The 56169-nt window shown below is 59.6% G+C and carries 55 protein-coding genes (1 of these 55 cut by a window edge); 35 read left to right on the top strand and 20 right to left on the bottom strand.

Annotation, left to right across the window (positions count from 1 at the left end):
• On the bottom strand, positions 1 to 1125 hold the 5' portion of the coding sequence (locus H9C73_RS05565; RefSeq protein WP_209286808.1) for a hypothetical protein. Its footprint begins 714 nt before the window's first position; 1125 of the gene's 1839 nt are visible here — the first part of the coding sequence; its start codon is at positions 1123 to 1125; the stop codon falls past the left edge of the window.
• A gap of 191 nt (positions 1126 to 1316) precedes the next feature.
• On the opposite strand from H9C73_RS05565, the gene H9C73_RS05560 reads away from it, so the two are divergent.
• The 14 genes from H9C73_RS05560 to H9C73_RS05495 all read left to right on the top strand — a co-directional run bounded on the left by H9C73_RS05560 (position 1317) and on the right by H9C73_RS05495 (position 13609).
• Complete coding sequence (locus tag H9C73_RS05560; protein WP_209286807.1) at positions 1317 to 2573, top strand: glutamate-5-semialdehyde dehydrogenase; 1257 nt, start codon at positions 1317 to 1319, stop codon at positions 2571 to 2573.
• A complete protein-coding gene (gene nadD, locus H9C73_RS05555; protein WP_209286806.1) occupies positions 2573 to 3217 on the top strand; it encodes a nicotinate-nucleotide adenylyltransferase in 645 nt (214 codons plus the stop codon). Before H9C73_RS05560 ends, nadD begins: the two co-directional genes overlap by 1 nt.
• Before the next feature lie 18 nt (positions 3218 to 3235).
• Positions 3236 to 3583 carry a ribosome silencing factor gene (gene rsfS, locus H9C73_RS05550; protein ID WP_209286805.1) on the top strand — a complete coding sequence of 116 codons (348 nt, stop codon included), beginning with the start codon at positions 3236 to 3238 and terminating at the stop codon, positions 3581 to 3583.
• A gap of 8 nt (positions 3584 to 3591) precedes the next feature.
• Positions 3592 to 4059 (top strand): 23S rRNA (pseudouridine(1915)-N(3))-methyltransferase RlmH, encoded by a 468-nt coding sequence (gene rlmH, locus H9C73_RS05545; protein WP_209286804.1) that lies wholly within the window; start codon positions 3592 to 3594, stop codon positions 4057 to 4059.
• A 9-nt stretch (positions 4060 to 4068) separates the two neighbouring features.
• Positions 4069 to 5955 carry a penicillin-binding protein 2 gene (mrdA, locus tag H9C73_RS05540; RefSeq protein WP_209286803.1) on the top strand — a complete coding sequence of 629 codons (1887 nt, stop codon included), beginning with the start codon at positions 4069 to 4071 and terminating at the stop codon, positions 5953 to 5955.
• Entirely contained in the window at positions 5955 to 7097 is a 1143-nt protein-coding gene (gene rodA, locus H9C73_RS05535; RefSeq protein WP_209286802.1) for a rod shape-determining protein RodA, read from the top strand. The genes mrdA and rodA overlap by 1 nt, the downstream gene beginning before the upstream one ends.
• 10 nt (positions 7098 to 7107) lie before the next feature.
• A complete protein-coding gene (gene mltB / locus H9C73_RS05530) occupies positions 7108 to 8112 on the top strand; it encodes a lytic murein transglycosylase B (protein WP_209286801.1) in 1005 nt (334 codons plus the stop codon).
• Between the two features lie 4 nt (positions 8113 to 8116).
• A complete protein-coding gene (locus H9C73_RS05525; protein ID WP_209286800.1) occupies positions 8117 to 8947 on the top strand; it encodes a septal ring lytic transglycosylase RlpA family protein in 831 nt (276 codons plus the stop codon).
• A gap of 75 nt (positions 8948 to 9022) precedes the next feature.
• Complete coding sequence (locus H9C73_RS05520) at positions 9023 to 10195, top strand: D-alanyl-D-alanine carboxypeptidase family protein (RefSeq protein ID WP_209286799.1); 1173 nt, start codon at positions 9023 to 9025, stop codon at positions 10193 to 10195.
• A 63-nt stretch (positions 10196 to 10258) separates the two neighbouring features.
• Positions 10259 to 11125 carry a D-amino acid aminotransferase gene (locus tag H9C73_RS05515; protein ID WP_209286798.1) on the top strand — a complete coding sequence of 289 codons (867 nt, stop codon included), beginning with the start codon at positions 10259 to 10261 and terminating at the stop codon, positions 11123 to 11125.
• On the top strand, positions 11122 to 11397 hold the full coding sequence (locus tag H9C73_RS05510) for an HP0495 family protein (RefSeq protein ID WP_209286797.1): 276 nt from the start codon (positions 11122 to 11124) through the stop codon (positions 11395 to 11397). The genes H9C73_RS05515 and H9C73_RS05510 overlap by 4 nt, the downstream gene beginning before the upstream one ends.
• The gene (gene lipB, locus H9C73_RS05505) at positions 11397 to 12053 is read left to right on the top strand and encodes a lipoyl(octanoyl) transferase LipB (RefSeq protein WP_209286796.1); all 657 of its coding nucleotides are present in this window, start codon (positions 11397 to 11399) and stop codon (positions 12051 to 12053) included. Before H9C73_RS05510 ends, lipB begins: the two co-directional genes overlap by 1 nt.
• A 5-nt stretch (positions 12054 to 12058) precedes the next feature.
• Positions 12059 to 13036, top strand: coding sequence for a lipoyl synthase (gene lipA / locus H9C73_RS05500; protein ID WP_209286795.1), 978 nt, complete (start codon positions 12059 to 12061; stop codon positions 13034 to 13036).
• Between the two features lie 117 nt (positions 13037 to 13153).
• Complete coding sequence (locus tag H9C73_RS05495) at positions 13154 to 13609, top strand: OsmC family protein (protein WP_209286794.1); 456 nt, start codon at positions 13154 to 13156, stop codon at positions 13607 to 13609.
• Between the two features lie 26 nt (positions 13610 to 13635).
• On the opposite strand, the gene dtd is transcribed toward H9C73_RS05495, so the two are convergent.
• From dtd to H9C73_RS05475, 4 genes are all read right to left on the bottom strand, one after another.
• Positions 13636 to 14073: a D-aminoacyl-tRNA deacylase gene (dtd, locus tag H9C73_RS05490; RefSeq protein ID WP_209286793.1), complete on the bottom strand. Its 438-nt coding sequence runs from the start codon at positions 14071 to 14073 to the stop codon at positions 13636 to 13638.
• A gap of 2 nt (positions 14074 to 14075) precedes the next feature.
• A complete protein-coding gene (gene pip, locus H9C73_RS05485; protein ID WP_209286792.1) occupies positions 14076 to 15026 on the bottom strand; it encodes a prolyl aminopeptidase in 951 nt (316 codons plus the stop codon).
• 139 nt (positions 15027 to 15165) lie between these two features.
• Entirely contained in the window at positions 15166 to 16977 is a 1812-nt protein-coding gene (gene typA / locus H9C73_RS05480) for a translational GTPase TypA (protein ID WP_209286791.1), read from the bottom strand.
• Between the two features lie 72 nt (positions 16978 to 17049).
• Positions 17050 to 17391, bottom strand: a complete 342-nt coding sequence (locus H9C73_RS05475) for a hypothetical protein (protein ID WP_209286790.1) — start codon at positions 17389 to 17391, stop codon at positions 17050 to 17052.
• 363 nt (positions 17392 to 17754) lie between these two features.
• Between H9C73_RS05475 and glnA the strand changes: the two genes are divergently transcribed.
• From glnA to H9C73_RS05450, 5 genes are all read left to right on the top strand, one after another.
• Positions 17755 to 19161, top strand: coding sequence for a glutamate--ammonia ligase (gene glnA / locus H9C73_RS05470; protein ID WP_209286789.1), 1407 nt, complete (start codon positions 17755 to 17757; stop codon positions 19159 to 19161).
• A gap of 218 nt (positions 19162 to 19379) precedes the next feature.
• The gene (gene glnL, locus H9C73_RS05465) at positions 19380 to 20444 is read left to right on the top strand and encodes a nitrogen regulation protein NR(II) (protein WP_209286788.1); all 1065 of its coding nucleotides are present in this window, start codon (positions 19380 to 19382) and stop codon (positions 20442 to 20444) included.
• Entirely contained in the window at positions 20437 to 21873 is a 1437-nt protein-coding gene (glnG, locus tag H9C73_RS05460) for a nitrogen regulation protein NR(I) (protein ID WP_209286787.1), read from the top strand. The genes glnL and glnG overlap by 8 nt, the downstream gene beginning before the upstream one ends.
• Positions 21874 to 21916: 43 nt before the next feature.
• Positions 21917 to 22372: a tRNA (uridine(34)/cytosine(34)/5-carboxymethylaminomethyluridine(34)-2'-O)-methyltransferase TrmL gene (gene trmL, locus H9C73_RS05455; protein ID WP_209286786.1), complete on the top strand. Its 456-nt coding sequence runs from the start codon at positions 21917 to 21919 to the stop codon at positions 22370 to 22372.
• A complete protein-coding gene (locus H9C73_RS05450) occupies positions 22372 to 22722 on the top strand; it encodes a hypothetical protein (RefSeq protein WP_209286785.1) in 351 nt (116 codons plus the stop codon). The genes trmL and H9C73_RS05450 overlap by 1 nt, the downstream gene beginning before the upstream one ends.
• A 6-nt stretch (positions 22723 to 22728) precedes the next feature.
• Here H9C73_RS05450 and H9C73_RS05445 read toward each other — a convergent pair whose 3' ends face one another.
• The 4 genes from H9C73_RS05445 to leuS are packed head-to-tail and all read right to left on the bottom strand — an operon-like array spanning position 22729 to position 27200.
• Positions 22729 to 23067, bottom strand: a complete 339-nt coding sequence (locus H9C73_RS05445) for a c-type cytochrome (protein ID WP_209286784.1) — start codon at positions 23065 to 23067, stop codon at positions 22729 to 22731.
• Positions 23060 to 24100, bottom strand: coding sequence for a DNA polymerase III subunit delta (gene holA, locus H9C73_RS05440; protein WP_209286783.1), 1041 nt, complete (start codon positions 24098 to 24100; stop codon positions 23060 to 23062). The genes H9C73_RS05445 and holA overlap by 8 nt, the downstream gene beginning before the upstream one ends.
• Positions 24097 to 24600 (bottom strand): LPS-assembly lipoprotein LptE, encoded by a 504-nt coding sequence (locus tag H9C73_RS05435; RefSeq protein WP_209286782.1) that lies wholly within the window; start codon positions 24598 to 24600, stop codon positions 24097 to 24099. Before H9C73_RS05435 ends, holA begins: the two co-directional genes overlap by 4 nt.
• Before the next feature lie 11 nt (positions 24601 to 24611).
• Entirely contained in the window at positions 24612 to 27200 is a 2589-nt protein-coding gene (leuS, locus tag H9C73_RS05430; protein WP_209286781.1) for a leucine--tRNA ligase, read from the bottom strand.
• 313 nt (positions 27201 to 27513) lie between these two features.
• On the opposite strand from leuS, the gene H9C73_RS05425 reads away from it, so the two are divergent.
• Positions 27514 to 28065: a zinc ribbon-containing protein gene (locus H9C73_RS05425; RefSeq protein WP_209286780.1), complete on the top strand. Its 552-nt coding sequence runs from the start codon at positions 27514 to 27516 to the stop codon at positions 28063 to 28065.
• On the opposite strand, the gene lnt is transcribed toward H9C73_RS05425, so the two are convergent.
• The 5 genes from lnt to miaB are packed head-to-tail and all read right to left on the bottom strand — an operon-like array spanning position 28036 to position 33206.
• Positions 28036 to 29535 carry an apolipoprotein N-acyltransferase gene (lnt, locus tag H9C73_RS05420; protein WP_328797945.1) on the bottom strand — a complete coding sequence of 500 codons (1500 nt, stop codon included), beginning with the start codon at positions 29533 to 29535 and terminating at the stop codon, positions 28036 to 28038. The genes H9C73_RS05425 and lnt overlap by 30 nt on opposite strands.
• A gap of 2 nt (positions 29536 to 29537) precedes the next feature.
• A complete protein-coding gene (locus H9C73_RS05415; RefSeq protein WP_209286779.1) occupies positions 29538 to 30374 on the bottom strand; it encodes an HlyC/CorC family transporter in 837 nt (278 codons plus the stop codon).
• Positions 30375 to 30383: 9 nt separating this feature from the next.
• The gene (ybeY, locus tag H9C73_RS05410) at positions 30384 to 30836 is read right to left on the bottom strand and encodes an rRNA maturation RNase YbeY (protein ID WP_209286778.1); all 453 of its coding nucleotides are present in this window, start codon (positions 30834 to 30836) and stop codon (positions 30384 to 30386) included.
• Positions 30833 to 31840 carry a PhoH family protein gene (locus H9C73_RS05405; protein ID WP_236014096.1) on the bottom strand — a complete coding sequence of 336 codons (1008 nt, stop codon included), beginning with the start codon at positions 31838 to 31840 and terminating at the stop codon, positions 30833 to 30835. The genes ybeY and H9C73_RS05405 overlap by 4 nt, the downstream gene beginning before the upstream one ends.
• Positions 31841 to 31862: 22 nt before the next feature.
• The gene (gene miaB / locus H9C73_RS05400) at positions 31863 to 33206 is read right to left on the bottom strand and encodes a tRNA (N6-isopentenyl adenosine(37)-C2)-methylthiotransferase MiaB (protein ID WP_209286776.1); all 1344 of its coding nucleotides are present in this window, start codon (positions 33204 to 33206) and stop codon (positions 31863 to 31865) included.
• Between the two features lie 173 nt (positions 33207 to 33379).
• Here miaB and H9C73_RS05395 point away from each other — a divergent pair, with 173 nt between their 5' ends.
• Positions 33380 to 33700, top strand: a complete 321-nt coding sequence (locus H9C73_RS05395; RefSeq protein WP_209286775.1) for a DUF1820 family protein — start codon at positions 33380 to 33382, stop codon at positions 33698 to 33700.
• A gap of 2 nt (positions 33701 to 33702) precedes the next feature.
• Here H9C73_RS05395 and H9C73_RS05390 read toward each other — a convergent pair whose 3' ends face one another.
• Positions 33703 to 34236 (bottom strand): hypothetical protein, encoded by a 534-nt coding sequence (locus H9C73_RS05390; RefSeq protein WP_209286774.1) that lies wholly within the window; start codon positions 34234 to 34236, stop codon positions 33703 to 33705.
• A gap of 76 nt (positions 34237 to 34312) precedes the next feature.
• On the bottom strand, positions 34313 to 35377 hold the full coding sequence (epmB, locus tag H9C73_RS05385; protein ID WP_209286773.1) for an EF-P beta-lysylation protein EpmB: 1065 nt from the start codon (positions 35375 to 35377) through the stop codon (positions 34313 to 34315).
• 86 nt (positions 35378 to 35463) lie between these two features.
• Here epmB and efp point away from each other — a divergent pair, with 86 nt between their 5' ends.
• The 4 genes from efp to H9C73_RS05365 all read left to right on the top strand — a co-directional run bounded on the left by efp (position 35464) and on the right by H9C73_RS05365 (position 39612).
• The gene (gene efp, locus H9C73_RS05380) at positions 35464 to 36030 is read left to right on the top strand and encodes an elongation factor P (protein ID WP_209286772.1); all 567 of its coding nucleotides are present in this window, start codon (positions 35464 to 35466) and stop codon (positions 36028 to 36030) included.
• A gap of 212 nt (positions 36031 to 36242) precedes the next feature.
• Entirely contained in the window at positions 36243 to 37211 is a 969-nt protein-coding gene (gene epmA, locus H9C73_RS05375; protein ID WP_209286771.1) for an EF-P lysine aminoacylase EpmA, read from the top strand.
• Positions 37212 to 37392: 181 nt separating this feature from the next.
• Positions 37393 to 38520 carry a zinc-binding dehydrogenase gene (locus H9C73_RS05370; RefSeq protein ID WP_209286868.1) on the top strand — a complete coding sequence of 376 codons (1128 nt, stop codon included), beginning with the start codon at positions 37393 to 37395 and terminating at the stop codon, positions 38518 to 38520.
• 48 nt (positions 38521 to 38568) lie between these two features.
• Positions 38569 to 39612 carry a proline racemase family protein gene (locus tag H9C73_RS05365; protein WP_209286867.1) on the top strand — a complete coding sequence of 348 codons (1044 nt, stop codon included), beginning with the start codon at positions 38569 to 38571 and terminating at the stop codon, positions 39610 to 39612.
• A gap of 15 nt (positions 39613 to 39627) precedes the next feature.
• On the opposite strand, the gene H9C73_RS05360 is transcribed toward H9C73_RS05365, so the two are convergent.
• Positions 39628 to 40785, bottom strand: a complete 1158-nt coding sequence (locus tag H9C73_RS05360) for a MalY/PatB family protein (protein WP_209286770.1) — start codon at positions 40783 to 40785, stop codon at positions 39628 to 39630.
• Positions 40786 to 40916: 131 nt separating this feature from the next.
• Between H9C73_RS05360 and H9C73_RS05355 the strand changes: the two genes are divergently transcribed.
• Genes H9C73_RS05355 through H9C73_RS05340 form a run of 4 tightly spaced genes read left to right on the top strand, consistent with a single transcriptional unit; the run spans position 40917 to position 44433 of the window.
• Positions 40917 to 42461, top strand: a complete 1545-nt coding sequence (locus tag H9C73_RS05355; protein WP_209286769.1) for a 2-isopropylmalate synthase — start codon at positions 40917 to 40919, stop codon at positions 42459 to 42461.
• A gap of 9 nt (positions 42462 to 42470) precedes the next feature.
• Entirely contained in the window at positions 42471 to 43310 is an 840-nt protein-coding gene (locus tag H9C73_RS05350; RefSeq protein WP_209286768.1) for a uracil-DNA glycosylase family protein, read from the top strand.
• Positions 43300 to 43758 (top strand): ribosomal protein S18-alanine N-acetyltransferase, encoded by a 459-nt coding sequence (gene rimI, locus H9C73_RS05345; RefSeq protein ID WP_209286767.1) that lies wholly within the window; start codon positions 43300 to 43302, stop codon positions 43756 to 43758. Before H9C73_RS05350 ends, rimI begins: the two co-directional genes overlap by 11 nt.
• 6 nt (positions 43759 to 43764) lie before the next feature.
• A complete protein-coding gene (locus tag H9C73_RS05340) occupies positions 43765 to 44433 on the top strand; it encodes an energy-coupling factor ABC transporter permease (protein WP_209286766.1) in 669 nt (222 codons plus the stop codon).
• A 2-nt stretch (positions 44434 to 44435) separates the two neighbouring features.
• Here the strand turns inward: H9C73_RS05340 and H9C73_RS05335 are convergent, their stop codons facing one another.
• Together H9C73_RS05335 and H9C73_RS05330 are read right to left on the bottom strand one after the other, a co-directional pair.
• Complete coding sequence (locus H9C73_RS05335) at positions 44436 to 44972, bottom strand: response regulator transcription factor (RefSeq protein ID WP_209286765.1); 537 nt, start codon at positions 44970 to 44972, stop codon at positions 44436 to 44438.
• Positions 44965 to 46101: an ATP-binding protein gene (locus tag H9C73_RS05330; RefSeq protein WP_236014095.1), complete on the bottom strand. Its 1137-nt coding sequence runs from the start codon at positions 46099 to 46101 to the stop codon at positions 44965 to 44967. The genes H9C73_RS05335 and H9C73_RS05330 overlap by 8 nt, the downstream gene beginning before the upstream one ends.
• Positions 46102 to 46448: 347 nt before the next feature.
• On the opposite strand from H9C73_RS05330, the gene H9C73_RS05325 reads away from it, so the two are divergent.
• From H9C73_RS05325 to H9C73_RS05300, 6 genes are all read left to right on the top strand, one after another.
• Complete coding sequence (locus H9C73_RS05325; RefSeq protein WP_209286764.1) at positions 46449 to 48080, top strand: BCCT family transporter; 1632 nt, start codon at positions 46449 to 46451, stop codon at positions 48078 to 48080.
• Positions 48081 to 48160: 80 nt separating this feature from the next.
• Positions 48161 to 50032 (top strand): DUF294 nucleotidyltransferase-like domain-containing protein, encoded by a 1872-nt coding sequence (locus tag H9C73_RS05320; RefSeq protein WP_209286763.1) that lies wholly within the window; start codon positions 48161 to 48163, stop codon positions 50030 to 50032.
• Positions 50032 to 50787, top strand: a complete 756-nt coding sequence (locus H9C73_RS05315) for a 3'-5' exonuclease (protein WP_209286762.1) — start codon at positions 50032 to 50034, stop codon at positions 50785 to 50787. Before H9C73_RS05320 ends, H9C73_RS05315 begins: the two co-directional genes overlap by 1 nt.
• A 165-nt stretch (positions 50788 to 50952) precedes the next feature.
• Positions 50953 to 53064: an EAL domain-containing protein gene (locus H9C73_RS05310; RefSeq protein WP_209286761.1), complete on the top strand. Its 2112-nt coding sequence runs from the start codon at positions 50953 to 50955 to the stop codon at positions 53062 to 53064.
• Positions 53065 to 53171: 107 nt separating this feature from the next.
• Complete coding sequence (locus tag H9C73_RS05305; protein WP_209286760.1) at positions 53172 to 54749, top strand: peptide chain release factor 3; 1578 nt, start codon at positions 53172 to 53174, stop codon at positions 54747 to 54749.
• 195 nt (positions 54750 to 54944) lie between these two features.
• On the top strand, positions 54945 to 55724 hold the full coding sequence (locus H9C73_RS05300) for a TatD family hydrolase (protein ID WP_209286759.1): 780 nt from the start codon (positions 54945 to 54947) through the stop codon (positions 55722 to 55724).
• Here the strand turns inward: H9C73_RS05300 and H9C73_RS05295 are convergent.
• Positions 55715 to 56104: a hypothetical protein gene (locus tag H9C73_RS05295; protein WP_209286758.1), complete on the bottom strand. Its 390-nt coding sequence runs from the start codon at positions 56102 to 56104 to the stop codon at positions 55715 to 55717. The two genes, H9C73_RS05300 and H9C73_RS05295, sit on opposite strands and share 10 nt — an antisense overlap.
• Positions 56105 to 56169: the final 65 nt, after the last annotated feature.

The raw sequence follows: 56169 nt of genomic DNA, 5'->3' as shown, positions 1-56169 counted from the left end.
GTCATCGGTGGTGTCGCTTTCACTCAGTTCCAGATCCGGCACCATCGCTTCGTCGCTGTCATCCGTGGTGTCGATATACCCGGCCGGCTTGGGAGTGAAGCGGGGCATGCGCTGATCCTGTTCGCTGGGCTTGAGCAGCGAAACCAGTTCGTCAGTGTCGAAGGAGGGCTCGCGGCGGCCGGTGTTCGGTTCAGGCTCATCCAGGGCTTCGGCCCCGACCAGCTTGATACGCCGGGGCGAGGGCTCGGCCTTCGGCAGCTCGTCCAGGCTTGGCTCGGGAGCAGGTTCTTCAGTGTGCGCCTGCTCGGCTGTGGACTGATCGACCGGCACCTGATCCGTTGGCTGCTCAGGTGTTTCCGCTTCGGTTCCGTCTTCAGGGGCCTGTGATTCGGTCTGTTCCCGAGGTGCTTCAGGCGTGGTTGGCTCCGGCTGTGGTTGAGTTTCCGGTTCGCGGGCTGGTGTTGCCTTGGCCACGTCCGGTTCGGGGGATTCCTCTGCGGGCTGGGTGAAATCAAATTCCGGGATGCTGTCGCGGTTCTGCTCACGCAGGGTTTGGCGTGCGACCTCGGTGAATTCAAGTGGCTCGGGAGCTTCAGACCCTTCGCCGTCTACCCGGGCCCGCTGTTTCAGGCTGAAACCGATCAGCAGCGCCGTGATCCCGAGACTGCCGGCGAGCAGCAGCCCGATCTCATACAGCTGTTGCTGCAGCCGGGCGGCAAAAGGCGCTGCATTGCTCCAGAGAGTCAGTTGCCCGATGGTGTCATCCCCCTGCACCAGCTCCAGCGTATGGCCTCGTCCCTGTGGCTGACCGGCCAGCGCGATCAGGGTCTGGTCCGGTGCGGTCAGGCGCAGCCCGTTGATCATGGGCTGCGCCGCCAGCTCGTTGAACAGATAATTGAGGCTGATGCGATCATCGGCCAGCACCAGTGGCTGAATCAGTATGGCGCTGCTGCGACCGAACATCAGGCTCAGTTCGGTGGCCTGTTGTGCGGCGTGGTCCTTGCTGCGCAGGTACTCGAAAGTACCGCTCAGGGCCAGGCTGAGCAGCAGAATCAGGGCGGCCGAAAGCAGGGCGCGCAGAGACAGGGTCGAGGTGCTGTGCTGGGAGGTGTGCTTGGGCTCCATCCGGTTCGGGTCCGAGGCTGGGTGGTGGCAGAATGATCAGTCGATAATAGCAACATTCGTGTGCAGCGCACAGGGCTCAGCCCCGGGCAGAAGACGAGGAATTAACCCGGAAAGGCACCCCTGACCAAAGACCTTTGCCCCCCGCTCGGGTTATACTGTGCCGTTAAAAGTCATCGCAGCGGATTGATGAGATGAATGTAACCGACTATATGAACTCGTTGGGCGAGCAGGCGCGTGCCGCCGCCCGTCAGATTGCGCGTGCCGACAGTGGCAGCAAGAACCGCGCTCTGCTGGCCATGGCAGATGCCATTGATGCCAGCCGTGAGGCGCTGGTCGAAGCAAACCTGAAAGACATGAACAACGGCCGCGAGAAAGGCCTGGATGCGGCCATGCTGGACCGTCTGGAGCTGACCCCGGCGCGTATCGACGGCATGATCGAGGGGCTGCGCCAGGTGGCTGCGCTGCCGGACCCGGTTGGTGGCATTCGTGACATGAACTACCGTCCCTCCGGCATTCAGGTGGGCAAGATGCGTGTCCCGCTGGGTGTGATCGGTATCATCTACGAATCGCGTCCGAACGTAACCTGCGAAGCCGCCAGCCTGTGCCTGAAATCCGGCAATGCGACCATCCTGCGGGGCGGTTCTGAGGCAATCCATTCCAACCAGGCCATTGCAGCCTGTATTGGTCAGGGGCTGGAAGCGGCCGGGCTGCCGCAGACGGCGGTGCAGGTGGTCGAAACCACGGACCGTGAGGCCGTTGGCCGCCTGATTGCCATGCCGGAGTACGTGGATGTTATCGTGCCGCGTGGTGGCAAGGGGCTGATCGAGCGCATTGCCAATGACGCTCGCGTTCCGGTGATCAAACATCTGGATGGCATCTGTCATGTGTATATCGATGCCGAAGCGGACAAGAGCAAGGCACTGAATATTGCCATCAATGCCAAGACGCATCGCTACGGTACCTGCAACACCATGGAAACGCTGCTGGTGGATCAGGCCATTGCGGCCGAAGTGTTGCCGGAGCTGGCTGAGCACTATGGTCAGCTGGGCGTGGAACTGCGTGGCTGTGAGCAGACGCGAGCGCTGCTGCCGGCCATCAACGCCGCCACCGATGAAGACTGGGATACCGAATATCTGGCGCCCATTCTGGCGGTCAAGATCGTGCAGGATATGGCTGAGGCGATCGACCATATCAACCGTCACGGCTCTCACCACACGGATGCCATTATTACGGAGAATTACACCAAGGCGCGGGCTTTCCTGCGTGAAGTGGATTCCAGTTCGGTGATGGTGAACGCGTCCACCCGCTTTGCCGACGGGTTCGAGTACGGGTTGGGCGCGGAGATCGGTATCTCAACCGACAAGATTCATGCCCGCGGGCCGGTCGGTCTTGAAGGCCTGACCTCTGAGAAGTATGTCGTACTGGGTGACGGTCAGGTCCGAGACTGATGCAACCGCTGGTTTTCATGGGCGGGACGTTTGACCCGATCCACAACGGTCATCTGCGGACGGCACTGGAACTCAAGCAGTGGCTGGGGGTCGATCAGGTGTGCCTGATCCCCTCCGGTGCGCCGGTGCACCGTGACGCGCCGGGCTGCACTCCGCGTCAGCGGCTGGAGATGGTCCAGTGTGCGGTGGCGGATGAACCGGCGCTGGCGGCCGATGCGCGGGAGATCGAGTCGGATGCTCCCTCGTACTCGCTGCTCACCCTGCAGGCCTTGCGCGCCGAGCGAGGGCAGGACTGCCCCATTATCATGACGATGGGGATGGATGCCTATCAAACCCTGCCAAAATGGCATGAATGGCGAGCGTTTCTGGACTACGCCCACATTCTGGTATTGTCGCGGCCGGGCTATGACGGCAAGGACGCGTCGGCCGAGCTGCTGGAGTATACACGCCAGCATCAGGCCACATCGGTGGAGGCGCTGTTGAACACGCCTTCAGGTCAGGTGTTCATTCAGGAGCTGACGCCGCTGGGCATTTCGGCGACGCAGATTCGACACCTGATCGCTCAGGGGCACTCGCCCCGCTACCTGATGCCAGAGCCGGTATGGCACTATATTCAGGACAATAAACTCTACGGTTATCACTAAAAAAGGTACTTTCTCGTAATGGAGCTTGATCAGCTGCGTGAACTGGTGCATTCGGCACTGGAAGATATGAAAGCACGTGACATCACTGAACTGGATGTGCGCGGCAAGTCCAGCGTCACCGACTACATGGTGATTGCCAGTGGTACCTCGAAGCGACATGTGGTGTCCGTCGCTCAGGACCTGCTGGAAAAGGTCAAGGCAGCAGGGCTGCAGCCGATGGGAACCGAGGGGCAGGAAGCAGGTGACTGGATTCTGGTGGATCTGGGCGACATGGTGGTTCACGTCATGATGCCGGATGCGCGCAGTTTCTACGATCTGGAGCGTCTGTGGCAGTTTGATGCAGACGACGAAGCGGCAGCGGAGTAACCACGCCGATGCGAATCCGTTTGCTGGCGGTGGGCAACCGCATGCCGGACTGGGTTGAAGCCGGCTACGCTGAATACGCCCGGCGCCTGCCGGCCGACTTTCAGCTGGAGCTGGTTGAAATTGCCCCGGGCCACCGGGGCAAGAATGCGGATCTGGCACGCGCCATTCGCTCCGAGGGCGATGCCATGCTGGCCGCCATCGGCAAGGGGGATCGGGTGGTTGCGCTGGATGTGAAAGGCCGCCCCTGGTCCACCGAGCAGCTGGCCGAGCAGGCCGAACACTGGCGTATGGATGGCCGCAATCTGAGCCTGCTGGTCGGTGGTCCGGATGGACTGGATGCCCGCTGCCTGGCGCAGGCGGACCAGAAGTGGTCACTGTCGGCCCTGACCCTGCCGCACCCGCTGGTACGCGTGGTGCTGGCAGAGCAGCTTTACCGTGCCTGGAGCATTCTCCAGGGCCACCCTTACCATAAGTAGTCAGGCGGTATGGCACCCTTCGAGCGCTTAAAGGACTATTCCCGCGAGAGTATCACCTTCACCAACCGTGCCGTGATCGCGTTCGTGATCGTGGTACTGATGATGCTGGTGCTGATCGGGCGGATCTATTACCTGCAGGTGCTCGAGCATGAGCGTTATACGGCCATTTCGGAAGAGAACCGGGTGCAGCTGCAGCCGGTGGCGCCCCGGCGGGGGCTGATCTACGACCGAAACGGTGCTCTGCTGGCCGATAACCGGCCCCACTTCAGTGTGACTCTGCTGAAGGAAGAAGTGGACGACCTGGATGCCACGCTGGAGAAGCTCGGCACCCTGATCGAACTGACCCCCCGCGATATCGAACGTTTTCACAAGCGGCTGCAGCAGCGCCGTCGCCCTTATGAAACCGTGCCGCTGCGGTTCCGACTGACAGAAGCGGAAATCGCCCGCATCTCGCTCAATTATCACCGCCTGCCGGGCGTTCAGGTGGAGGCGGACCTGATCCGTTACTATCCACATGGCGCGTCACTGGTCCATGCGCTGGGGTATGTGGGACGTATCAATGAGCGTGAGCTGCAGAGAGTCGATGAAAAGAATTACGCTGCCACGCATTACATCGGCAAGCTCGGTATCGAGAAATTCTATGAAGACCTGCTGCATGGGCAGGTGGGTTTTCAAAAGGTGGAAACCAATGCGCGCGGTCGCATTCTGAACGTGCTGGAGCGGCAGGATCCGGTGCCCGGCCGGGATATTCAGCTGAGTCTGGACCTGCGGCTGCAGCAGTTCACCGAATCCCTGCTGGAGGGGCGTCGTGCCTCTGTCGTTGCGATCGAACCCTCCAGCGGTGAGATTCTGGCCATGGTCAGTACACCCACCTACGACCCTAACCTGTTTGTGACCGGTATATCCAGCAAGGACTACAATGCACTGCGCAACTCGAGTGATCTGCCGCTGTTCAATCGTTCGCTAAGGGGCAGCTATCCACCGGCTTCCACCATTAAGCCGGTCATTGCGCTGGCAGCACTGGAAACCGGCACCATTACGGCGGATAAGAAAATCTGGGATCCGGGCTTTTATCAGATCAACCAGAACGGCCGCCGCTACCGTGACTGGAAGCGCTGGGGACATGGCTGGGTGGATCTTGACGCGGCGGTAGCCGAGTCCTGTGATGTCTGGTTCTACGAGGTCGGCCACAAGATGGGCGTGGAGCCCATGTCGCGCTTTCTCGGCATGTTCGGTGTGGGGCAGGATGCCAGCCTGGACCAGCCCGAGGCGCTGCGCAATTTCCTGCCCTCCAATGAGTGGAAAGAGGCGAACTGGCGTCAGCCCTGGTATCCGGGGGACTCGGTCAACCTGAGTATCGGTCAGGGGTTCCTGGTGATGACACCGCTGCAGATGGCAACCTCCACGGCGGTGATGGCCAATCGCGGGCGCTGGGTGCAGCCGAGGATGCTGCAGGGCGTACTGGATGAACAGACCGGTGAACCCAGGCCGTATGCGCCCATGCTGAACCGCAAGGAAAAGCCGGCCGACATCGAGCTCAAGGAACCGAAGCACTGGCAACAGGTAATCGACAGCATGGTCTCCGTGATGCATGGTCCCAAGGGCACGGGGCGGCGCAGCGGGGAAGGTGCGCCCTATACCATTGCCGGTAAAACCGGTACGGCTCAGGTAGTCGGGATCGCTCAGGATGAGGAGTATGATGCCGAGGCGTTGGCCGAGCGTCACCGGGACCACGCCCTGTTCGTGGCGTTTGCGCCGGTCGATGACCCGAAGATTGCAGTGGCGGTCGTGGTTGAAAACGGTGGCGGTGGTTCCAGCACGGCAGCACCGGTCGCGCGTGAGGTGATGGATGCCTGGTTGCTGGGGGATTATGAAAACGACCTGGAGGTGGACTGATGGTGCAGCGTGACTTTCAACGCACCATGCCGGGCAGTAATGTGCATCTGCAGCGCCCCAGTGGTCTCTGGTCGGCGACGCATCTGGATGCCTGGCTGCTGGTACTGCTGCTCGTGCTGTGCGGGTTCGGGCTGTTTGTCCTCTATAGTGCATCGGGTCAGGACCTGGGCTACGTGCAGCGCCAGGCCGTTCGCATGGGTGCCGGGTTTTTCGGATTGATCGTGCTGGCGCAATTGCAGCCACGCACCTATCAACGGCTGGCCCCCTGGGGGTATGCCTGTGGCATCGCACTGCTGCTGGGGGTGCTGTTGTTCGGGGTCGGCGCCAAAGGGGCCCAGCGCTGGCTGGAGTTGCCCGGCTTTCGTTTTCAGCCTTCTGAAGTGATGAAGCTGGTATTGCCCATGATGGTCGCCGCCTGGCTGACCCGCCAGCAGCTGCCGCCGACCTTCCGCCACCTGCTGCTGGCCCTTGTGTTGTTGGCCGTACCAACGGCATTGATCATGAAGCAGCCGGACCTGGGGACTTCACTGTTAATCGCCGCGTCAGGTGTGTTTGTTATTCTGCTGTCAGGTGTGTACTGGCGCTGGATCTTTGCTGCTCTGGTGCTGGCCGGGGCTGCATTGCCTGCGCTTTGGGCCATCATGAAAGACTATCAGCGTCAGCGAGTGCTGACTTTTCTGGACCCGGAAAGCGACCCGCTGGGCGCGGGCTGGAATATCATCCAGTCAAAGACGGCGATCGGTTCAGGGGGGCTGTCCGGCAAGGGTTGGCTGCAGGGCACTCAATCCCAGCTGGATTTTCTGCCCGAGTCACATACGGACTTCATCATCGCCGTGATCGGTGAGGAACTGGGCATGACCGGTGTTTTGATCCTGTTGGCGATCTACCTGCTGATCATCGCGCGGGGGCTGATTATCGCCGTCCAGGCACAGGACAGTTTTTCTCGCCTGCTGGCGGGGAGTATTACACTGACTTTTTTTGTCTATGTATTCGTCAATATCGGTATGGTATCCGGGTTGCTGCCGGTGGTGGGGGTACCCCTTCCCATGGTCAGCTATGGCGGTACCTCGATCGTGACCCTGATGGCGGGCTTTGGCATTCTGATGTCGATCCGCACCCACAGACAGATGCTGACCCGATAGGGAGATAAAGATGCGCAATTCACTGGGATGCTGGCTGCTGGCCGGCTCATTGCTGACCGGGACAGCCACCGCGATGGCCGCGGGCAGCGGGTATGATGTTCATCCGCGGGCGGATGAAGTGGTGGACACGCTGGCCGAGGAGGGGTTCAAGGCCGAAGCGATTCGGGCCGTGCTGGCTCAGGCCGAGCGCAAGGATTCGATTCTGGAAGCGATCTCGCGGCCGGCAGAGCGCCGCCTGACCTGGGGCGAATACCGCAAGATTTTTGTTGAACCGCGACGTATTCGCCAGGGCGTTGCCTTCTGGCAGGAACACGAGGATACGCTGGCACAGGCCGAACAGACCTACGGCGTGCCGGCTGAAATTATCGTGGCGATTATCGGGGTGGAAACCCGCTACGGGCGTATCATGGGCAGCTACCGCGTACTGGATGCCCTGTCCACGCTGGGGTTTGATTACCCCAAGCGGGCCGACTTCTTCCGTGGCGAGTTGATCGAGTTCCTGCGCATGGCGCGCGAGGAAGGACTCGACCCGACCGAACCCAAGGGATCCTATGCCGGCGCCATGGGGTATGGTCAGTTCATACCGTCCAGCTTCCGGGCCTATGCCGTGGATTTCGATGCGGATGGCAAGCGCGATATCTGGAGCAACAAGGTTGATGCCATCGGCAGTGTGGCCAACTACTTTGCGGCGCATGGCTGGAAGCGTGGCGAGCCGGTACGTTCCAATGTGGTGATGAACAAGCCGGCGAACCCTGAATGGTTCAATGCCGGACTCAAGCCTGAACTGACACTGGCCGAGTGGGCCGAACGCGGTATCGCGACCCGCCAGGATCTGGATACCGCGCAGCCGGCAACCCTGATGGAGCTGACCATGGACGATGGCGAACACTACTGGTTCGGGCTGCACAACTTCTACGTCATCACTCGCTATAACCACAGCCGTCTCTATGCCATGGCCGTGTATGAGCTGAGTCAGGCGATTCGAGAAGCCCGCGAGAGTGGCAAGGAGAACTGACGCTATGAAACGGCTGTTGCTGCCTCTGCTGGGGCTGGTGGTTCTGTTATCCGGCTGTGCGTCCAAGGAAAACAGCGGGCGCTACAGCCTCAAGCAGGACCGCGGCCCCGACCGGGCCGTTGACCTGTCACAGGTGCCCGATGCCGTCCCCCGGCATGAGCCGCACAGCCGCTGGGGCAACAAAAGCCCTTACAAGGTACTGGGCAAGCGCTATTACGTGCTCCCTTCGGCCGATGGCTACCGTGAGCGTGGCATCGCCTCCTGGTATGGCAAGAAGTTTCACGGCCACACCACCTCTAACGGTGAGGTCTATGACATGTACCAGATGAGTGCGGCGCACAAGTCACTGCCGCTGCCCAGCTTTGTGCGGGTCACCAATCTGGACAACAACCGTCAGGTGGTTGTTCGGGTCAATGACCGAGGCCCCTTCCATGACCGCCGTTTGATTGATCTCTCCTACGCGGCCGCCTACCGGCTTGGCATGTTGCAAACCGGTACGGCGCGGGTTGAGGTTGAGGCGATTACGCCGGGCCAGAACGATATACGCATGCTTGCCAGCCAGGGGCGCAGTGCCGTCTCCAGTGATCGCGCCGCCATTACCGGGCGCACCCTGCAGGTAGCGGCGTTGTCCAGTGCGGTGAACGCGAACGGACTGGCCGAGCGGTTGCAGAGCCTGTTGCAGGAGCCGGCCCGTGTGGTCGGCGTTGAGCGGGGTGATCGCATGCTGTACCGCGTTCATCTGGGGCCGCTGACGGGACAACATACGTTGAACTGGCTGTTGCAGCAGTTGTCTCAGGCAGGCTACCCCGGTGCTCACCTGGTGGACTTGCCCTGATGCCGGCGGTAGAGTTTAACCTTTCGTCGTGCCGCGCGGCACGCTTCAACTCACACAAGATGTAACTGACCCATTATGGCGCAACGACAGACACTTCCATCCATTTTCATCTACCTGGCCCTGATGTTTGCACTGCTGGTAGCCGCCTCCGCTCAGGCCGCTTCCGCACTCATTCCGGCCCCGCCTCAGGTTGCCGCGCGTGCCTATCTGGTCATGGACGCCGATACCGGTCATCTGATCGCCGCCGACCGTGAAACGGAGCGTTTCCCGCCGGCCAGCCTGACCAAGATGATGACCAGTTACATCGTCGAGTACGAAATCAGCAAGGGCAACATCAGCGAAGAGGACCTGGTGCTGGTCAGTGAAAAGGCCTGGCGCACCGGTGGCTCCCGCATGTTCATTCAGGAAGGGACCCAGGTGAAGGTGGGTGACCTGCTGCGGGGCGTGATCATCCAGTCCGGTAACGATGCGTCGGTTGCGCTGGCTGAGCACATCGCCGGCAGTGAACGGGCATTTGCGGACCTGATGAACCAGCATGCGCGCCTGCTGGGGATGGAAAACACCCATTTCGTGAACGCGACCGGCCTGCCCGCAGAGGATCATTACTCCTCAGCCGAAGACCTGGCCAAACTGGCCAAGGCCCTGATTACGCGCTTCCCGGAGCACTATGCGATTTATGCGCAGAAGTATTTCACCTACAACAATATCCGCCAGCCCAACCGCAACAAGCTGCTGTGGCGCGATGACAGCGTAGATGGCATCAAGACCGGTCACACCGATGAGGCAGGGTATTGTCTGGTCTCTTCTGCTCAGCGTGATGGCATGCGCCTGATCTCTGTGGTCATGGGTACCGACAGTGAAGAAGCCCGTGCACGCGAAAGTCAGAAACTGCTGTCCTACGGTTTCCGTTACTACCGGACACATCAGCTCTACGAGGCCGGCGACGTACTCAAGGACACCAAGGTGTGGGCCGGTGCTCGCGACCAGGTCCGTCTTGGTCTGACCGAGGATCTGGCGGTTACCGTTCCGCGTGGCAAAACCGACCAGCTGGAAGCGACGCTGGAACTGGACAAGGTGATCAAGGCACCGGTTGCACAGGGCGAGGAACTGGGCCGAGTGCGCGTCACCCTGGACGGTGAAACGGTCACCAGTGTGCCGCTGGTCGCACTGGAGCCGGTACAGGAAGGTGGTCTGTTCAAGCGCATCTGGCATGCGATCATGCTGTTCTTTATCGGCCTGATCAGCTAACCGCGCAATCCACTTGAAATCGTTATATGCTGCCCACATCAATGGATGTGGGCAGTTGTGTTTATGAGCACCGATCTTGTCTACCTGAATGGCGCTTTTCTGCCGGCCGATGAGGCGCGGGTCTCTGTTTTCGACCGCGGTTTCCTGTTTGCCGACAGCGTCTATGAGGTGATCCCCTTTTATCAGGGGGTGGGTTTCCGTCTGCAACAGCATCTGGATCGGCTGGCATACAGCCTGCGCGCGGTCAGGATTCAAATTGACGCCGACTGGCCCGGTATCCTGAACGAACTGGTGCAGCGCAACGGCGGCGGTAACCTGTCCGTCTATCTGCAGATCAGTCGCGGCAGTGCCGGCAGCCGAACGCATGCGTATGACGATGCGATGGCTCCCACGGTGTTTGCCTGCTGCTCGCCGATTCAGGATATCTATGCCCGCGGGGCCGATCAGGTCCGGGGCTATACTGTTATCGTGACAGCAGATCTGCGTTGGCACCGGTGTGACATCAAGTCGACCGGGCTGCTGCCGAATATTCTGGTGCTGCAGCAGGCGCGCGAAGCCGGGGCTGACGAAGCCCTGCTGGTGCGGGACGGGCTGCTCAGTGAAGGCACCTCCTGCAACCTGTTTTTAATCCGTCAGGGCGTGATTTATACGCCCAAGCGCAGCTCGGAAATACTGGGCGGCACGACGCGAGAACTGATACTGGAATTGGCAGCGGAAGCCGGTATTCCCTTTCAGGAAGTGGATATCCGACCCGAAGCGCTGCAGGACGCGGATGAGGTGTGGGTGTCCAGCTCGACCCGGGGTGTGATCCCGGTTCTGGCAATTGATGGCAAACCTGTGGCTGATGGGCAGAAAGGTCCCCTGTGGCGACAGATGTTTGACCTCTTTACCCGTTTTCAACACCGGCTGATGACCGGAGAGATCAGATGAGTACCGAAACCGAAGCACCCAAAATTGAATTTCCGCACCCGGAATACCCGATCAAGGTTATTGGTGATAATGAGCAGGACTTCAAGGGCCTGGTCGTTGAGATCGTTCAGATTCATGCGCCGGATCTGGATGTGGAACAGGTGGTTGTCCAGCAGAGCGGAAAGGGTAATTACAGCTCCGTGCGCCTGAAAATTACGGCGACCAGCCATGAGCAGCTCGAGAACCTGCACCAGGACCTGAAGGCCACCGGACGTGTCAAAATGGTTCTTTGATGGCGCTGGCAGATGAGTTGATCATTCGCACCCCTCCCGGGCTGCAGCCCTACGAGCCGGTGTGGCAGAAAATGCAGGCCTTGACCGCCAATCGTGACAGCGACACGGTGGATGAAATCTGGCTGCTGGAGCATGAACCCGTTTTCACCCAGGGACAGGCAGGCAAGGCCGAGCACCTGTTGAGCCCGGGCGATATCCCGGTGGTGCAGGTGGATCGGGGTGGACAGGTCACTTATCACGGTCCGGGTCAGTTGATTGCCTACCTGATGCTGGACCTGCGTCGGCGCAAGCTGGGCGTGCGGGAGCTGGTCGATATCATCGAGCAGTCCGTGGTCGCGCTGCTGGCTGATCTGGGCGTTGAGGCTTATCCCAGGCCCGATGCACCGGGGGTTTACGTCAATGAGCAGAAAATCTGCTCGCTGGGCCTGCGCATCCGCCGTGGCTGCTCCTTTCATGGTCTGGCACTGAACCTGAATATGGATCTGGAGCCCTTCCTGCGCATCAACCCCTGCGGATATGCAGGCTTGCAGATGACACAGGTTCGTACCCAGGCACCCCATGTCGATCTGGCCACGCTGCCGGATATCCTAGTAAATTACTTGGTTAAGAAGTTGGGGTATACTGTACTGACACGCACACACACTTTGGAAGACTGATACGTATGGCTGAATCCTCCGAAAAGAAAGCGACCCGAGTCGAGCAGGGCGTAAAACTGCGCGGTGCCGAGAAGGTTGCGCGTATTCCGGTGAAGGTGATTCCCACTGAAAAGGACCAGATGCAACGCAAGCCCGACTGGCTGCGCGTGCGCATGGGCTCGAATACGGAAGTTAAACGGATCAAGGATAAGCTGCGCAAACACAAGCTGGCATCGGTCTGTGAAGAAGCCAGCTGCCCCAATCTGGGTGAGTGTTTCAGTCACGGCACGGCTACGTTCATGATCATGGGTGACATCTGTACCCGCCGCTGTCCCTTCTGTGATGTGGCACACGGTCGCCCCAATGCCCTGTCACCGGATGAGCCCCGAGAGCTGGCCGAAGCCATTGCCGACATGCAGCTGAAGTACGTCGTGATCACCTCCGTTGACCGTGACGACCTACGTGATGGTGGTGCCCAGCACTTTGTCGACTGTATCCGGGAAACCCGTGAGCGTATTCCCAGTATCCAGATTGAAACGCTGGTGCCGGACTTCCGTGGTCGCATGGACGTGGCGCTGGAGATTCTCAACCAGACGCCGCCGGATGTGTTCAACCATAACCTGGAAACGGTCCCGCGCCTGTATCGCAAGGTACGCCCGGGGGCCGATTACCAGTGGTCGCTGGATCTGCTGAAGCGCTTCAAGGCGCTGCAGCCAAACGTGCGGACCAAGTCGGGCCTGATGGTCGGCTGTGGTGAAACCAATGACGAGATCATTGAGGTGATGCGGGACCTGCGCGCTCACGATGTGGATATGATCACCATTGGCCAGTACCTGCAGCCGAGCCGCGACCACCTGGCGCTGGATCGTTATGTCACGCCGGAAGAATTTGCAGAATTTGAACGTATTGCGCATGAGCTGGGCTTTACCCATGTGGCCAGCGGGCCGCTGGTGCGCTCCTCCTACCATGCGGACCTTCAGGCCAAGGGCGAGAAGGTCGGCTGAGAGAATCAGTCATGAAAAAAGCGCCTCAGGGCGCTTTTTTATTGTCCGCAGCATATTGCTCCCGAGCCAAAGCAACCTTAATATTAGTAATATCTTAACTAATTAGGGGAGGTCAGTATGAGTGCAGACAAGCGAGTCTCGGTCCAGGCGGCCATGGAGCAGGGCTTTCAGGTGAACGCGGATATTCGCGGCCACCAGATGACAATCGATCAGCCGGAAGCCGCGCGTGGCACCGATCAGGGGCCCACACCGCTGGAGTACTTCCTGTTCTCGCTCGGCGGTTGCATCTGCACCATTGGTCGTATCGCCGCCATGCAGAAAAAGATCGACCTGCGCAGCATGAAGGTCACCGTAGAGGGCGACTACAACCCGGCTGGCCTGTTGGGCAAGCCTTCAGATGATCGCACCGGCTTCCAATCGGTCTCGGTGGCGGCAGAAATTGATGCCGACATGAGTGATGATGAGAAGCAGGCGTTTCTGGATGAGGTCTGTGAGCGCTGTCCACTGCATGACAACATCAAGCTGGAAACGCGGGTGACGCATCATCTGGTTGAGCCCAGCTGTATTGCCTGAGAGGGGCGGTCACTGGCGGTGCCGGTTTACACTTCCAGCAGGAAGGTAACCGGCCCGTCGTTCAGCAGTTCCACTTTCATGTCGGCACCGAAGCGACCTGTTGCGACCTTTTCATGGCTGCCTTGTGCCTGTTCCACAAAGTAATCGTACAGTGCTTCACCCTGCGCCGGTGACGCACCGGAGGAAAAGCTGGGTCTGAGGCCCTTGCGGGTATCGGCAACCAGCGTGAACTGGGATACCACCAGCAGGCCGCCTCCAGTATCAGACAGGCTCAGGTTCATTTTGCCTTCGGCATTAGGGAAAATGCGGTAGTTGAGTACCTTCTTGAGCAGTTTATCCGCTTTGGCCTGATCATCGTCCTTTTCCACGCCCAGCAGCAGGAGAATGCCCTGATCAATGGCACCTGTGATCTCGCCGTCCACTTTCACGGATGCATGGCTGACGCGCTGTATCAATCCCTTCATGTTCAGGCTCTCCGTTCGGCAAAGTGATCCGTGGCATGGATCAGGTTGTCGATAATGCCCGGCTCAAGTGCCGAGTGGCCGGCTTCTCGCACAATGTGCAGTTCGGCATGCGGCAGTGCCTGCTGCAGCGACCAGGCCTGCTCCACTGGGCAGACGACGTCATAGCGACCATGCACCAGCGTGATCGGAATATCCTTCAGGCGGTGGGCGTCGCGCAGAATCTGGTCTGGCGCCAGAAACGCCTTGTGGACAAAGTAGTGAGCCTCGATGCGTGCCATCGCCAGTGCAAAGTGAGGATCGCTGAAATGATCCACAACACTGTGATTGGGAATCAGGGTGGAGCAGCGGCCTTCCCAGACTGACCATGCCTTGGCGGCCTGCATCTGCGCCAGTTCGTTGCTTGAGGTCAGACGGCGGTAATAGGCCGATACCAGATCGTCACGCTCGCTGGCGGGGATCTGTTCCAGGAAGTCCTGCCAGTAGTCGGGAAAGAGCGCACTGGCCCCCTGTTGATAGAACCAACGAATATCCTGTTCGCGGCAGAGAAAAATACCGCGCAGAATCATGCCCGCGACCCGCTCGGGGTGGGTTTCGGCATAGACCAGGCTCAGGGTGGAGCCCCAGCTGCCGCCGAAGAGCAGCCACTGGTCGATGCCCAGAAACTCGCGGATGCGCTCCATATCGCTGACCAGATAGCCGGTTTCGTTGTGGTTCAGTGTGGCATGCGGGGTCGACTGACCGCAGCCGCGCTGGTCAAACAGGATGATGCGGTAACGCTCGGGGTTGAAGTAGCGTCGATGGACAGCGCCGCAGCCGCCGCCCGGGCCGCCATGGACGAACAGGACCGGTATGCCATGCGGGTTGCCGCTTTCTTCCACGTAGATCTGATGGCCCTCGCCCACATCGAGAAAATACTCGTGATTGTGGCCGATCTCCGGATAGAGGGTGCGCATGGCGTCTCTCCTGTTACTGGCAGATGCAAACAGCCAGTATATCGAGCCCTGCCGGGCAGGTGAACCGATGTCAGCCTGTGCAGAACCCACAAAAAAGGCCGGGCGCTTGCGCGGCCGGCCTCTGTCCACAGGAAGCGACTTACTTCTTGTTGGCGCGCTTGCGCTCGTTCTCTTTCAGCAGCTTCTTGCGGATGCGGATGCTTTCCGGTGTGACTTCCACCAGCTCATCGTCTTCGATGAAGTCCAGCGCCTGCTCCAGTGAGAATTTGATCGGCGGTGTCAGCACGATGTTCTCGTCAGTACCGGAGGCACGGACGTTGGTCAGCTGCTTGCCCTTGGTCGGGTTCACTACCAGATCGTTGTTACGGCTGTGGATACCCAGCACCATGCCTTCATAGACTTCGATGTTCGGGTCGATGAACAGGCGGCCACGCTCCTGCAGGGTGAACAGGGCATAGCCCAGCGCCTTGCCGTTGATCATGGAGACCAGTACACCGTTGTGGCGCGAGATCACTTCACCCTGCTTGACCGGACCGTAGTGGTCGAAGATGGAGGTCATGATGCCGGTACCGGAGGTCATGGTCATGAACTGGCTGCGGAAACCGATCAGGCCGCGAGACGGCATCATGAAAGTCAGGCGTACACGGCCCTTGCCGTCCACTTCCATGTTGGTCATGTCAGCGCGACGCTTGCCCAGTTCTTCGATTACGGAGCCCTGGTGCTCTTCTTCCACGTCGATCATGACGACTTCGTACGGCTCGTGGATTTCACCATCCACTTCCTTCTGAATAACTTCCGGACGGGAAACACCCAGCTCGAAGCCCTCACGGCGCATGGATTCGATCAGTACGGACAGGTGCAGCTCGCCACGGCCGGATACACGGAATTTCTCCGGTGTATCACCCGGCTCAACACGCAGGGCCACGTTGTGGATCAGTTCGCGATCAAGGCGGTCCTTGATGTTACGGCTGGTGATGAACTTGCCTTCCTGACCGGCGAACGGAGAGTCGTTGACCTGGAAGGTCATGGAGACGGTTGGCTCGTCAACGGACAGAGCCGGCAGTGCTTCGATCACTTCCGGGTCACACAGGGTGTCGGAAATGTTCAGCTCGTCCAGGCCGGTGATACAGATGATGTCGCCAGCCTGGGCGGAGTCGACTTCAACACGCTCCAGACCGTGGTAGCCCATGATCTTCAGGACACGACCGCTACGGACCTTGGCGTGGCTATCGATGACTTTTACCTGGGTGTTGGTGGCAATCTTGCCGCGAGACACGCGACCGACACCGATAACACCGACATAGCTGTTGTAGTCCAGCGCCGAGATCTGCATCTGGAAAGGACCGTCGACGTCGACATGCGGTGCGTCTACATGCTTGACGATCGCTTCGAACAGCGGGGTCATGTCGTCAGCCATGGCGTCGGGGTCATCACCGGCGATACCGTTGAGAGCAGACGCATACACAATCGGGAAATCCAGCTGTTCGTCAGTGGCGCCCAGGTTATCGAACAGATCGAATACCTGGTCCATGACCCAGTCAGGACGCGCACCCGGGCGGTCGATCTTGTTGATGACAACAATTGGACGCAGGCCTCGGGCAAAGGCTTTCTGGGTTACAAAACGGGTCTGCGGCATGGGGCCGTCAACGGCATCCACCAGCAGCAGGACGGAATCCACCATGGACAGCACGCGCTCGACTTCACCACCGAAGTCGGCGTGTCCCGGAGTGTCGACGATGTTGATGCGGTAGTCGTTCCACTTGATAGCGGTGTTCTTGGCCAGGATGGTAATGCCACGTTCACGCTCCTGGTCATTGGAGTCCATGATACGTTCAGCACCCTCATCGCGGCGGCCCAGTGTTCCGGACTGCTGCAGCAACTTGTCGACCAGAGTGGTTTTACCGTGGTCAACGTGGGCGATAATGGCAATGTTACGAAGGTTATCGATCACGCGTAGTACCCTGTGATGTGTTAAAGCGGGCCATTATACGGAAGGGAGGTGAAACATTCGATCATTTACTGATCATTCTTCAATGACGCCTTCATCCAGCAGCATTTTGTGGTACTGCTCGCTGGCCGTGCAGTATTTGTTGGACAGCCGGTTGTAGTGGCGCCGGGTGGCGGGGTCGTCGGTGTTGTCCAGGATATTGCTGTACCGCTGACAGCGTTGCTGCAGGTATTCGATCGCCTGCAGTCGGCACAGAGGATACATGTGGCTTTTTTCAGGGTAGTTGTAGCACAGGGTTTCAGGACGGATCTGACCATTGTGTTCCAGCCACTTGGGCGGGAAGCGCTTGGCATAGTCGGTGTCTGCACTCAGCGCGGGCGAAAGGGCCAGCAGTGTCGACAGGGCGATCGGTTTCAAGAAGCATCTCATGCAGTCGGTTTCCAGTCGGGCAGTGTGTATTAGCATAGGTTCATGTGCACAAACCTTAAAGCGATTAAAGTCAGGGAAATTGAAAAGACTTTGCACTATGATAGGTTCGCTACAGGGATGACCTGCCACTGAATGGTGCGTTAAGCACTAATTTGGTGCATATAGGCCGTGCTTTGCTCGCTTTTGGTGCGTTATGCATGCTTGGGTAGCAGTGTTTAACCATAAAACAACAAGTTAGAGCGCTTTGTAATCTGGCACGGCCTTTGCTTTATTTACGCACAAACCGGTTTTCCGGATCCTGTGTAATGATGTGTTGCCAACGGCAAACTGATAACGAATGGGGATAGCCAAATGTCAGAGAAGACTCTGAATCTGATCAAAGAAAGCGGCGCGAAGTGGATCGACATGCGCTTTACCGACTCCAAGGGTAAAGAGCAGCACGTTACCATCCCGGTAAGCGACATGGGCGATGACTTCTTCGAAGACGGCAAAATGTTCGATGGTTCTTCCATCGCCGGCTGGAAGGGCATCAACGAATCCGACATGATCCTGATGCCGGATGACAGTGCTTCCGTTCTGGATCCGTTTGCTGAAGACGCGACCGTCATTGTTCGCTGTGACATCGTTGAGCCGGCTACTGGCCAGGGTTACGAGCGTGACCCGCGTTCCGTTGCCAAGCGTGCTGAAGAGTACCTGAAGTCCACCGGTATTGCAGACTCTGCAATTCTGGGCCCGGAACCTGAATTTTTCGTATTCGACGGTGTTGAATGGCACGCTGACATCAGCGGTTGCGGTTACAGCATCCAGTCTGAAGAAGCGGCCTGGGCGTCCAACCACAAGATCGAAGGTGGCAACACCGGTCACCGTCCGCGTGTGAAGGGCGGTTACTTCCCGGTTCCGCCGATCGACTCCCTGCACGACCTGCGTGCGGCCATGTGTGATGCCATGGAAGCCATGGGTCTGACCATCGAAGTTCACCACCACGAAGTGGCGACTGCCGGTCAGTGTGAAATCGGTGTTCGTGGTAACACCCTGGTAAGCAAGGCGGACGAAGTACAGATCCTGAAGTACTGCGTACACAACGTTGCTCACGCATACGGCAAAACCGCCACCTTCATGCCGAAACCGCTGGTAGGTGACAACGGCTCCGGTATGCACGTGCACCTGTCCATGAGCAAGGACGGCCAGAACATCTTCGCCGGTGATGGCTACGGTGGTCTGAGTGAAAATGCGATGTACTACATTGGTGGTATCGTCAAGCACGCCAAGGCACTGAACGCGCTGTGTAACCCGTCTACCAACTCCTACAAGCGTCTGGTACCGGGCTTCGAAGCACCGGTTATGCTGGCTTACTCTGCCCGTAACCGTTCTGCATCCCTGCGTATCCCGTACACCACCAGCCCGAAAGCACGCCGCGTAGAAGCGCGCTTCCCGGATCCGGCAGCCAACCCGTACCTGTGCTTTGCCGCGCTGCTGATGGCCGGTATCGACGGTATCAAGAACAAGATCCACCCGGGCGATCCGGCTGACAAGGATCTGTACGACCTGCCGGCTGAAGAAGCGGCTGAGATCCCGACTGTTGCTGAAAGCCTGACTGAAGCGCTGGACGCGCTGGAAGCAGACCGTGAGTTCCTGACTCAGGGTGGTGTTTTCACCGACGACATGCTGGACGCTTACATCGCGCTGAAGCGTGAAGAAGTGGCCAAGGTCAACATGACTACTCACCCGGTCGAATTCGACCTGTACTACTCTGTTTAATCCAGAGTCGTGAGTTGAAAAAGGCTTCCTTCGGGAAGCCTTTTTTGTTTCCGGCGCACTCAAATGCTGCATTTTTCAGCGGTTATGCTTAAGTGCACTATATTGGTGCATACAGGTTTGTGCCAACGGTCGCCTGTGCCCGTTATTCAGGCATAACAGCGTTGTCAAAATTGGCGCTTTTCTTGCTTGCACTTATATGACGCATTGTTGGGACGCTTATGGTCAATACACATACGCACAAACAGATACTGGATAACCTGACGGGCGCTGTTTTGGTGCTTGATGAAAGTCTGTGCATCCAATACATGAACCCGGCGGCTGAAATGCTGCTGGAAGCGACGGCGCGACGCTTGAAGGACCGTCCCATTGAAGACTGGCTGTCCTCCAGTGAGGAGGAGTTGGCAGTGCTGCGGCAGTCGCTCGCCAGCGGCCATCCCTACAGCAAGCGCGAAGCGCGCCTGGTGACGCAAACCGGGCGAATCCTGACGGTGGATTACAGTGTGAATCCGGTGCCGGAGGCGGGCATTCTGCTGGAGATTCAGGCACGTGACCGCCTGATCCGCATTGAGCGGGAAGAAGAGCTGCTGGCGCGCCATGCCAGCGCCCGAGTACTGGTCAGAGGGCTGGCGCACGAGATCAAAAACCCGCTGGGTGGCATTCGTGGGGCGGCGCAGCTGCTGGACCGTGAGCTGGATCGTGAAGAGCTGCACGAATATACCCATATCATCATCGAAGAGGCCGATCGACTGAGGCATCTGGTCGACCGATTGTTGGGGCCTCACACCCTGCCGGTGATGGAGCAGCTGAATATCCATGCGGTGCTGGAACATGTGTGCAGCCTGATCAATGCCGAAACGGAAGGGCGTATTCACATCGTGCGTGACTACGACCCCAGTATTCCGGAATTCGAGGGCGCACGTGATCAGCTGATTCAGGCGGTGTTGAATATCGTGCGCAATGCCATGCAGGCGATGGAAGAATCGGGTACGCCTGATCCCACCATCACGCTGCGTACACGGGCTTTGCGCCAGATTACTCTGGGGGCCGAGCGTCATCGACTGGTCTGTGCACTGGAGATTATCGATAACGGCCCGGGGATCCCCGAAGAGCTGGCCGATACCCTGTTTTATCCCATGGTCAGCAGTCGGGCGCAGGGGTCCGGTCTGGGGCTGTCGATTGCCCAATCCATCATGAATCAACATCGGGGCCTGATCGAGTTCACCTCGCAGCCAGGCCAGACCCGATTCAACCTGTTTATACCGCTGGAGTCAGGCAATGAGTGAAGTTGCGAACGTCTGGATCGTCGATGACGACCGCTCAATCCGCTGGGTGCTCGACAAGGCGCTCACATCGGCGGGGCTGAACACGCGCAGTTTTGACCGCGCAGATGCGCTGCTGGACAACCTGGGAAAGGAAACGCCCGATGCGGTGCTGACCGATGTGCGCATGCCGGGCATGGATGGCCTGCAGCTGCTGGAGCGGTTGCATGACGAACATCCGGACCTGCCGATCATCATCATGACCGCTCACTCCGATCTGGAAAGTGCAGTGGCGTCCTACCAGGGTGGCGCCTTTGAATACCTGCCCAAGCCCTTTGACGTGGATGAAGCGCTGGCGCTGGTCAAGCGTGCAGTGGAGCATGCACAGGAGCAGCGTCAGGAGCGGGCCGAGCCAACCCCGGAGCGCTCGACGGAAATTATCGGTGAAGCCCCGGCCATGCAGGAGGTGTTTCGCGCCATTGGCCGATTGGCACACTCCAATATTACGGTGTTGATCAACGGTGAATCCGGTACCGGCAAGGAGCTGGTGGCGCATGCGTTGCACCGGCACAGCCCGCGCGCCAAGAACCCCTTTATCCCGTTGAACATGGCGGCCATTCCGAAAGATCTGATCGAGTCGGAACTCTTTGGTCATGAGAAAGGTGCGTTTACTGGGGCGGCAGCCAGCCGTCGCGGGCGTTTTGAGCAGGCTGACGGCGGCACCCTGTTTCTGGACGAGATCGGCGATATGCCGGCTGATACGCAGACACGCCTGTTGCGCGTGCTGGCCGATGGCGAATTTTACCGCGTCGGCGGCCATACGCCGGTGCGGGTCGATGTTCGCATCATTGCGGCGACCCACCAGAACCTGGAGCAGCTGGTACAGGAAGGCCGCTTCCGTGAAGACCTGTTTCACCGCCTGAATGTCATCCGCATTCATATACCGCGGCTCGCCGAGCGACGGGAAGACATTCCGCGTTTGGCGCGTCATTTCCTGGCCAGCTCAGCCAAGGAGCTGGCGGTAGAGCCCAAGGTGCTGAAACCCGAAACCGCCGCTTTCATGTGCGAGCTGCCCTGGCCCGGCAATGTGCGCCAGCTGGAGAATACCTGCCGCTGGCTCACGGTGATGGCTTCCGGGCGGGAAGTGCTGGTGTCGGATCTGCCGCCTGAGCTGCTGTCGCGTCCGCAGTCATCGAGCCCGGTGGGTGGCAGCTGGCAGGAAAGCCTCAAGCTCTGGGCCGAACAGCAGCTGAGTTTCGGGGCCGAAGGGATTCTCAATGAAGCGGTGCCGGCGTTTGAGCGGGTGATGATCAGTGCGGCCTTGAAAGCGACCCATGGGCGCCGGCGTGATGCGGCCCATCTGCTGGGCTGGGGGCGTAATACCCTCACACGCAAGATCAAGGAACTGCAGCTGGATACGTCAGCGCTGGCCGAGGAGGAGGGTGACGAATAGTACCCAGCCGGTATAATGACGCCCCCATTCAACGGAGGCTCCAATGCTGGATCTGGTGCTCTATCAGCCCGAAATTCCGCCCAACACCGGCAACATTATCCGCCTGTGTGCCAACACCGGCTTTCGTCTGCATCTGGTGGAGCCTCTGGGCTTTGAGCTGGATGACAAGCGGCTGCGTCGGGCGGGGCTCGATTACCATGAATTTGCCCGCGTGCGCCTGCACGAAAGCCTTGATGCCTGCCTTGATGCCGTACAGCCGTTGCGTGTCTGGGCGCTGACCACACGCGCAACCATGCCCCATGCACAGGCCGATTTTCAGGCGGGCGACATGCTGTTGTTCGGCCCTGAAACCCGTGGGTTGCCGCCCGAGGTGATTGCGCGGTTCCACGGGCTGCGCCTGCCGATGCTGCCGGACAGCCGCAGCCTCAACCTTTCCAATGCCTGTGCCGTGGTGGTGTATGAAGCCTGGCGTCAACTCGGTTTTGAGGGGGCTGTCTGATGGCTGACACGCCGCTGCGCATGCTGCACGCACTGCTTTTGACGCGCATCTCCAATCAACCCAATGAGGTTGGCGTAATCCGTGAACTGATGGCGGTGACCAGCGAAGGGCAGAGCCTGCTGATTCGCAGCGAAGAGGCGCAGCGCGTCAATGTGGCTCAGCTGGAGAGCCAGCGGTTGCCGCTGGTGTTGCTGTGTGACCGTCTGGAGCCCTCGCTTGAAGCTGACCTTGAGTTGCCGGCGCGGGCTCTGGTGAGTGTTGTCCCCTTGCCGGCGCCTGAGGTTGAGGCGCTGATTCGTGCCGGACAGGAGCAGGTCCTGCTGGAGCAGATCCGGGCCCAGCTGAGCTGATCCCGGTCAGGGCTGGCGTGGCCGACGGTCGTAAATGAACTGGGCCACCGCGTCGGCCTGCTCGTCGCTCAGCTGAGGAAAGCTGGGCATCCCTGTATGGCCCAGATCGTATCCGTGCTTGACCATCAGTACGATCTCGTAAGGTGCCAGAGCATCCTTGCCTGCCGGATGGTTTTCCAGGAAGGGTCCCAGCCCTTTCTTCGTGTGGCAGTCGATACAGTAATAATCATACAGTGCATCACCGGCCTTGAGGCGCTCAGGCGGTGTCTCGCCACAGCCGGCAAGCAATGAGGTCAACATCAGGGCTGTCAGCAAAGGCAGGCAGTGTCGCATGCGCTTATCCATGTACCGGTCTGGGCAGGTTCAGGTGGCAACCGCAGAGCTCCAGGCTCAGCATGGAGAGCAGTAGCCAAGGGTCCGTTTTGAGCTGTCCCTTGATCGCCTGATCCGCATCATGACAGAGGCCCAGCAGTGATTCGAGCTGCTGCGCCGGGATTTTCTGGCTGGCCTTGCGCACCATGCCCTTGCGCTTGCCCCAGATTTTTTCTCGCTGGCACAGGGTGTCATAGGCCACGCCGTTGGCCAGCCCGCGCTGTACGTTCAGCAGGGTGCGAATTTCCCGGCTCAGAGCCCAGAGTACGAGCGTAGATTCCACACCTTCCTGTTTCAGGACCAGCAGGATTTTCTGACAGCGCGCCGGGTCTCCCTGCAGTACCGCGTCCGACAGGGCGAAGATATCAAAACGGGAGCTGTCGGCGACCGCTTCAATCACCTGCTCGGCATCGATCGTCTGGCTGGGATACAGCAGGCTGAGCTTGTCCAGCTCCTGGCGTGCTGCCAGCAGGTTGCCTTCGATGCGTGCCGTCAGTAATTGAGTCGCATCCGGGGTGAGTTCCAGGCCCAGCAGGCGGGCACGGTGTGCGACCCAGCCGGGCAGCTGGTCCAGATCGATGGGCCAGATCTCGACCACCAGACCGCACTTCTCCACCTGCTTGAACCAGGCGCTTTTCTTGGCACCGGCATCCAGGCGATCGGCCATGATGAGCAGGGCGTTGTCGGGGGCCGGGTTTTCAAGGTAGCGCTGCAGCAGGCCGCTGGCTTTCTTGTCCAGCTTTTGGCTGCCCAGTCGCAACTCGATGATCTTGCGCTCGGCAAAGAGTGACAGGGCGTTGGCACTCTCCAGCAGCGACTCCCAGGCGAAGCCGGCATCCACGTGCATCACTTCACGCTCGGTGAAACCGTCATTGCGCAGGTACTGCCTGATCTTGTCGCAGCTTTCTGCATGCTGCAGAGGTTCGTCACCGGTCACCATGAAGACGGGCGGGACCGGTGAGAGCCGTTTCAGTTGCGCATCGAGCTGATCGGCGCGTGTTTTCATGAGCCGCTGCGGATACTCAGGAACTGGCGCAGGATCTGTTGGGCCAAATCCTGCTGCATCTGCTGACGGATCAGGCTTTCCTGCGAGCCGCTGGCCGTAATGTTGTCGGGATCGTTGGAATAGACCCGTTCCAGCATTACACGGCGTGCATCGATAACCGGCTGGTTATCCTGCTCCCGGTCGATCACGCTGAACCAGGCTTCCGAGCGCAGCTCGTATTCGGCCACATCGGCATTACCGGTCAGGGTAGCCGAACGGCGGGAGTGACGCTCCCGCAGCAACGTCAGGCGGTAACGGGCATCGCCCGTCAACGCAATGCGGTTGGCTGCCAGCGCCCGGCGCAGTTCGTCCTCGATCTGGCTGTTGGGCGATGCGACCTCCAGCTGCACCTGACGCAGGGCATCGGGCACGTCCATCATGCCACGCAGCTTGAAGCCGCAGGCGCTCAGCAGCAGGGTCATGCCCAGCAGAGCCAGCGGCAGGGTCAGGCGCTTTGTCATGGCGGTTCTCCTTAGCCGACAACCAGGTTCAACAGCTTGTTCGGTACCACGATCTTCTTGCGGATCGCCTTGCCTTCCATGTGCTTCTGCACATTGTCGTTGGCCAGTGCCGTGTGCAGGATCACATCTTCATCCGCATCGGCCGGGACCGTGATTTTGGCGCGGACCTTGCCGTTCACCTGCACCACCAGCTCAACGCTGGCGCGGGTCAGGGCGGCCTCGTCTACCTGCGGCCAGGCGGTGTGCAGCAGGTCATCGCTGTGGCCCAGTTCACGCCAGAGCTGATGGGTCATGTGCGGCACAATCGGTGCCAGCAGGCGGATGGCGGCTTCCAGCGCTTCGCGGGTGACCGCACGGCCCTGCTCGCTGACATCGACAAAACGGCCGATGGCATTGGACAGCTCCATCACGGCCGCGATGGCGGTGTTGAAGGTCTGGCGGCGCTCCATGTCGTCGCTGACCTTGGCGATGGTTTCGTGCACCTTGCGACGCAGGTCACGCTGCTCGTCGTTGAGAGCGTCCGCATCCAGTGCTGCACACTCAACACCCTGCTGCAGGTGGTCATGGACCTGTTTCCACAGGCGGCGCAGGAAGCGGTGGGCGCCTTCCACGCCGGAATCCAGCCACTCCAGTGACTGCTCCGGGGGCGCTGCAAACATCATGAACAGGCGCACGGTATCGGCACCGTAGCGATCAATCATGATCTGCGGGTCAATGCCGTTGTTTTTCGACTTGGACATCTTGGACATGCCGTCATGGTTGAGCGCGCGCCCTTCCGCATCCACGGCACGGATCACCCGGCCCTTGTCGTCCTTTTCGGTGGTGACGTCGGCCGGCGATACCCAGACCTGACCGCCTTTCTCGTCTTCGTAGTAGTAGCTGTCCGCCAGTACCATGCCCTGACACAGCAGGCGTTTGAAGGGCTCGTCGGAGTCTACCAGCCCTTCGTCACGCATCAGCTTATGGAAGAAGCGTGAGTAGAGCAGGTGCAGGATGGCATGTTCGATACCGCCGATATACTGATTTACCGGCAGCCAGTGGTTGGCCTGCTCCGGGTCCAGCATGGCGTTCGGGTTCATGCTCGCATAACGGGCGTAGTACCAGCTGGACTCCATGAAGGTATCGAAGGTATCGGTTTCGCGCTCGGCAGCACCGCCACATTCGGGGCAGGTGGTGTCGATGAATTCCCGCATCTTCTTGATCGGGGAGCCGGAGCCGTCGAATTCCACGTCAGTCGGCAGTACGACCGGCAGCTGATCTTCCGGCACCGGTACGGCACCACAGCTTTTACAGTTGATCACCGGGATCGGAGCGCCCCAGTAACGCTGACGGGACACGCCCCAGTCACGCAGACGGTAATTGATGGTGGTGCGGCCCTTGCCCTTGGCTTCCAGTGCCTTGGCGATCGCCTTGAACGCTACCTCGAACTCCAGATCGTCATAATCGCCGGAGTTGATCAGTACGCCTTTTTCGGTGAAGGCTTCCTGTTCCAGGTCCACCACCACGTCCGGGTTGGTTGGGGCGATCACCTGCTTGATCGGCAGGCTGTACTTGCGGGCGAATTCCCAGTCACGCTGGTCATGGCCCGGTACGGACATGACGGCTCCGGAGCCGTAATCCATCAGGACGAAGTTGGCGGTCCAGACCGGGACTTTCTCGCCGGTCAACGGGTGTACCGCTTCGATGCCCAGCGCCATGCCTTTTTTCTCCATGGTCGCCAGGTCGGCCTCGGCCACCTTGGTGTGGCGGCACTCTTCGATGAAGGCGGCCAGCTCGGGATTGTTTTCGGCAGCCTGCTGCGCCAGCGGGTGCTGAGCGGCCACAGCCACGTAGGTGACCCCCATCAGGGTGTCCGGGCGGGTGGTGAAGACTTCCAGTTCGCCGTAGCCATCCACGTGGAAGGTCAGTTCAACCCCTTCGGAGCGGCCGATCCAGTTGCGCTGCATGGTCTTGACCTGTTCCGGCCAGCCGTCGAGCTTGTCCAGATCGTCCAGCAGTTGGTCGGCATAGTCGGTGATCTTGAGGAACCACTGCGGGATCTTCTTGCGCTCGACCAGTGCGCCGGAGCGCCAGCCGCGACCGTCGATCACCTGCTCGTTGGCCAGAACCGTCTGGTCGACCGGGTCCCAGTTCACTTCGGCTTCTTTCTTGTACACCAGGCCCTTTTTCATCAGGCGGGTAAAGAACCACTGCTCCCAGCGGTAGTATTCCGGGTGGCAGGTGGCCAGTTCACGCGACCAGTCGTAACCAAAGCCCATCTGCTTGAGCTGGTTGCGCATGTAGTCGATGTTTTCGTAGGTCCACTTGGCCGGCGGCACGTTGTTTTTCATCGCCGCGTTTTCGGCGGGCAGGCCGAAGGCGTCCCAGCCCATGGGCTGCAGCACGTTACGACCTTTCATGCGCTGATAGCGGGAGACCACATCACCGATGGTGTAGTTGCGAACATGCCCCATGTGCAGTCGACCGCTGGGGTAGGGGAACATGGATAGGCAGTAGAAGGGCTCGCCGGCGGCGCTTTCGTCAGCCTTGAAGCTGTCCTGGTCTTCCCAATGTTTCTGTACCTGGGGTTCGATATCCTGCGGGGTATATTGTTCGTTCATTATGGTCGGTTGCAACTCTTGGTAGCTGGGATGTCAGTGCCGGAATCCGGATGTATGCGCGCTGATACCGGCGGCACCTCAAAATAAAGACGAATGGCGCATAGCATACAATATTCGCCCTGCTGTCAACAGAGGTCGCAGGGTGCGAGCACTCAATCAAATTCGGGCCTCGTGCCAGGCCCGGCTTCAACGGGCAAAGGCGCTGTCCTCTGGACTTGAGTTGATCTGCAGCGGCTTGCTTTTCCACAATCAGGGATATACTGAAGGTCAAAAGGCGGTGCTGTTCGCCGCCGCTGCCAACAGGAGTTCGTCCATGAGTACACAAGATCCGCACACCCCGCAGCATTCCACCAAGGCTCCGGCAGCCTATGATCGCGTGCTGGAACGGCTGCGCAAGCGTCTGGATGAGGCGGGCGAAGTGAGCTGGGAATACCTGCAGAAGCAGATCGAGGAAGCGGCCGAAGTTGAACTGGCAGCCGAGGAGGTGACCCGTGACGAGGTGGAGCTGCTCAAGGCCTATCTCAGGCGCGATCTCAAACAGCTGGGATACTATGCGCATGGCACGGGCGAGGGGCTGGCGGCCTGGCTGCATTTTGATCTGGATATTCTGGAGCACAGGATCAAGCAGAGCCTGCTCGACCTGGCGGACAAGACCCGGATTCAGCATGAACTGCTGCGTGAGCAGCTTGCACATGGTGAAGACCAGTACCTGGCCGGGGAAGTGAGTGCGCCCGGTACGCTGCGTTGCCTGCAGTGTGGCCATACCCAGCGGCTGAGCGCTACAGACCGTATTCAGCCCTGTGAAGAGTGTGGTGCCGTCGTCTTCGAGCGCATCTCACGCCCCTGGTCGCCGCAGAGCGAATAAGCCCAGCAGTACGCCTATTGCCGCCAGCGGCCAGACCCCGAACTGCTGCCAGGGGGTCTGGCCCGACATCATGGTTACGGTGGCTCTCAGCTCGGCCTGCTGGTCCAGCGGTGCCTGGCTGGCCAGTTTCCCGGTGGGTGTTATAAAAGCGGTCACACCGTTATTGGTGGCCCGAATAACCCAGCGTCCGTTTTCCAGTGCCCGCATGCGGGCGATCTGCAGATGCTGGTCCGGGGCGATGGAACGGCCAAACCAGGTATCGTTCGATACCGTCAAGATCACATCCGCGTCACGACTCAGCGCCGACACCAGCTGTGGATAAGCGATCTCATAGCAGATGGCCGGTGCGATCTGCCGGTTGCCCAGCTGCATGTTGCCGGTGTGTTCGGTCGGCAGACTGAAGCTGGACATGGGCAGGTCAAAAAATGCGATCAAGCCGCGTAACTGGGCCTCAAAGGGGACGTATTCCCCGAAGGGAACCAGCCGCTGCTTGTGGTAAAGGTCCTGCCCGGTGCCAAACAGCCCCAGGCTGTTGTGAAAACGCTGACCGCCGGGACGTTCGGGTGCGGCTTCGGCATAGGGGAAGCCGGTGATCAGCGAGATGCCCTCTTGTTCCAGCCAGTTGAGGAAAGGGGTCATGCGCGGGGCCGCCCGGTTGAAAGTGGCGGGGATCGCGGTTTCCGGCCAGACAATCAGGTCGACCTCAGCATATGCAGCGCTTTGGGCGATCTGCTGGCGCAGAATGCCGTCCAGATTGTCCGGCTGCCATTTGGCCAGCTGCGGAATATTGGGTTGAATCAGCACCGTATCCAGTGCATCACCCGCCTTGGGACTTGTCCATTGAGTGGGCAGAAGCCAGGCGGCCGCGGCCAGTGCGAGTCCGGGCAGTGCGGTCGTCAGATGACGGTCAGCGAGCAGGCGCGCCAGGCCCATGGAAAGCAACAGGCTCAGCAGTGACAGGCCCCAGACGCCGCCCAGAGGTGCCCAGCGCTGCAGGGGCGTATCCAGCCAGGCGTAGCCCAGGTAGAGCCAGGGGAAGCCGGTCAGGAACCAGCTGCGCAACCATTCAAAACCCAGCCAGCACAGGGTGAAAATCAGCCAGCGGTGCCGGGCACTGGCGGCAATGCGCGCAAAGAGAGCCCCCTGCAGGGCGAACAGCAGTGCCAGCGCGGCCACAAAGGCCAGCGTCAGGCCGCCTGCAAGCCAGGGGGGCGCGCCACCGTAGCGTTCGATACTGACATAGACCCAGGAGATGCCGGCACCCCAGAAGCCGAGCCCGAACAGCCAGCCGGTCCAGCTGGCTGCGCGCAGGGTCTGGTGACGCTGCAGACAGTACAGCAGGGCAGGGCCCAGCAGGACCAGTGGCCAGATATTAAAGGGCGCCAGTGACAGTGTAATGCTGGCCCCGCCGGCCAGAGCCAGCAGAGCCTGAAGTGCAGGCGGCAGGGAGCGCTTGCGGGAAGGCTGCACGGTCAGCGCCGCGTCACCTGCAACAGACGAAGGCGGCGGTTATCGGCGGCCAGTACCTTGAAGGTAAAGCCGTCAATGTCGATCTGCTCGTCCTTGGCTGGCAGGTGGCCGAAGTGTTGCGTCACGATGCCCCCGATGGTATCGAATCCTTCGTCCGAGAAGCGGGCCTCGAAATAGTCGTTGAAGTCATCAATGGGCGTGAGGGCCTTGACCAGATAGCCGTTGTCATCGAAGGGGCGAATATTGCCGTCGTCATCATCGGCATCATGCTCGTCTTCGATCTCGCCCACGATCTGCTCCAGCACGTCCTCGATGGTGATCAAGCCGGCGATGCCGCCGTATTCGTCTACCACGATCGCCATGTGGTTGCGGGTACCACGGAATTCATTCAGCAGCACGTTCAGGCGCTTGCTCTCGGGAATGAACGTGGCCTTGCGCAGGCACTGGCGGATATCAAACTGATCCAGGGTGCCTTCCAGCATGTAGGGCAGGAGGTCCTTGGCGAGCAGGATGCCGAGCACCTCGTCGGGATTCTCGCCGCACACGGGGAAGCGGGAGTGGGCGCTGGAGATGATCACGGGCAGGAACTCGCGCGGTGTCTGGTTCACCTGAACCATGGTCATCTGCGAGCGGGGAATCATCACGTCACGCACCTGCATTTCAGTGACCTGCAGGGCGCCTTCGATGATGCCGTGTGCATCGTTGTCGAGGATGCCGGATTCGTTGGCCTGCAACAGAATGTCGCGCACATCCTCAAGACTGCGGGGTTCGTCGGAGAAGGCCTGGGTCAATTTGTCCAGCCAGGTCTTCGACGTGCCACCCGATCGGTCTTCGCTCATAGGGGTCCTCTAAACGGAATAGGGGTCGGCAATGCCAAGCCGGGCAAGAAGGGTGCGCTCCAGCGCTTCCATCTCTTCGGCTTCGTCATCATTTATATGATCGAATCCGAGCAGATGCAAGGTTCCGTGAACGACCATGTGTGCCCAATGATCTGCAACGGCTTTGCTCTGCTCTCGGGCCTCATCGGCCACCACATCGGCACAGATCACCAGATCGCCCAGCAGGGTGACGGGGACGCCGGGCGGTACCTCAAACGGAAATGACAGTACGTTGGTGGGTTTGTCCTTGCCACGGTACTCGGCGTTGAGCGCCTGGCTCTCTTCAGGACTGACAATGCGAATACAGATTTCACCCTGTACGCCCCGGTCCTGCAGGACGCTTTCCACCCAGCGCAGAAAGTCGTGCTCGCTCGGCAGGTCCTGTGCTTCAACGGCGTACTGGACGTCGACGCTGATACTCATCGGGACTCTCCTTCATCGCCCTTCAGGGCCTCTTCGTGGCGCTCATAGGCTTCCACGATATGCTGCACCAGAGGGTGGCGCACCACGTCTTTGGAGCCAAAGCGGGTAAAGCCGATTTCCTTCACGTCGCCCAGCACGTCCATCGCGTGCAGCAGGCCCGAGCGGGTGCCCTTGGGCAGGTCGATCTGGGTCTGGTCGCCGGTAATGACGGCGGTAGAGCCAAACCCGATACGGGTGAGGAACATTTTCATCTGCTCACGGGTCGTGTTCTGGCTTTCGTCCAGAATCACGAACGAGCCGTTCAGCGTGCGGCCACGCATGTAGGCCAGCGGAGCCACTTCGATCACGTTGCGCTCGATCAGCTTGGCAACGCGCTCAAAGCCGAGCATCTCATAGAGGGCATCGTATAGCGGGCGCAGGTAGGGGTCGACCTTCTGACTCAGGTCCCCCGGCAGAAAGCCGAGCTTCTCGCCCGCTTCCACGGCCGGGCGTACCAGCAGGATACGGCTGACCTCTTCCCGCTCCAGTGCCTCAACCGCACAGGCAACGGCCAGATAGGTCTTGCCGGTACCGGCCGGACCGATGCCGAAGTTGATGTCGTGGGTGCGGATCTGGTGCACGTACTCCTGCTGCTTGCCGGCGCGCGGCTTGATCAGCAGTTTTCGAGTCCGGATGGCGTGCCGCTTGTCTTCTTCGGTCTGCGCCTTGTCCTTCGGCTTGGGCGGCTGCTCGATACCGGCATCCTGCAGTTGCAGGTGGATCTCTTCCGGGCTCAGGCTGTCACCGCCCAGTGCCTGTTGGTAGAGCTGCTCCAGCAGGCGTGCCATGGCGCGGGTTGCCGTGTCGTTGCCCAGCAGCTGGAAGCGGTTGCCACGGTTGCGGATCTGGACGCCGGTGCGTTCTTCCAGCAGCTTGAGGTGGGCGTCAAACTGCCCGGTCAGGCTCAGCAGGGCTGCCGGGTTGTTGGGTTCCAGTACCAGTGTGGTGGACTGTTGTGAGGTCAAAAGGCTCTCCTGTCGGGGGCGTTCAGGCATCAAGCTCGGAACTGATCAGTTCGCCGAGCAGTGAGTTGGCATAGGCGTCGACAATACGCACATCGGCGAAGTGACCGATCAGGTCCGGATTATCACAGCGGAAGTTGACGACACGGTTATTCTCGGTGCGACCGGACAGCTGGCCCGGATCCTTCTTGGAATAGCCGTTGACCAGAATGCGCTGGGTGGTGCCAACCATGCGGCGGCTGATCTGGAAGGCCTGGGCCGTGATGCGGTCCTGCAGAATCTTCAGACGCTGCTTCTTGGTTTCCTCGTCGACGTTATCCGGCAGGTCGGCGGCGGGCGTACCCGGGCGACGGCTGTAGATAAAGCTGAACGAGGTGTCGAAGCCGATATCGGCGATCAGGTTCATGGTGGCCTCGAAATCGGCATCGGTTTCATTGGGGAAGCCGATAATGAAGTCGGAGGAGAAGCTGATGTCCGGGCGCAGTTTCTTGATGCGGCGCAGCTTGGACTTGTACTCCAGCGCGGTGTGGCCACGTTTCATCGCCATCAGAATTCGATCGGAGCCGCTCTGTACCGGCAGGTGCAGATGGCTGACCAGCTCCGGAACCTCGGCGTAGACATCGATCAGGCTGTCGCTGAACTCCACCGGGTGTGAAGTGGTGAAGCGGATACGGTCGATGCCGTCGATGGCAGCGACGCAGCGGATCAGCTCGGCCAGGTCGGCATGGTCGCCATCATGGGTGGCACCGCGGTAGGCGTTCACGTTCTGACCCAGCAGATTTACTTCACGCACGCCCTGTTCGGCCAGTTCAACGCACTCGGTCAGGACATCGTCCAGCGGGCGGCTCACTTCCTCGCCACGGGTGTAGGGGACAACGCAGAACGTGCAGTACTTGCTGCAGCCTTCCATCACGGAAACAAAGGCTTCGGCACCTTCGACCTTGGGCGCGGGCAGGTGGTCGAACTTCTCGATCTCGGGGAAGCTGACATCAACAATGCCAACGCTGCCATTGCGGCTCTCGCTGATCATCTCCGGCAGACGGTGCAGGGTCTGAGGGCCGAAAATCATATCCACGTAAGGTGCACGATCACGGATCGCCTCACCTTCCTGAGACGCAACGCAGCCGCCGACACCGATCATCAGGTCCGGCTTCTCTTCTTTCAGCTTGCGCCAGCGACCGAGCTGGTGAAACACCTTTTCCTGGGCCTTTTCACGGATGGAACAGGTGTTCAGCAACAGGACATCCGCATCTTCCGGGTTGTCCGTCAACTCCAGTGCATGACTCTCGCCGAGCAGGTCGGCCATGCGGGAGGAGTCGTATTCGTTCATCTGACAACCATGTGTCTTGATAAACAGCTTTTTCGCCATGAATCACCTGTGTACTGAGGAATAGAAAAGGGTGCGGAATTCAAGAGGAGCGAAATTATACCCAAGGCCTCATGGATAGGCTAGAAACTGGTTAAAAAATGTGCAGTCTTGTTTTCTGCTGCAAAGGCCCCATATTCCATGCTGACATCAAGTTCAGTGGGAGACTCAGTGCGATGGCCAATGACCCGCGTCTGTATCGCGTCAGTTTTGTGAACCAGGATAAGGTGTACGAAGTGTACGTGCGCCACGTGTACCAGAGCGATATGTGGGGCTTTATTCAGCTGGAGGGGTTTGTGTTCGGGAACCGGTCCGAGCTGGTGGTGGATCCGAGCGAAGAGAAGCTGAAGCAGGAGTTCGCCGATGTGGAAAACTGCTTTGTCCCCATGCAGGCGATTATTCGCATCGACGAGGTCAAGCGCGAAGGGGTATCCAAGATCAGTGACGCCAAGGGGACCGTTGCGGCCTTCCCCGTGACGCCACCGCGCAAAGGCTGATCTTACTGGGACGCGGTATTCAGGCCGCGTCCGCCACAGGCGGTATTGAGCAGGGCGCTGTTATTCAGCAGTGCCATGCGGTCCACGCCGTGATACTCCACGCTCTGATCAGCAAAGATCAACTCGGCACCTTCAATGCGGAAACAGCCCAGATTGGGGTGCTGCCACACCTTCTTCCATACCTTGTCGCCACTGACTTCACCCGGTGCGAAGGGGCCCGCCACACGCAGCCAGGCGTTACGGCGACCGCTTTTCTTCGAGTTCACCGGCTTGCCGTCGGCGGTATACGCAGAGGTCTTGAACATCACGTACTGCAGAGTCTTGCCGGTGCCGTTGGTGAAGTTGATCCGGGCGGCGCTGGTGCCCTGGGTCGCATGCTCACTGATCATCAGGACCGGCTTCGGTTTGGGCTTGGGTTTGGGCGCAACGGCTACCGGCTCAGGTTGCTTCTGGGCACAGGCGGCCAGCAGGGTAGTTGCGATGACAAGACCGCCAAGCTTGAGGGGGCTGCGAGAGTGGAGCATCTTGATGTTCATGCAATTCCTGATCCGTTATGGCTGACGACTGTAGGGTGGCAGCCTGATACCTGTTGGCTGAACCCGAGCTGAGTAATCAGCTTCCGGGCGTGACAGGCGTCAGCAGAGTCTTGGATGGCCGGCCCGGAATTTCTCGCGCCAGTCTGGGCACCAGATAACCGGGCAGTTCAGTTTGCAGCTGCCCGACCAGTTGGCGTGCCTCGTCATCACTGACGTCGAAATGGGCAGCGCCGGCCACCGCATCGAGAACAAACAGATAATAGGGGAGTATACCCTCGCTGAACAGGGTTTCGTTGAGTATTTTTTGAACAGCAAGGCTGTCATTGATCCCTTTCAGCAGCACCGCCTGATTCAGCAGCGTAATGCCGGCGCGTCGTAACGGCTGCAGGGCTGCGAACACCGAGGCGTCCAGCTCCTGTGGATGGTTGATATGCAACACCAGTGTGGAGGTCAAACGGGTGCTCGACAGTGTATCGATCAGGCCGGGTGTAACACGCTGCGGAATGACAACCGGCAGGCGTGAGTGAATGCGCAGCCGTTTCAGGTGCGGGATCTGTTCCAGGTCGTGGATCATCCGCGACAGGCGTGTATCCGGAGTCGCCAGAGGGTCGCCACCGGAAAAGATGACTTCACTGACCTGTTCATGGCGGGCGATATAGTCCAGCGCGGCCTGCCAGTGTTCGCCGCCAAGCTGGTTGTCGCCATAGGGAAAATGACGCCGGAAGCAGTAGCGGCAGTTGATGGCGCAGGCGCCGGAGAGCACCAGCAGTACACGGTCCTTGTACTTGTGGATCACGCCGCTGCGCGTGTTGCTGTCGGCCTCGGCCAACGGGTCCTTGCCAAACCCCGGCACGGCCAGAATCTCCTGCTGCAGTGGCAGAATCTGTTGCAGCAGCGGGTCCTGCGGATTGCCGGGTTCAATGCGCTGCAGGTAAGGGCGAGGCACGCGCAGGGCAAAGCTTTGATGACCTGCCAGTGCGCCTGCCAGAAGGTCCCGGGGCAGGGATAACCGTTCCAGCAACTCTTTCGGATCGGTGATCAGGTGACGCATTTCGTTCTGCCAGTCGGCTTCGGCGGGGTGCAGCAGGTTCATCGGCGTGTGGTGCTCGGAGGTGGTTGTGCGGGATGGATTTGCCAGCATTCTCCTTTGCAGTAGAATGGCTGTCAATTTTCAGACCGCTGCTGTCAGTGGTCTCCTTCGAATTCAGATCGCGGAACCTTCTATATATGGCTAACTACTCCAGCAACCAGTTCAAGAACGGCTTGAAAGTGATGATCGATGGCGACCCCTGTGCCATGGTCGATGTGGATTTCGTGAAGCCGGGCAAAGGTCAGGCCTTCACGCGTGTACGTCTGCGCAACCTGCTGACCGGCCGTATCTGGGAGCGTACCTTCAAGTCCAACGAAAGTGTTGAAGGCGCCGATGTGATGGACATCGACATGGAGTACCTCTACAACGATGGCGAAATGTGGCACTTCATGGATCCGAACTCGTTCGAGCAGGTCGCGGCTGACAAGAACGCGGTAGGTGACTCTGACAAGTGGCTGAAAGAGCAGGACAAGTGCGTCATCACCCTGTGGAACGACAACCCGATCAGCGTGACGCCGCCCAACTTCGTTGAACTGCAGGTCACTGAAACCGACCCGGGCCTGAAAGGGGATACGGCTCAGGGCGGCTCCAAGCCGGCTACTCTGAGCACCGGTGCGGTGGTGCGTGTACCTCTGTTTATCGAGGAAGGCGAAATGCTGCGCATCGATACCCGTACTGGCGAATACGTCAGCCGCGCAAACTGATCGGGTATTTGACTGCAACGAGCGAATCATACGGACACGCCGTGAATACGTCCCTGTAGGCTTGGCTGCGGCCGTCCTGGCCGCAGACAGTCCGTATGCCCCGCTCGTTACATTCAGTGATCACGTAATGGCAGCTTCGGCTGCTGTTTTTATTTGGGTATGTCGCCTGTGCGAACAGCACAGTCAAGGCGGCGATGTTCAGGAGATCGGCCATGTCTCAAACCCTATGGCAGCCTAACGCGTCCATCGACAACCTGCGCGCCCGTGCCCGGGTGCTGGCACAGATTCGTCAGTTTTTTGCCGAACGGCAGGTGCTGGAGGTCGAGACGCCGGTCCTCTCCCAATGTGCGGTCAGCGACCCGTTCATCGACAGCCTTGAGGTGAGCTTCGGTTTTCAGCCGGGGCAGGAAGATGAACGCCTTTATCTGCAGACCTCCCCCGAATATGCCATGAAGCGCCTGCTGGCAGCCGGCAGCGGTGATATTTACCAGATGGCCAAGGTGTTCCGAAATGGCGAGTCGGGACGCCGCCATAACCCTGAGTTCACCATGCTGGAGTGGTATCGGATCGGCATGGATGATCACCAGTTGATGGCCGAAGTGGAGGCGCTGGTAACGGCTGTGGTACCCGGTTTGTCGGTTCGCTATCTGAGCTATGCCGAGCTGTTTGAACAGACATTGGGTCTGGACCCGCACCGGGCAACACTGACGCAGCTGCAGCAGGTCTGTCGCGCTCATATGGATGCCCCTTTTGAGGATGATGACCCTGACACCTGGCTCAATCTGCTGATGTCGCATGTGATCGAGCCAGGCCTGAAGGGGGGCGTGTTTGTCCACAGCTACCCGGCCTCCATGGCTGCGCTGGCACAGGTCAGAACGGATGCTCAGGGACGTCAGGTGGCGGCCCGCTTCGAGCTGTTCGTGAACGGCGTTGAGCTGGCTAACGGGTACCACGAGCTGACCGATGCGGCGGAGCAGGCACGGCGGCTGGACGCGGATCAGCACCAGCGGGCCGCACTGGGCCTGCCGCAGCGACCGCTGGATCGGCGTCTGGTCGATGCACTGCAAGCCGGTATACCGGACTGTGCCGGTGTGGCACTGGGCGTCGATCGTCTGGTCATGCTGGCGCTGGGTGTCGACGGGCTGGATCAGGTCGTGTCCTTCATGCACGCGCGCGCCTGACAACCGGCCACTTGCCGCAGTGGCCGGTGGCCATGAATTATTTGCATCCCGGCGCGTCCCATCACGGTTGGCACCAGTGGGCCGGATAGTCCACTATCTTCCTTGAGTCTCTATTCATCTTGTGGGTGATACAGCGTCAAGGAGGTCAGACGTGTCTGCAGACAACACTATTCCCTCTAGCATGGCCGCCGTTCAGCTGGTGGGGCACGGCGGTGTGGACCAGCTGGTCTACACGGAAGATCTGCCGGTCCCGCAGCCCGGGCCAGGTGAAGTACTGGTTCAGGTAACCGCTACCGCCAAGAACAACACCGATCGCAAGGCGCGTGAAGGGCTCTATCCGACCCGAGACAAGGATGAAGTGGCGTCCTTTCAGATGAGTGGCTCGCCGACACTGACCTTCCCCCGTATTCAGGGAGCCGACATTGTGGGCAATGTGGTTGCCGTGGGTGAGGGGGTAAGCGATAGCCGTCTGGGCGAACGCGGTCTGCTCGACTTCAATCTCTACCCCGATGCCCGGCGTGATATCAACCTCATGCCCGATTACTACGGTCATGGCGCAGATGGCGGCTTTGCCGAGTACGTGGTGCTGCCATCCGATCAGTTTCATGCCATCCCCAACCCCGAGCTGGCCGATGCCGAGCTGGCCGCCATGGGCATGTGCTCCTGTCAGACCGCCTATCACATGCTGACCGTGGCCAACGTAACCGCGGGTGAGCGGGTACTGGTGACCGGTGCCAGCGGGGGCGTCGGCACGGCGCTGATTCAGTTGTGTCGCATCCTCGGTGCCATCCCTTATGCCTTGAGCACGCCGGACAAGGCTGATGCGCTGAAGGCGTTGGGGGCCGAGGCGGTGCTGGACCGCTCCGCAATGGATACCTTTACCGAGCGCGTGCAGGCGGTGACTCAGGGGCATCCCATTGATGCGGTGATGGATCTGGTGGGCGGTGATATGACCGACCGCTTTATCGATACGATGATTTTTGACATGAAGCAGCGGGCGACCTATCCGCGCCTGAGTATCGCCGGCGCCAGCGGTGGCAACCTGTCCGAAATCATGTGGACACGCATCTATCTCTATCAGGTACAGGTGTTTGGTGTCTCCCACGGTACCCGTGAAGAGGCGGAGCAGCTGATGGCCTGGATCCGAAACGGTGCACTGAAACCGGTGCTGCATGCGGCCTTCCCGCTCTCCCGGCTGCGCGAAGCGGAAACCTACTTCGTCAATCGCGGCAGCAACTATCTGGGCAAAATCGTAATCGTTCCGGACAGTCAGTGGGCAGAGCACGGGCAGCGCTTTGCACTGGGCTGATGTCGGCTGGCTGACTGGTTCAGGGTCCATCCTGAAAGAGAGGCAATGATGGCACACAATCTCAAGATTCAATTGATGGATACACACGCCGGTGGGGATGTGAGCCGGATTGTCACCGGAGGCGTGGGGCCTCTGCCCGGCGCCAGTGTGCGCCAGCAGATGGAGTATCTGCGCGATGATGCCGATGGCCTGCGGCGCCTGTTGCTGGAAGAACCCTACGGCATTCCCGAAATGTCGGTGGACCTGATTGTGCCGGCGACCGACCCGGAGGCGGAATGGGGCTACATCATTATGGAGGTGATGGGGTATCCCATTTACTCGGGCTCAAACACCATCTGTACGGCGACTGCGCTGCTTGAACTGGGGCTGGTGCCGAAGCAGGAAGGTGTTCAGACCTTCAAGCTGGAAGCACCGGCGGGCCTAGTGCAGATTGAAGCCCGGGTGCAGGGTGGCGTGGTCGAGTCGATCACCTGTGAGGGCCTGCCCAGTTATATCCACACCCACCGCGCCGCTATCGATGTGCCGGGGCTGGGAGAGGTGACCTACAGTGTGGCCTACAGTGGTGGCTTTTATGCGCTGGTCGAAGCCGCCGATCTGGGCTTTTCGCTGGAGGCGTCCGAAGAGCGCCAGCTGGCCGAAACCGCCCATGCAATCGTGGAAGCGATACAGGCCGAACGCGGTTTTTTCCATTACACCCTCGGCGATGTGGGCCCCTTGCCCTTTTTGCATTTCATGGGGCCGGTGGAGCAGGTCAGCCGTCATGCCTATCGCTCCCGCTCGGCCACCTATGTCCATCCGGGCGTGATCTGTCGCAGCACCACCGGCACGGGCACATCGGCCCGGCTGGCGCTGATGCAATATGAGGGGCGCATTCAGCCCGGTGACATGCTGGAGACGGTGTCGCTGCGCAACACCGGGTTCATCGGCACCTACACCGGTTTGGGCGATGCCGATGGCCAGCCGGTGGTGGAAAACCGCATCACCGGCAAGGGGTATGTGCTTTCACAGGCTGACGTGGTGGTCAATCAGGATGATGCCATGGTCTCCGGCAACGTCTGGGAGAGCCTGAGAGCCCTGCAGGTACCGGGCTGAAAGCCTGTCGGGACGCTAGGCCGGCAGTTCGTTCAGCAGCGCGCGTCGAATCCGGTCAACGGCCTGCTCCAGCAGTGCCCGGGGGCAGCCGAAGTTGAGGCGCATGAAGCGGTCATCGCCAAAGTCGCGCCCCGGTGACAGGCCGACCCCGGCCTGTTCGAAAAAGCGGGGCGGGTTTTCCAGACAGGCATCGGATACATCAATCCAGGCCAGATAGGTGGCTTCGATCGGATCCAGCTTGAGCCCGGGAATGGCGTTAATGGCTTCGACCAGATAGTCGCGATTGCCACGCAGATAGTTCAGCTGAGCCTGATTCCATTCATCACCATCACGATAGGCGGCCAGAGCGGCGGTGTACCCCATCAGGTTGACGTCCGGCACGATGCCCTTGCGCACCCTCTGGAACCGCTTGCGCAGCTCGGGGTTCTGGATCACGGCATAGGAGCAGCCCAGGCCTGCAATGTTGTAGGTTTTGCTGGGTGCCATCAGGGTGATGGTGCGCTCGGCGATCGCCTCGTTCAGGGAGGCGATCGGCGTGTGTTTCAGTCCCGGCTCCAGAATCAGGTCGCAGTGAATCTCATCCGAGCAGATCACCAGATCATGTCGAATGACGAGTTCGGCCAGGGCCTCCAGCTCTTCGCGGCGATACAGGGTACCGCCGGGATTATGCGGGTTGCAGAACAGCAGCAGTCTGGCGTCGGGCGTGATGGCGGCTTCCAGTGCGGCCAGATCGATCAGGGTACGACCCTCTTCGCTGCGCTTGAGCGGAACCTTGACCAGATTGCGCTCCGACAGGCGCGGGGCCGACATGAAGGGCGGATAGACCGGTGCCGGGCTGATGACGGTATCGCCCGGCTCACCTACGGCACGGCAGGCCAGGTTGAGGCCACAGACCAGCCCCGGTAACCAGACCAGATCGTCGGCTCCGATCGACCAGTCGTACAGCGTATGCATGCGATCAATCACCAGACGGTTCAGCTCCGGCGGGGTACAGGTATAGCCGAACACACCGTGGTCGATGCGCTGGTGCAGGGCGTCGATCACCGGTTGAGGCGCCATGAAGTCCGTATCGGCCACCCACATGGGCAGAATTTCACTGTCAGCGTATTTTTCCCATTTCTCGCTGGATGTGGCGCGGCGGTCAATCAGCCGGTCAAAGCGGGTTGCATTCATATCCTGGCTCCGTGTTGGCTCATGCAGCTTGGTGATACAATACGTGTATCCGTATCTGCCTTCCAATCGGTTTACCTCAAGGCAGGCTTTTTTATGTCCGGATCTGGCCGGATCTGAGGGGAGTAGTGAGCATGAGCCGCAATGATGATCGCGTGATTATTTTTGATACCACCCTGCGTGATGGTGAACAAAGCCCGGGTGCGTCCATGACGCGTGATGAGAAGCTGCGCATTGCCAAGCAGCTGGAACGGTTGCGCGTGGACGTGATCGAAGCGGGCTTTGCCATTGCAAGCCCCGGCGACTTTGAGTCGGTCAAGTCGATCGCTGATGCCATCAAGGACAGCACGGTCTGCTCACTGTCCCGTGCGCTGGATGCCGACATTGATCGTGCCGGTGAAGCCCTGCGCGGTGCCAATTCCGGCCGTATCCACACCTTCATCGCGACCTCGCCGATCCACATGCAGTACAAGCTGCAGATGGAGCCGGATCAGGTGGTGGAAAACGCCGTGCATGCGGTCAAGCGCGCCCGTAACCTGATCGATGACGTGGAGTTCTCGCTGGAAGATGCCAGCCGCTCCGAACTGGATTTCATGTGCCGCATCATCGAGCAGGTGATCGATGCCGGTGCGACCACGATCAATATTCCGGATACCGTGGGTTACGCCGTACCCCAGGAATATGGTCACACCATTGCTCAGCTGATCGAGCGGATTCCCAACGCGGACAAGGCGATTTTCTCCGTCCACTGCCATAACGATCTGGGACTGGCCGTTGCCAACTCACTGGCAGCCGTCAGTGCTGGTGCGCGTCAGGTGGAATGTACCATCAACGGTCTGGGCGAGCGGGCCGGTAACGCGTCTCTGGAAGAGATCGTCATGGCACTGCGTACGCGCAAGGACATGCTGGGGCTGGAAACCGGCATCGATACCACGCAGATCGTGCCCGCTTCCCGTCTGGTCTCCAGTGTGACCGGCTTCCCGGTACAGCCCAACAAGGCGATCGTTGGCGCCAATGCCTTTGCGCACGAGTCCGGTATCCATCAGGATGGCGTGCTCAAACACCGTGAAACCTACGAAATCATGACGGCGGAAGATGTGGGCTGGAATACCAACCGCATGGTGCTGGGCAAGCTGTCCGGCCGTAATGCCTTCCGTACGCGCATGGAAGAGTTGGGCACAACCTTTGCCTCCGATGCCGAACTGAACACGGCCTTTTCCCGCTTCAAGGAGCTGGCAGACAAGAAGAGCGAAATCTTCGATGACGACCTGGTGGCACTGGTCAGCGATGCGCGTGCCTCTGCCGGCCATGAGAAGTTCAAGCTCAGCAGCCTGAATGTGACCTCCCAGACCGGTGAAACCCCGGTTGCCAGTCTGGTGGTGTCCGTGGATGGGCAGGAGCATTCGGTCGAGTCCTCCGGCAGCGGCCCTGTGGATGCGGCTTTCAAGGCGCTGGAACAAGTGGCACAGTCCGGTGCCAACCTGCAGCTTTACTCGGTAAATGCGATCACCAGCGGCACTGACTCTCAGGGCGAAGTAACCGTGCGGCTGGAAAAGGCCGGTCGTATCGTCAACGGCCTGGGGGCCGATACTGATATCATCATCGCCTCGGCCAAGGCCTACATTCATGCGCTGAACATGCTGGATGCCAACATCCAGAAAGCGCATCCGCAGGTGTAAGAGGTTTTGATGTCACAGCAGCCGGGCGAACAGGAACGTCATCAGTGGCTTGAGGCAATCGGCATCGACAGCTGGTTGCCGCGTCACCCGCTGCCCGGCGCGGCGGCGCCTGCTGACTGGGTGCAAGACTTTACCTATCCTGCGCTGGAGTCCGAACCCGCTCATGAAAGTGCTGCCGCACCTGAATCCAGAGCACCTGCAGCCTCCGCTCCCGCGCCTGACAGGCCCGGTCAGCCGTCAGCCCGTGCGGGGGGCTCCGGCATTGATACCCAGTCCCTGCTGGGCGAAACAGCCGCCCGACCCAAGCCGGCGGTGGCAGCCGCTCAGCAGGCGGAGCCTTCCGCTCCGGTGGCTGAGCGGCAGGCCGTTGAGCCGGCGCCGCACTTCAAACTGGCTTATCTGGTGCGGGGAGATCTGCTGATAATCGATTCCCTGCCGCCGCATCACCGGGAAGGGTTTGGGCGTCAGCACAAGCGCCTGTTGCAGGGCATCACGACGGCGCTGGGGCTGTCGGCACAGCAGGAGCTGTCGGATGCGGCCATGCTGCCCTGGCCCATGCTGGCCAGCAAAACCCTGGATCAGGGGCCCGGCGAGGCCCGGCTGGCGGTGGAGCACAAGCTGAAACGGACGCTGGAGTTTCAACCCGGTATCCAGCGTATTCTGCTGTTGGGTGACGCGGCGGTGCAGTGGGTCACCGGCAAGCCGCTGGAACAGGGTGCGCAGCCACCGCTGCTGGAGCGTGCCTGTGCAGCGTCGGTCAGCTTGAGTGAACTGCTGCGATTGCCCGAGCGTAAGGCTGAACTCTGGCAGGATGTACAGTCACTGAGGCGGGATACACGTGCAAACTGAGGCACATCCCCTGACCGACCTGTCCTGTGAGGCGGTCGCCGCACTGGACTGTCGATGCTTCCCCGGGGAAGCCTTTGCCGATACCTGGTGGCGCAAGGCTGCCAGTGGCGAGGGAGCTTCCGCCTGGTATGTGGGCAACACCGAGGCAGTGCAGGCGTTTTGCCTGTTCAGTCGAGTGCTGGATGAAGCCGAACTGCTGCGCATCGCTGTTGCCCCTGAGGCGCGCCGGCAGGGGCTGGCGCGGCAACTGCTGCAGCAGGCCATGCATGAACTGTCGGCAGCCGGCGTGCGCCATCTGTTTCTGGAAGTACGGGCATCCAATCAGGCCGCGCAGGGGTTATACACAGGCCTTGGCTGGAAGCCCACCGGGGTGCGCAGGGATTATTATCCACAGGGCACGGGACGTGAAGATGCGCTGTTGTTTGGTCTGGATCTCGAAGGGAGTTAAACCGTCATGAGCCTGACGGAAGGTCTGATCTCCGGAGGCTGGCTCTGGGCAGCTGGCGTATTGACAGCGCTGGTGCTGCTGCTGGCCTTGCGTCTGGCCCCCTGGTCGGTATTGCTGCAGGAGCGACGGCTGCAACACCTGTTGTTCGGCGCGACCGTGTGTCTGATGCTGATGTGGACCATGCGTGCCGGTTTGTCTCCCGGGCTCAGTATTCACTTTCTGGGGATTACGACCCTGACGCTCATGTTCGGCTGGGATCTGGCGATCCTCTCCGGCACGCTGGCCATGCTGGGCATGACGCTGATCGGTCAGGAAAGCTGGGACACACTCAGCGTTAACATCCTCTGCTCCGTTATCGTGCCGGCCCTGGCCAGCCTGGGCGTGCTGCGCCTGGTCGAAGCCCGACTGCCGCGTAATTTCTTTGTCTACCTGTTCCTCTGCGCCTTCTTCGGCGCGGGTGTGGCTACGGCCGTGGCCGGCATGGTAATGGCGTTGCTGCTCTGGGTGGACGGGGTTTACCCCTGGGCGCGAATCTATCTGGAATATGTCCGCTTTCTGCCGCTGATCATGTTTCCGGAAGGGTTGCTGAACGGCATCATCATGACGGCCATGATGGTGTTCCATCCCGACTGGATTCGGACCTTCGACGCCCGTTTGTATATCGACGAACAATAGCGTCAGCGTCGCACCGGGTGCTTGGCCAGCTTGCGCTGCAGCGTGCGTCGGTGCATGCCCAATGCGCGTGCCGTGGCGGAGATATTGCCGTCATGCTCCTGCAAGACCTTCTGAATGTGCTCCCACTCCAGACGGTTCACCGACAAGGGCGTTTCCGGGATGTCGGGGGCGGTATCCACTGGCACCTGGCTAACCTGCAGCGCTTTCAGAATCTGATCAGCGTCGGCCGGTTTGGGCAGGTAATTGTCGGCACCGCTTTTGATCGCTTCGACCGTGGTGGCAATGCTGGCATAGCCGGTCAGGACCAGCAGCTTCATGGCGGGGTTCAACTCTCTCAGCAGCGGAATCAGCGACAGCCCCGACGGCCCCTCCATCTTGAGATCAACCGTCGCAAAATCGGGCGGGGTTTCTCGTGCCATTTCCAGTGCCTGCTCCACGTTGCGTGCGACCTGAGTGTCAAAGCCTCTGCGGGTCATGGCACGTGCCAGTACACGGGTGAAGGCTGGATCATCATCCACGATCAGAAAACGTTCAGGCATGGTGCGGGTCCTCGCTAAGCAGTGGCAGCCGTACTTCCGTCAGCGTGCCACCCTCGGGGTGGTTGTAAAGCCGGACTTCGCCCTGATGTTGAGCCAGCGTGGTTGCGGTCAGGAACAGGCCTATTCCCAGTCCGCGCCCCTTGGTCGTCACAAAGGGCTTGCCCAGCTGGTCGGCCTGTTCCAGCGGCAGGCCGGCTCCCCGGTCATGAATCTTCAGCTTCAGGTGTGAGGCTTCTCCCTCGGCACTGATTTCAATGCCTTTGGGGTTGGCGTCAGCGGCGTTGTTAAGCAGGTTCAGCAGGGCCTGCTGCAGTGAAATGAAGGTCTGAAGCCGGGCCTGACTCAGCCCCGGGGGCAAGGGTACAAGCTCAAACTCGGCATCGGGCCGCATCAGGCTCCACTCGTCCAGTACCTGCGTCAGGAAAGTGCCGAAGGTGGATGGGCAAGGGGTGTCGTCTCTCACCTGCCGGGCAAGCTGTTGCAGTCGTTCGCTGCAGCGCTCGACCTGTTCCTGCATCAGTTCGATATCCTCCTGCAACGTTGAGTCCTGTGGGTGGTCCTGCGCCATTTCGCTCAGGGTGATGCGCATTGTCGACAGAGGAGTGCCCAGTTCATGGGCGGTACCGGCGGCCATGGTGGCCAGACTGAGCAGCTGTTGATCCTGAATGCGGCGCTCACGCTCCTGCTGGAGGGTCTGCTCCCGCTGTTTCAGCGCCTGCTGCATCTGCGTGATACTCCAGGTGACCAGCACTGAGGTGAACAGGAAGTTGATCCACATTCCGGTCACATGAAGGTCAAACAGGTTCAGTATGCTGTGACGGTGGGATTGCTCGGCGACCACCATGGGCCGGTACACCTGCAGCAGGGTGGTGTAGAGCAGAATGACGACCACGGCCATCAGGATGACAAAACGTCTGCTGAGCGTTGCCGCGGCACTGAGCAGCGGGATCAGCAGAATGAAAATGAAGGGGTTGGTGGCGCCGCCGGCATTAAACAGCAGAAAACCGAAAATGACGCTGTCGGCGCAAAGCTGGCTGAACAGCTCGATCTCCGTGACCGGCCAGCGTGAATGCAGGCGGGCGTAGGTCACCAGGTTCAGGATGGCGAGGCCGGCAAGGGCAGACCCCATGAGCCAGACATCCAGTGACAGATGCAGGCCATAGACGGCAAACGTCAGGGCGCCACCGAGCAGGAAGAGTACCAGGGTTCGGATGTAGGTCAGCTGCAGCAGGGCAGAGTGAAAACCGTTCAGAGCAGGCCTCCAACATGGGAAAATGCGTGCGAATTATACCGTTTTCACCCTTATATTCGGGTGCGACCAATGGTCGCAGGCAAATTTTCCCGTTATAACGGTTGCCTGTCCGGTGGCGGTTTTAAGATACTATTAATACAGATGTTCTGGCACTGCGCAAAATCGGGTGCCTTCGTCTAATCTGTAGCAAGAAAACACAAGCAACCTGAGGGAGACAGTCCATAATGACTGACAGTAAAGATCCTATGATCCCCGATGGTGATGTCAATCCTATCGATACGGATTATCAAATCGGTCAGGATAACATTGTTGTCAACGTTGGCCCGTTCGGGCTTGATATCCACAACCGCGTCTTCGCCATCTCCGGCTTGGCCGTGGTTGCCTTCGTCATCTTGACGCTGGTGTTCCAGAACCAGGTTGAGCCCATGTTCACCGGGCTTCGCAACTGGTTGACGGGGAACCTTGACTGGTTCTTCATCGGAGCCGCCAATATCTTTGTCATTATCTGTCTGGCGTTGATCTTTACGCCACTGGGCCGGGTTCGCCTGGGCGGGACCGAGGCTCAACCGGACTATGGCTATCTCGGCTGGTTCTCCATGCTCTTTGCAGCTGGTATGGGCATCGGTCTGATGTTTTATGGCGTATCAGAGCCAATGTCCCATACGCTGAGCTCTTTCGGAGGCGTCAGTGTCGGCGATGACGGCGTGCGTACCGACTGGGCACCTCTGGGCGCCGCAGCCGGTAATATTGAGCTCGCACGTGAGCTGGGGATGGCGGCGACCATCTTCCACTGGGCACTGCACCCCTGGGCGATCTATGCCGTGATGGCGCTGGGTCTGGCGCTGTTCTCGTTCAACAAGGGGCTGCCGCTGACCATTCGCTCTGTGTTCTACCCGCTGCTGGGTGAGCGTGTCTGGGGCTGGCCGGGTCATATCATCGACATCCTGGCGGTACTGGCAACGCTGTTTGGTCTGGCAACATCGCTGGGTCTTGGTGCCTCTCAGGCGGCATCGGGTCTGAACTACCTCTTTGGCGTGCCGCTGGGCGACACCACGCAGATCTTTCTGGTGATCGGTATTACCGCGATTGCGCTGGTATCGGTACTGGCCGGCCTGGATGCCGGCGTCAAGCGCCTGTCAGAGATCAACATGGTGCTGGCAGTGCTGTTGCTGCTGTTCGTGATCTTTGTCGGCCCAACACTGCTGATCATGACCGGTTTCTTTGAAAACCTCTGGGCGTACATCATTCACCTGCCGGCACTGTCCAACCCGGTGGGGCGTGAGGATGCCAACTTTGCCTCTGGCTGGACTGCCTTCTACTGGGCCTGGTGGATCTCCTGGTGCCCGTTCGTCGGCATGTTCATCGCTCGGGTTTCCCGTGGCCGAAGCGTACGTGAATTCATCATTGCCGTGCTGCTGGTGCCGTCTACTGCCTGTGTACTCTGGATGAGTGTCTTTGGTGGTACCGGTGTTGATATGTACTTCACCGAGGGTTACACCGCACTGAAAGAAGCGGCCTTGCCGCTGAAGCTGTTCACCATGCTGGATGCGCTGCCGCTGGCCGAGATCACTTCCTTCATTGCCATTGTGCTGGTCGTCGTGTTCTTCGTGACCTCTTCCGACTCCGGCTCACTGGTCATCGATGTGATTTCTGCCGGTGGCAAGGTGGATGCACCCACACCTCAGCGTGTGTTCTGGTGTACCTTTGAGGGTCTGGTTGCCATTGCGCTGATCCTCGGCGGTGGGCTGGTCGCACTACAGGCGATGGCCGTCTCTACCGGGCTGCCCTTTACGCTGGTGCTGCTGATGGCCGCCTTCTCAATGCTGAAGGGGCTGGCTTCCGAGCCGCGCGCCTGACGCAGCTTGACTGATCAACAGGCGGGGCAGGCCAGGTGGCCGTCCCGCCTGTTTTCGTTTTGGCACAAGTGAGTGTGAACATGCATGCCGAACATATCGAAATTGTAGAGTTTCTGGCGCGGCATCAGCCGTTCAGTCTGCTGCCAGAGGAACAGCTGGAACAGATCGCAACCCAGATGGATATTGCCTATTTCAAGGCAGGGTCCGAGATCAAGGCGTTTGGGGATGAGATACATGACTGGTATATCATCCGCAGTGGCGCTGTCGAGGTCTATCGGCGTAACGGGGACCTGTATAACCGATTGAGTGAAGGCGGGTTCTTTGGCGAGTTCGGCCTGCTGCGACACGGTCGCGTGCGCTTTCCCATACGCGCGCTGGAAGATACGCTGGTGTACCTGATACCGGAAGCGCTCTTCAACGACCTGTTCGACAATAACGAAGCCTTTGCCGATATTGTCGAGGTTGAGGACCGCACGCGCCTGCGTCAGGCCGTTGCCCGGCGCCGGGAGGACGCCAATGAATTGATGACCGCGCGCATCGAAACCCTGGTCAAGCGCGAGGCTGTCACCCTGAATGGCCAGGCATCGGCTCGAGATGCGGCGATTCGCATGAGTGAAGAGGGCGTTTCCTCGGTACTGGTGCTGGACGATCAGGCGTCGGAGCATCCGGTTGTCGGGATTATTACCGACCGGGACCTGCGCAATCGGCTGATCACCCCGGGGCTGAGTTTTGACACGCCGGTCACTGACATCATGACCCCCGAGCTGATTTCTGTGGAACATGGCCAGTTCGTGTTCGAAGCCATGTTGCTCATGCTCAGGCACAACGTGCACCACTTGCCGGTGCTCAAGCGACGGCAGCCACTGGGTGTGATCGCCCTGTCGGATATCATTCGCTACGAGTCGCAAAACAGCCTGTTTGTGGTCAGCAGCATCTTTCGTGCCCAGAGTGTGGAGGAGCTGGTGGATCTGCGCAGCGATGTCAGTGCCTGCTTTGTGCGCATGGTGAATGAGGATGCCAACTCACAGATGATCGGTACCGCCATGTCGGTTATTGGTCGGAGCTTCAAGCAGCGTTTGCTTGAGCTGGCAGAAGAAGCGCTGGGGCCACCCCCCGTGCCCTACTGTTTTCTGGCGCTGGGCTCCATGGCGCGGGAAGAACAGCTGATTGTGACGGATCAGGATAACGCGATGATCCTCGACAATCGCTATGACCCGAAACAGCACGGCGACTACTTCAAGGCGCTGGCCCAGTTTGTCTGCGACGGTCTGGACGCCTGCGGCTACACCTACTGCAGTGGCGATATCATGGCCACCAATGAGAAGTGGCGTCAGCCACTGAAGGTGTGGGAGCAGTATTTCACGGACTGGATCGAAAAGCCGACGCCGGAATTCCTGCTCAACAGCTCCATCTTCTTCGACATTGAAGGGGTCTGGGGGGAGGTGCGCTGGGCCAACCTGCTGAATGATCTGATCCTGCGCAAGGCGCGCAAGAACCCCCGTTTCCTGGCCTGTATGGCACGAAATGCCCTGCAACGCACACCGCCATTGGGGTTCTTCAAGGACTTCGTGATGGAAACGGATGGCCGGCACAGCAATACGATCAATATGAAACGCCGCGGTACTGCACCCCTGGCTGATCTGGTGCGTGTACACGCCCTCGCCGTTGGGTCACGCGAGCGTAATACCTTTGACAGGCTCAAGGATATTATCGAAACAGACCTGCTGCCGCGTGGCCGCGGGCCGGATTTGCGTGATGCGCTGGAATTGATCGCCATGGTGCGTATCCGCCATCAGGCGCTGGATGTTGAGGCCGGAAATGAGCCGGACAACAACATCGAACCGGAGAATCTGTCCGATTTTGAGCGCAAGAATCTGAAGGATGCGTTCCAGATCCTGTCGAATGCGCAGAAGTTTCTCAAATACCGTTACCAGCCGGGCCGGAGTAGCTGATGTTATATCTCAGTAAGGAACGGTTGCAGAATGAGCCCTCCCTGGAGGTGCAGGATACCGGTGTCCAGGACTGGCAGGCGCGCTTCCGGCACTTGGCGGAGACCGCCCGCTATCCTGCGCTCAAGGCGTTTTACGAGGCGGGTGCCGTGGCACCGGATACGCCCCTTGAAGAGGTCCCGCTGGTTGCGGTGGATTTTGAAACCACCAGCCTGGACCCTCAAAAGGGTGGCATTGTCAGCATTGGCCTGGTCCCCATGACGATTCACCGTATTCACTCGTCACGTGCTCGGCACTGGGTGCTGAAGCCGCGGGCGCGATTGAGCAGTGAATCGGTGGTGGTACACGGCATCACCCACTCCGAAATAGAATCGGCGCCGGACCTTCGCCGCATACTCGATGAGCTGCTCGAACAGCTGCAAGGAAAAGTACTGGTTGTGCACCACCGGGGTATTGAGCGGGCCTTCCTGAACAACGCCTTGAAAGTCCGTATTCGTGAGGGAATCGAGTTCCCGGTCATCGACACCATGGACCTTGAAGCACGTTTGCACCGCAAGAAGCCGCTGGGTTTCTGGGACCGACTGCTGGGGCGCAAGCCGGTTTCCATTCGGCTGGCGCAGAGCCGGGAGCGTTACCACCTGCCATTCTACCGCCCGCACCATGCCCTGACGGATGCTATCGCCTGTGGCGAGTTGCTGCTGGCGCAGGTAGCCGATCGCTATCCACCGGATACCCCCGTTTCCGAGCTGTGGCGCTAGGCCATTGCCGAAAACAGCCGACTGATTTGGGCTATCCCGAAAGCTGTGCCAATATGAAATCAGGCGCTGCTGACAAAGCGTGGCTTGAAGCCTGCTGAATCACCGGCGTACGCATGACGTATCGCGGGCAAGCCTCCGCCCGTTTCGGATCAGGAATTTTGGGATATGACGGGATCGAGCAAATCGGTTAAGGGTTTGCTGCGTCTGTTGTCGGTGCAGGTCGAGCGGCTGTCAGCCTGGCCAGCCATGCGGGCTATCCGTGATGGTCTGCTGGGGATCGTGCCTTGCCTGATACTGTCGGCGGCCCTGCTGCTGGTTTCGGTATGCCTCCAACTGGCCGATATCAGCCCTGAAGGGCAACTGCTGTTTCAGCAGCTGCACGAGCGCACAACGGCTGCACTGCCTTACCTGATTACAGCCTCCATCGCCTACATGGTGTCCATTCAGTCACACCTGCCTCGGCTTCCCATCATCTGCCTGAACGTCGTCTTCCTGTTCTGTGTCGCGGACCTGATGGAAAACTATAACGGGGCCGCCCGTGTGGTCTTTCTGCTCAGTGCACTGATCTTGCCGATCTGGGCAACACGGGGACTGGCCAAGCTGCATTCCTACCCCTGGTGTCAGATCGTGCGACACGAAGGGGCCGGTACGCTGGTGCGGCAAACGCTGAACTTCATCATTCCCGGCGTCATTATGGGGGGCGTTGTGCTCATGGTGGCCGCTGCCGTCATCCTTGCACTGCCGGACCCCGAGTGGATCAACTATTACCTGTTTTTTGATGCCGCCAACGAACCCTACCGGGTCGGAGTTTTATACAGCCTGTTCAATTCAGTGCTCTGGTTTTTCGGGGTGCATGGCTATCATGCGCTGTTGCCGCTGATGGACGGTCTGAACGAAGCGGTGCACCTGAACCACTCCACGGTGATGGCCGGTGGGTCAGGGCTGACGTATCCCATGAATACGGCTTTTCTGGGGGCTTTCGTGTTCATCGGAGGCAGTGGGGCAACTCTGTCACTGGCGTTGGCCATTTTGCTGACGACCCGGGTCAAAAGTCTGCGTTTCCTGGGGCTGGCCAGCCTTCCCTTTGCCCTGATCAATGTGAATGAACTGCTGCTGTTTGGGCTGCCGATCATTTTCAATCCGCGTCTGCTGATACCGTTCCTGGTGGCGCCGGTGCTGAATGTGCTGATCGGCCAGACGGCCATCATGCTGGGGTGGGTACAGGCCCCCTTTATGGATGTGCCTTTTAACAGCCCGGTTATCCTGAATGCCTATCTGGCCACGGGCGGGAATTTCGGTGCGGTTCTGCTTCAGCTTGTCTGTCTTACGGCCGGTGTGCTGGTGTACCGGCCCTTCATCAAGGGGCTGGAGCCCGGTTTTGCCGAGGTGGGCAACTCGGTTTCTCGTTCCATCGAAACGCTCTTTGCGCGGCGTTTTGAAGAAGCTGAATATCACTCCCGTGACCCGGTTGCGGAAGGGCTGAGAGAGCATACACAGCGCCGCCAGTTGCAGCATCAGCTGGGTGAGCTGGGGGACTATGAATTTCTGCTGGAGTATCAGCCACAAATTGACCCCCACTCCGGGAGAGTAACCGGTGTCGAAGCGCTGGTGCGGGCGGAAAACTCCCATGGCCAGCTGCTGTCGCCCGGTCAGTTCATGCCCCAGCTGGAGCAGGGCGGGATGATGAAGTCGCTGGATCTGTGGGTGGCTGCGCAAGCCAGTCGCCAGGCCAGTGAATGGGCGCGTCAGGGTTATGGTTTCAAGGTCAGTATCAATCTTTCCCCCGAGGGGCTGTGTGATGCCCGCGTGGTGGATGAGTTGCTCAGTCTCCTGACTGCATCCGGTGGCCATATGGCGGTCGAAATTACAGAGCAGGCACTGACGGCACGGACCGATATCGTGCGCCGGCACATCGACCGTATTCGCAGCCAGGGTATCGCTGTCTATATCGATGATTTCGGTACCGGCTACTCATCTCTGGGTTATCTGAGCCAGTATTCCATCGACGCCATTAAAGTGGACCGCTCCTTTGTACTGGCCCTGAACAGTGACAAGGGGGCCAAGGTCTTTAACGGTATTCTGGGCTTTGCGGATGCGCTGGAGCTTGATCTGGTAATAGAAGGCGTCGAGACCGAAACCCAGCTGGCCCATGTCATCCAGTCCAGCCGCGTGTCTGTGCAGGGGTGGCTATACAGCAAGTCGCTGAGCAGTGATCGTGTGGCGGCTTTCATTGAGTCATTTCAGAACCGCGACATCCGCGCCCGTACCGGCGACTGAGCATCTGAGTAAGGTTTATACAGGGCTGATCGGTGCGTATAATGTGCGCTGATTATTTGCGCACGCAGGTGTAGCCTGCTTCTGACCACAAGGTAAGACCCGAGTCCATGTTCATATCCCAGGAAGTCGCCAAACGCCGTACCTTTGCCATCATCTCTCACCCCGATGCCGGTAAGACCACCATTACCGAGAAGCTGCTCCTGCTGGGGCAGTTGATTCAGGTGGCGGGGACCGTCAAGGGGCGCGGCAGTGATCGTCATGCGACATCCGACTGGATGAGCATGGAGCAGGAGCGTGGCATCTCCATTACCTCGTCCGTGATGCAGTTTCCCTATAACGACCGCATCGTAAACCTGCTGGACACCCCGGGGCATGAAGACTTCTCGGAAGATACCTACCGGACCCTGACAGCGGTTGATTCTGCCCTGATGGTGGTTGATGGCGCCAAGGGTGTCGAGGAGCGTACCATCAAGCTGATGGACGTTTGTCGCCTGCGTGACACGCCGATCTTCTCCTTCGTCAACAAACTGGACCGCGATATTCGTGATCCGATCGAGTTGCTGGATGAGATTGAAGAGGTGCTGAAGATCGAGGCCGCCCCGGTGAACTGGCCGATCGGCTCGGGCAAGTGGTTCAAGGGTGTATACAACCTCTACACGGACACCATCCACCTGTTTACCCCGGGTCAGGGGCATCAGCTGCCGGAAGACAAGCGCATTCAGGGGCTGGACTCGGACGAAGCCCGCGCGCTACTTGAGGACGAGTATGACGATTTCGTGGACGAGATCGAGCTGGTCAAGGGGGCCTGTCACGAGTGGGATCAGGAAGCCTATCTGGCCGGCAAGATGACGCCCGTCTTCTTTGGCACCGCCCTGGGCAACTTTGGCGTCAAGGAGATGCTGGACGACTTTGTCGAGTGGGCACCGGCGCCGCCGCAACGTCCGACCGAAACGCGTGAAGTCTCGGCGGATGAAGCGGGTTTCAGCGGGTTCGTGTTCAAGATTCAGGCGAACATGGATCCCAAGCACCGTGACCGCATCGCCTTCATGCGCATCTGCTCCGGCAGCTACACCCGTGGCATGAAGATGAAGCATGTACGTACCGGCAAGGATGTACGCATTGCCGATGCCGTGACCTTTATTGCAGGGGATCGTGAGAACGTGGAGGAGGCCTGGTCGGGCGATATCATTGGCCTGCACAACCACGGCACCATCCAGATCGGGGATACGTTCACGGCGGGTGAGTCACTGAAGTTTACGGGTATCCCGCACTTTGCGCCCGAGATGTTCCGCCGTGTACGGCCCACCGATCCGCTGAAAATGAAGCAGCTGCAAAAGGGCCTGAAGCAGCTTTCGGAGGAAGGTGCCGTTCAGCTGTTCCAGCCGATGAAAAACAACGACCTGATTCTGGGCGCGGTGGGTCAGCTGCAGTTTGACGTAGTGGTGTTCCGTCTGAAGGATGAATACAAGGTCGATTGCCTCTACGAGCCGATCAGTGTGCAGACAGCGCGTTGGGTCGAGTGTGATGACCCGAAGATGCTGGGTGACTTTGAGCGCAAGGCACATGAGAACCTGGCTTACGATGGCGCAGGTCTGCTCACCTATCTGGCACCGACCCGAGTCAACCTCTCCCTGACGGAAGAGCGCTGGCCCGAGGTTCGCTTCCGCGCGACGCGGGAGCACTGATCTCCCCGGGCACCCCGGTATTTCGGGGCCAGCTCTCCGGGAGACCTGCCATGGCCACCAGGCCGACCGACAGCGCCATGGATGGCGCTGTCGAGCCTACAGGGATGTATAGCGGCGAAAGCCGCGAACGGCGTGTCGGTGTGTGGCTATGGCAGGGTGGTCATCACTGCATGCATTCTATGCCATACTCTGAGCATGCTGATTGATACCCATTGCCACCTCGACTTCCCCGACTTCGATACCGACCGTGACGCCGTCATCGAGCGGGCGCTGGAGGCTGGGGTAGGGGCGATCATCGTCCCCTCTGTCACTGTGGATAACGTTCAGCGCGTCCTCGATCTCTGTGCGGCTTCATCCCGTTTTTATCCGGCCCTGGGGCTGCACCCCTGTTTTTCCCACGACCCTGAATCCGCGCTGACAGCCCTTGAGCAAGCGTTGCAAGCTCATCGGCAAGAGGTTGTGGCGGTGGGTGAGATCGGGCTGGACTTTCGATCCGGTCAGCCGGATGTACGGCAGCAGGAGTCACTTCTGGTTGCCCAGCTGCAACTGGCCAAGGCGCATGATCTGCCGGTGCTGCTGCATGCGGTTCGGTCGCATGATGCCGTTCTGAAACAGCTTCGGCGGGCTGAACTGCCGCGAGCCGGCATTGTGCATGCATTCTCCGGCAGTGAGCAGCAGGCACGTGAATATGCCAGGCTGGGCTTTAAACTCGGTTTCGGTGGTGCCTGCACCCATGATCGGGCGCGCAAACTGCAACGGCTGGCAACCGAGTTGCCGCTGGAGTGGCTGGTGCTGGAAACGGATGCACCTGACATGCCACTGCAGGGGCATCAGGGAGAGCGAAACGAGCCTGGTCAGGTGGCTGTGGTGGCGGCACATCTGGCCGCTTTGCGCGGGATATCGCTGGAAGAGCTGTTGACCCGAACCTGTGCCAATGCGGCACAGGTGCTGGGCCTGGATCCGGGTCAGTCGTAAAGGCTGTCGATGGCCTGGTCAAGCGTTTCCCATACCCTTTTGGTATGCTCGCTGCGACCCAATCTGATGTAGCGACCATCATCATCGACTTGCTCAACAGTATACGCACCTTCCGGCGGGTTCATCAGCATTCGGGCCAGGGTCAATGGGTAGTTGGGACCCGACACCGTCTGGCCGTAGAGGTTTTCAATCGGTTTCAGCCGGGCACGAACAGATACGATATAGGACAGATCCATGCAGGTACGCGAGGTGCCCTTGCACAGGCTCAGCTGGCGTGTATCCAGCGTGTAAAAAGGCTCATCCGGGTTACCCTGGAGGCCACCCAAACTCATGCAGCCGCTCAGTGTTACTACCCCGGCCAGCAGGCTCAAACGTTTCATGGCAACATCCTGTTTGTTCATTGGAATGGGCCGAGTGTAACAGAAAACCCTGCCCGCCCTGCCAG

The organism is Marinobacterium alkalitolerans (genome assembly GCF_017776525.1).
GTDB classification, from domain to species: Bacteria; Pseudomonadota; Gammaproteobacteria; order Pseudomonadales; family Balneatricaceae; genus Marinobacterium; species Marinobacterium alkalitolerans.
Note: the sequence above shows the minus strand (reverse complement) of the source record. Positions and strands in the feature narration are given on the sequence as shown.

What these genes read in the sequence shown, in the direction of transcription:
- H9C73_RS05560 (WP_209286807.1), top strand. Translation starts at nt 1,317, where the DNA reads ATGAATGTAACCGACTATATGAACTCGTTGGGCGAGCAGGCGCGTGCC.
- nadD (WP_209286806.1), top strand. Translation starts at nt 2,573, where the DNA reads ATGCAACCGCTGGTTTTCATGGGCGGGACGTTTGACCCGATCCACAAC.
- rsfS (WP_209286805.1), top strand. Translation starts at nt 3,236, where the DNA reads ATGGAGCTTGATCAGCTGCGTGAACTGGTGCATTCGGCACTGGAAGAT.
- rlmH (WP_209286804.1), top strand. Translation starts at nt 3,592, where the DNA reads ATGCGAATCCGTTTGCTGGCGGTGGGCAACCGCATGCCGGACTGGGTT.
- mrdA (WP_209286803.1), top strand. Translation starts at nt 4,069, where the DNA reads ATGGCACCCTTCGAGCGCTTAAAGGACTATTCCCGCGAGAGTATCACC.
- rodA (WP_209286802.1), top strand. Translation starts at nt 5,955, where the DNA reads ATGGTGCAGCGTGACTTTCAACGCACCATGCCGGGCAGTAATGTGCAT.
- mltB (WP_209286801.1), top strand. Translation starts at nt 7,108, where the DNA reads ATGCGCAATTCACTGGGATGCTGGCTGCTGGCCGGCTCATTGCTGACC.
- H9C73_RS05525 (WP_209286800.1), top strand. Translation starts at nt 8,117, where the DNA reads ATGAAACGGCTGTTGCTGCCTCTGCTGGGGCTGGTGGTTCTGTTATCC.
- H9C73_RS05520 (WP_209286799.1), top strand. Translation starts at nt 9,023, where the DNA reads ATGGCGCAACGACAGACACTTCCATCCATTTTCATCTACCTGGCCCTG.
- H9C73_RS05515 (WP_209286798.1), top strand. Translation starts at nt 10,259, where the DNA reads ATGAGCACCGATCTTGTCTACCTGAATGGCGCTTTTCTGCCGGCCGAT.
- H9C73_RS05510 (WP_209286797.1), top strand. Translation starts at nt 11,122, where the DNA reads ATGAGTACCGAAACCGAAGCACCCAAAATTGAATTTCCGCACCCGGAA.
- lipB (WP_209286796.1), top strand. Translation starts at nt 11,397, where the DNA reads ATGGCGCTGGCAGATGAGTTGATCATTCGCACCCCTCCCGGGCTGCAG.
- lipA (WP_209286795.1), top strand. Translation starts at nt 12,059, where the DNA reads ATGGCTGAATCCTCCGAAAAGAAAGCGACCCGAGTCGAGCAGGGCGTA.
- H9C73_RS05495 (WP_209286794.1), top strand. Translation starts at nt 13,154, where the DNA reads ATGAGTGCAGACAAGCGAGTCTCGGTCCAGGCGGCCATGGAGCAGGGC.
- dtd (WP_209286793.1), bottom strand. Translation starts at nt 14,073, where the DNA reads ATGAAGGGATTGATACAGCGCGTCAGCCATGCATCCGTGAAAGTGGAC.
- pip (WP_209286792.1), bottom strand. Translation starts at nt 15,026, where the DNA reads ATGCGCACCCTCTATCCGGAGATCGGCCACAATCACGAGTATTTTCTC.
- glnA (WP_209286789.1), top strand. Translation starts at nt 17,755, where the DNA reads ATGTCAGAGAAGACTCTGAATCTGATCAAAGAAAGCGGCGCGAAGTGG.
- glnL (WP_209286788.1), top strand. Translation starts at nt 19,380, where the DNA reads ATGGTCAATACACATACGCACAAACAGATACTGGATAACCTGACGGGC.
- glnG (WP_209286787.1), top strand. Translation starts at nt 20,437, where the DNA reads ATGAGTGAAGTTGCGAACGTCTGGATCGTCGATGACGACCGCTCAATC.
- trmL (WP_209286786.1), top strand. Translation starts at nt 21,917, where the DNA reads ATGCTGGATCTGGTGCTCTATCAGCCCGAAATTCCGCCCAACACCGGC.
- H9C73_RS05450 (WP_209286785.1), top strand. Translation starts at nt 22,372, where the DNA reads ATGGCTGACACGCCGCTGCGCATGCTGCACGCACTGCTTTTGACGCGC.
- H9C73_RS05445 (WP_209286784.1), bottom strand. Translation starts at nt 23,067, where the DNA reads ATGGATAAGCGCATGCGACACTGCCTGCCTTTGCTGACAGCCCTGATG.
- holA (WP_209286783.1), bottom strand. Translation starts at nt 24,100, where the DNA reads ATGAAAACACGCGCCGATCAGCTCGATGCGCAACTGAAACGGCTCTCA.
- H9C73_RS05435 (WP_209286782.1), bottom strand. Translation starts at nt 24,600, where the DNA reads ATGACAAAGCGCCTGACCCTGCCGCTGGCTCTGCTGGGCATGACCCTG.
- leuS (WP_209286781.1), bottom strand. Translation starts at nt 27,200, where the DNA reads ATGAACGAACAATATACCCCGCAGGATATCGAACCCCAGGTACAGAAA.
- H9C73_RS05425 (WP_209286780.1), top strand. Translation starts at nt 27,514, where the DNA reads ATGAGTACACAAGATCCGCACACCCCGCAGCATTCCACCAAGGCTCCG.
- H9C73_RS05415 (WP_209286779.1), bottom strand. Translation starts at nt 30,374, where the DNA reads ATGAGCGAAGACCGATCGGGTGGCACGTCGAAGACCTGGCTGGACAAA.
- ybeY (WP_209286778.1), bottom strand. Translation starts at nt 30,836, where the DNA reads ATGAGTATCAGCGTCGACGTCCAGTACGCCGTTGAAGCACAGGACCTG.
- miaB (WP_209286776.1), bottom strand. Translation starts at nt 33,206, where the DNA reads ATGGCGAAAAAGCTGTTTATCAAGACACATGGTTGTCAGATGAACGAA.
- H9C73_RS05395 (WP_209286775.1), top strand. Translation starts at nt 33,380, where the DNA reads ATGGCCAATGACCCGCGTCTGTATCGCGTCAGTTTTGTGAACCAGGAT.
- H9C73_RS05390 (WP_209286774.1), bottom strand. Translation starts at nt 34,236, where the DNA reads ATGAACATCAAGATGCTCCACTCTCGCAGCCCCCTCAAGCTTGGCGGT.
- epmB (WP_209286773.1), bottom strand. Translation starts at nt 35,377, where the DNA reads ATGCTGGCAAATCCATCCCGCACAACCACCTCCGAGCACCACACGCCG.
- efp (WP_209286772.1), top strand. Translation starts at nt 35,464, where the DNA reads ATGGCTAACTACTCCAGCAACCAGTTCAAGAACGGCTTGAAAGTGATG.
- epmA (WP_209286771.1), top strand. Translation starts at nt 36,243, where the DNA reads ATGTCTCAAACCCTATGGCAGCCTAACGCGTCCATCGACAACCTGCGC.
- H9C73_RS05370 (WP_209286868.1), top strand. Translation starts at nt 37,393, where the DNA reads ATGGCCGCCGTTCAGCTGGTGGGGCACGGCGGTGTGGACCAGCTGGTC.
- H9C73_RS05365 (WP_209286867.1), top strand. Translation starts at nt 38,569, where the DNA reads ATGGCACACAATCTCAAGATTCAATTGATGGATACACACGCCGGTGGG.
- H9C73_RS05360 (WP_209286770.1), bottom strand. Translation starts at nt 40,785, where the DNA reads ATGAATGCAACCCGCTTTGACCGGCTGATTGACCGCCGCGCCACATCC.
- H9C73_RS05355 (WP_209286769.1), top strand. Translation starts at nt 40,917, where the DNA reads ATGAGCCGCAATGATGATCGCGTGATTATTTTTGATACCACCCTGCGT.
- H9C73_RS05350 (WP_209286768.1), top strand. Translation starts at nt 42,471, where the DNA reads ATGTCACAGCAGCCGGGCGAACAGGAACGTCATCAGTGGCTTGAGGCA.
- H9C73_RS05340 (WP_209286766.1), top strand. Translation starts at nt 43,765, where the DNA reads ATGAGCCTGACGGAAGGTCTGATCTCCGGAGGCTGGCTCTGGGCAGCT.
- H9C73_RS05335 (WP_209286765.1), bottom strand. Translation starts at nt 44,972, where the DNA reads ATGCCTGAACGTTTTCTGATCGTGGATGATGATCCAGCCTTCACCCGT.
- H9C73_RS05330 (WP_236014095.1), bottom strand. Translation starts at nt 46,101, where the DNA reads ATGGGGTCTGCCCTTGCCGGCCTCGCCATCCTGAACCTGGTGACCTAC.
- H9C73_RS05325 (WP_209286764.1), top strand. Translation starts at nt 46,449, where the DNA reads ATGACTGACAGTAAAGATCCTATGATCCCCGATGGTGATGTCAATCCT.
- H9C73_RS05320 (WP_209286763.1), top strand. Translation starts at nt 48,161, where the DNA reads ATGCATGCCGAACATATCGAAATTGTAGAGTTTCTGGCGCGGCATCAG.
- H9C73_RS05315 (WP_209286762.1), top strand. Translation starts at nt 50,032, where the DNA reads ATGTTATATCTCAGTAAGGAACGGTTGCAGAATGAGCCCTCCCTGGAG.
- H9C73_RS05310 (WP_209286761.1), top strand. Translation starts at nt 50,953, where the DNA reads ATGACGGGATCGAGCAAATCGGTTAAGGGTTTGCTGCGTCTGTTGTCG.
- H9C73_RS05305 (WP_209286760.1), top strand. Translation starts at nt 53,172, where the DNA reads ATGTTCATATCCCAGGAAGTCGCCAAACGCCGTACCTTTGCCATCATC.
- H9C73_RS05300 (WP_209286759.1), top strand. Translation starts at nt 54,945, where the DNA reads ATGCTGATTGATACCCATTGCCACCTCGACTTCCCCGACTTCGATACC.
- H9C73_RS05295 (WP_209286758.1), bottom strand. Translation starts at nt 56,104, where the DNA reads ATGAAACGTTTGAGCCTGCTGGCCGGGGTAGTAACACTGAGCGGCTGC.